Source organism: Streptococcus canis (genome assembly GCF_900636575.1).
Taxonomy (GTDB): Bacteria; Bacillota; Bacilli; order Lactobacillales; family Streptococcaceae; genus Streptococcus; species Streptococcus canis.
In genome coordinates this window covers 425,686-483,356 of the sequence record NZ_LR134293.1, presented here as the reverse complement: position 1 = coordinate 483,356, position 57,671 = coordinate 425,686, and the positions used below count along the sequence as shown (strand labels likewise).

The following is a 57,671-nucleotide window of genomic DNA, read 5'->3' as shown; positions in this document are numbered from 1 at the left end:
TAAAGGTTTTGAGTAAGTTTTTGAAGTGATTTCTATCGCTGATATTTTCTTTAGTGGTTAAGGTTAGAAATGAAGTATTGTTATCATAATTACAATCTACTAGACGGAGTAAATTCCACTTTGCTTCTAAGCGAGTTTTCTTCATACGTTCAAGACGTTGTTCTTGTTCTTCGGGTGTTAGTTCATCAAATGTTCTGCGTTGCGTTTTTTCTTTATTTTCAGTATTAGCTTCTAAAATGTTTTTTCCTTTTGAAAATATTGGCTTTTCATATTCCCAAATTTCAATATAGGAAGAAGTGCGGACTATTTTTTTATTATATGAGGTCATAAAAAATAGTTCCTTTTAGGCTGGCTTTCGCCAAAAGATTGTCTATATAATAAATAAACTAGGAGGAGCTTTGCTCCTCCTAACTTCTATCATGTGATCCTAAGCACTGCTCCGCTAAACACGCTTCCAGCTTGCCGACCTCCAGTCGGCAGTTTTGCTTAGGTACATGATTAGAAGTTATAAGTAGTGGTACTTTTTAGTAGTCGTATCGAATGCCAGAATTGGTATAGTCTTACTAAGAGACACATGACCATCAATGTAGTAGTGATTATAGTTATCAAAGTAAATTTTACCCAGTACATCACTATCTTTAGCAATTTCTTCTGAATAGATGTGTCCTGCAATAATATCTTTATAAAATTTTCCGATACTTGCAGGGAACTTCTTAGTAAATATATCAGGATTGGAAAATAGTTTCCAGTTTTGTCCTAATTCTTCATCAATTCCAGCATGAACAAATATTTGGTAGTCGGTCTCAAAAAATCGTTCTGTATTAAAAAATTTATCTTTAAGCCAATCCACAATTTCAGGATACTCAGCAATAATATAGTCTTTCATTTTCTTATCAATTTGATTTAGACATTCTTCATCAGAAAAAGATAGGTCTGATATTACTGAATTAACAATAGTTTCTCGCTTATTCTGACTAATGAAGCTGTTAATCGTAGCAGAGGAAGAATATTTTGCAGTCTCTTCCTCAAGTAGCCACTCAACAAAGTATTCTTCATGATTGCCTAATAAAGTGATAACTTGGTCAGGATAATATTTTTCAAGTTCAATTATTTTTGAAATGACTTGCAATGATTGAGAGCCGTTATCGATATAATCTCCAAGCAAAATCAATAAACTGTTCTTATCAGATAAATCTACTTTTGACAGGCTTTCAATAAATTCATCATAATGTCCATGTATATCGGACATAGAGTAATATTTAGCCATAATTTCCTCTAATTGTCTATCTTGCATTTAAGGCATAGATATAAGCCACAAAGCAAGCAAAGTCTCCAATACGTTTTCTATCATCGTTAAATTTTTCAAACCAAGAAACATCATTACCCTGTTCATTTGCCAAACCTTTTAAGAGTTTTAGTTGATAAATCACCTTATTGTGAGTAACAGTTCTTGCTTCATCATTGGCAAGTTTTTCTTCTCTTGAGAGTGTGAGCCATTTGCCACGTGCAGAGGCATATTCTACGCAGAGTAGTACAAATGTTGTCCATTCTTCTTGGAATTCTTTATCAAGCTGATTAGAGGAATTAAGAAGATTAGAATAGATTTGTTCCGCTTCAGAAAATGACATAATCTCCTTTTCATTTTTAAAATCATCGTAGCTAAAAACTTGCATTGTAAAACTCCTTTATATGTTTTTGTTATATTTTATCACAACTATTTTGTTACAGGTAAGACATCAGAGCAAGCAAACCAAAGATTGCCATTGAATTGCCCAACATTTAAATCTTTAAGTACAACAGGACAAGTCTTGTTGTTTGCCATCTCTTGAACAGTAGCAGAAGGTGTTAAAGTATTCACCTTGACTTGTATCATTTCCATAAAGAAATCAGATGTTTCATCTTGGATAGAAACATTCAACCGAAGAGCAGTTGGCTTTCCAGTCTCACGGTCTAGAACCTCACTGTATCCCTTTACAGCTACAAAACGGCTACCTAACAATTCTGCCTTAAGAAAATCATTTAATTTCATGTATACCTCTTTTCTATCATCGCAGAGCGATGAGGAACAGATATTGTTGCTGAAAATCTAGCGAATTTAAGCAACAACATCCGTTGGAATTAGTTTGTTTTTGTTAAATAAAGTTGTAATTCTTTGATAAAGTCAAATTGAGTGATATCAAGATAAGGACTTTCCCAGTATTGTGCTGTCTCCTTGCCTGAACCTTGCATATAAAGATAACCTGCACCTTTTTCTTCGATAGGTTTTAACTTATCAGGAGTAGCCGAACCAAAGACCATGCGGTAGCCCTCACTAGAATTAGCACCAAGAGCAATTCTCAACCCCAAGTTATCTCTAAGGTCGGTATTTAGGGTTTCGGCTCTCATTTGCTGAGCTGACACAAGGATAAATATGCCTGCTTGTCTTCCTAGTAGAATAATTTGTTTAATGCCATCCATAACTTCAACAATAATTTCTTTTGATTTTTTATCAGTTCCTGAAGCTTGAAAAGCTCCCATTTCATCGAAGATGATCCATACTGGTTTGAATCCGTGGTCTGCAAAGTTTGTTCCATATTGGAAGTTATCCCGCATATATTGATATCGTTCATGCATTTCTTCGACTACTAAACGGACAATACGAGCGATATTGTTCGGAGTTGTTGCTACATACTTTTCTCCGAAATAATATGATAAGCTACCTAGGTCAGAATTTTTAGGGTCTGCTATATAGACAGTTGATTGGCGTTTTAAAAATTCTAAAATTAAGAAAGATATCAATACTGATTTCCCACTTCCTGTACCACCAGCAACTAGAATATGAGGGCACTTGACAGGATTATAATTCACACCATATCCTAAATCTATATTAAGACTATCAATCTCTTGCTTCTGGTTGTGAGATTGAAGAACTAACCTATCAGGTTTCTTGTAATAGAAATGATATTCCACAAAATTAGGACGGATAATTTTTTCTTCTAGTTCCAGTTCGAGTACTCCAGCAAGAACATCATCAAGTGATTGTACTTTTTTGCTAAATTCATCACCAGTAATCAGAGCTTTGATAAGGATATGCCCTTTTTGTTTGTCTAGCTCGTATTGCAAGATTGCACTTCTAGAGATTTTTTCATATCCTGAGCTATCTTTATATGTTGTATAAAGATGGTTTGTATTTAATACATACAATAAGCTTTCTCTGATAATTAGGTAATAATCCAAATGATATCTAAAATATTTTAATTGACGATGAAATTTGTATATGACAAATCCTGCTAGAATAAATAAAGGGATTTTAATAAGGTCAGGGGCTCTAATATTTGCAATAATAGTAAGTATAATACAAGTAGAGAAGCCTAATATTGACCAATGAGCTATCTTTAATTTGCTAGTTGAAATAATATAATTTCTTTTTAAGTCAGCGACTTGCTTTGGTTTGAACATAATCAGCACCTCATGGAGAATTATAAAGAAATAGTTGCTGATAAAATCGCATGGTCTGGGTAGCCTACTTGGCTTTTATAATCAGGATTTTTTAAGAATTCCCAAGAATAATTTTCATTTACTATAGGGATATTTGCAAAAATATGGTCTAACTTACAATACTTCCAAGAGTTTAAATCTGATGGAGTATATACAGTTAAGCCTGCCTTGCTCATTATCGACTTAAGTAATGGATAAGAGTAAAACTCTCTAGCTTTTCCTTGATAGGAATGAATATCATCATTCTGTTTGAAAAAACCATTATTAAAGTCACCTAGAATGATGGTATTTTCATGACTTGCAGGCAAATTTGAAATTAGATTATCTAGTTGTATTTTGCGCTCTTTAAAATCTTCAATGATATCTTTCCCACCAGTTTTTATACGAGTACCGACAATATTTAATTCCTTACCAAATATATTTACTGTAACTCGTAAAAAGTTTGGATTACTATCATCATTATCAATGGTAGTGAATTTACTATCAGAAATTAAGGAACTTTTGATAGCTACTAAGATTTCGTTTCCGAATTCAAGAGAACGGTCATCTTCAAAAACCTCATAGCCAATATCCTGCAATCTAGCACAGAATAAATTATGGGATTCTGTCTTGACATACTCTGTCAGACATATAATATCTGCGTTCAATTCTCTTAGTTCAGTTACAACCATATCAGGAATTTGTCTGCCAAGTCCTGAACGCTGATTGATATTCCAAGTAGAAACTGTAAGTTGTGTCATAAAACTGTCCTCCAAAAAATTTAGCAAGAGGAGGAATTCCTCCTGCTAGTCGTCTACTCCGTCAAAGATTTCTCCTTGTTCGTCCTCATCATAATAACTTTCCAATTCTTCATAGAAGTAATCTAAAGCTTCTTGTTCTATTTCATACATAGAGCCACCTCTCTAATCATTTCAAAGGGTAATGTACCCTAAAATTATTTACAAGGGTAGGATATCAGAAAAAAAATACTTTGTCAATGATTTTTGTGTAAAAATATATTTTTGGGGTACAGTTAGAGAAGTAAAAAAATCCAAAGAAATGTTATTTAACACTCCTTTGGATTTCATTTTTGCTATCTGCTAAAATATCTTGAAGTTTATCGTAATTAACTGGTGCAACTATTTTTTTTAATTTTTCTTCTAAATGCTCAAAATGTTCGGAAACAGATAATATTTCAGTTTGTCTAAACTTTTCATCTCTCCTTAGTAAGATTGCTGCTTTACAAATTAGTTTAACTGTTACGCCAATTGTTACAGACCGAACTGGTAGATATTTAGGAAGTTCAATTTTTAAATTTCTAATTCCTCGGTCAGTTTTTTCGTTGATTTCAGCTTTAATCTTTACTCCATAGCCTTTTGAATATTCTATATTGTGTAAGGGGATTGTATGTGTATCCTCACTAATTTGTAACCAATTGTTTAGATTTTTTGTTTCTTCGAATGCTTTTGATAGAACTATTCCCCTAGTAACTGCTCCAGTTATCTCTTTGGAGTAAATTTCTTCTAATAGACTAATGTAATACATGCACTCACTAGATACTCTAGCTTGAAATTCCATGATTGCCCCCCCTAAATCATTTAGTACCTTAAAATCATTATATCGTAATGATACAGATTAGTAAATCAAAATCTATTTTAGGTTTTCAAAATTCAAGTGAAAAAATATAATTCCTAAAAAGTTACTAAAGATAAAAAAATCCACCGTTTTTACGATAGAGGTAATTTCATAAAATGCTGGTTTGACTGGGTTCCTATTCATATAAACCCACGTGAACCAAACTCAAAATCCAGTGCCCTCACGGGCGTGCCGGTTCGACCCCGGCCGCCGGTATAGCTTAAGTTGAAAAGACAAGGTTTTTAGCCTTGTCTTTTCTTTTGTGTTTTATACTGTTTTTTGGCTCTTTGTCAACTGTAGTGGGTAGATGAAAAGCTAACATCTTGAGAGGACCAGATTGGTCTTCTCTTTTTTCATATTTAGAGTGATTAATATTCTGGTTTTAAAGTTTTCAAAGTTCCGAAAGCCAAAAGCATTGCGCTTAATGACTTTAATGATGTTGTTGGTTGCTTCCAATTTTGCATTTGAATAGGGTTGTTCCAGTGCATTCTCGATTTTATCTCTGTCCTTGAGAAAGGTTTGGAAAACCGTACGAAAGATTGGATTGCCCCCCTTCATTTCTTAGTCAATGAGTTCAAAAAAGCATTGGCTATTCTTTTCTTGGAAATGAAAGAGTAAGAGTTGATAAAGGTCGTAGTAATAACGAAGTTCATCCGAGTAATCAAGGAGCTTCTCAACGATTTCTTGATTGGTTAAGTGCATTCGAAAAGTAGGCCGATAGAAGCGTTTATCGCTGAGTTTACGGCTATCTTGTTGGATGAGTTTCCAGTGACGCTTGATGGCACGGTACTGATGAGATTTGCGGTCCATGGTGTTCATGATGGCAATTCTAGTTCGATTCATTGCACGGTTGAGGTGCTGGATAATGTGGAAAGGGTCAAGCACAATTTGAGCATTTGGAAATAACTCTTTAGCTAAGGAATAGTAGGGCGCAAACATGTCCATGGTAATCCATTTGACCTTTTCACGGACGCTTCTTTGGTAACGTAGGAAGTGATTTCTAATGATTGCCTGTGTTCGACCGTCTAGAATAGCGATAATTTTGTTGGTTGTGTAATCTTGAGCGACAAAACTCATCTTCCCTTTTTGAAAGGCAAATTCATCCCAAGATAAGACTTCGGGCAATGACGTTAAATCAGTTTTGAATTGGAACGTTTTGAGTTGTCTAATGACTGTCGAAGTTGAGATAGTCAGTTGCTCTGCGATGTCAGTGAGGCTACGTTTTTCCATCAAGAGTTGGCTGATTTTGTGATTAATCATGTAAGGGATTTGATAGTTTTTCTTGACTAAAGATGTTTCTGCCACCAAGACTTTACGGCAATTTTGACACTGGAATCGTCTCTTTTTCAGACGAATCAATGTTTTATAACCAACTGACTCAAGATAAGGGATTTTAGATGGTTTTTGAAAGTCATATTTACTCATTTTGGCCTGATATGCTGGACAGTTTGGTGCAGGGTAATCCAGTAGGGCTAGCACCTCAGAGTGAGTCTCCAGATGAATGACTTTAGTACTTTGAACATTTGGGTCTTTTACTTTCAAGAGATTTTTGGTAAGATTAATGTGTTCCATATGAGTCCTTCTAATGTGAGTTTCGTCGCTTTTCATTATAAGTCATATGGGACTTTTTTGATACACTCAAAAAGCCCTATAACTTCTTTGGTGGTTTTACCCACTACAGAAATTATAGAGCCGTTTTTTTGAGTTACCCCAAAATTCCATTTTCTAAAAACTATCGTCCAATTTATTAGCCAGCGTCTTCTGTTTACTAAGATATAAATGTGAGTAAGTATTAAGTGTAGACGTAATTGAAGCGTGTCCTAGGTGTTGTTTACTACCAAGCCATTTTCACTTTGTTTGATGGATAAATGAAGAAGTGTGAGAGTGACGAAAATCGTGGATTCTAATTTTTTTAAGGTTAGGATCTCTTTTTAATATTGTTTTATAACACTTTTCAGTACTATTCTTAGTTATAACAATCGGTGAGTGTGGACAAGTAGCTAATCCCTTTGCTGATATAAATAGATTTTGTAATGTGAACTGTTTGAGTGGTGAAGTCTATATCATTCCATGTTAATGCTAATGCTTGGCCAAGTTGCATTCCAGTAAAGAATAGACAAGTAAATAATAAGTGATAATTGTATTTTTCTGGTTCAAATAAATTTAGAAACTTTTTAAATTCTTCGATTGACCAATAATTAAGTTGGACTTTTGCAATTGCTGGATTCAATATATTGAGGTGAAAGACCAAGTGCACTAGTTAAGCTACGACTGGTAAATTCAATACAAGCATGAATGTGAGGTTTTACTGGCTTATTACCATGCTTAATATTATTCTTTGGAAGATGCACTTTAGGGGCTCAAACTAATAACTAGGTCACTATAAAAGCATAATTTAGATAGATAGTGTGAAGTGTATAACGTTAAGGTTACTACCTCACTACTCAAGGAAATGGCATTGAGACTGAATATTGTTTCTTGTCAAAGGGACTTTTTGTTGATATAATTAACCAGTAAAATATAAACTGGTTATCAAAAGGAGTTTTTTTATAAACCATGAAAGAAATAGACATTCTTTATATTTGACAGGCATCTTGCTTACTTGTAGTCTAGCATTAACTGCCTGTCATTCAACGTCTCAGACTAATCAATCACAAGATTCTAAAAGTTACCAAAAGACTACTAAAACAAAAAAGCCAAGGCATAAAAAACTCTCTAAAAAGGGAATGCGTAAGGATATTTCTGGTATAGATAAGCCTACTGATGATGGTTTTTTGTTAACGGATGAGTCACAGATTGAGAGCAAAACAGATACAGGAATTATTGTGAAGCATGGCGATCACAAGCATTTTTTCTTTTATTCAGATTTAAAAGGAACCAAATGGGACTATTTGATTCCTAAAGATTACAAGGGTCATGTCAGTCCTAAAGCTATTAATGCTGGTCATAATAATAGCCAAGGATTTTTGGGTCAAACTGAAGATGGCTATGTTTTTAATCCTAGTGATATAGTTTCAGAAGATGCTAATGGTTATACTGTTCGTCATGGCGACCATTATCATTATATTTTGAAGTCAACTTTAGGAACATCAACTCTACGACAAATTAGTAGAAATTCTTACTCTATCCCATCAGTGCCACCAGTTATACACCAAAAAGGTGGCGGAGTATCAGGTATTGACTTTAGAACAAGTGATGGGTTCTTATTCGATGGAACCAATATTAGTGGTGTGACAAGTACCGGAATTTTAGTAAAACATGGGAATCATTTACATCCCATCAGTTTTGATGTTTTGCAACAGAGTAAGTGGTCTTATTTAGTTAATCAATACAAAAACCAGTCTAAAGACGAGCATACTCCTACCCTAACGCAGGAAGAGGCTGATTTTCAAGTAAAACGCGCTTATTTGGCTAAAGAACTTCATGTAGAAATTTCACAGATTAAGAAAGTCGTAAATGAAGGCAAAGTGGGGCTAGAGTATCCTCATGGTGATCATACTCATGTGGTTTTTTTGAGTGAACTTGATATTAATAAGCCTTTTGAAAGTCCAGAAGATCATATTATGAGACAAGAAGCAGGCGAAAGTATTGAGCAAAGAAAAGAAAGACTGATAAAAGAGTACATGGAGCGTTTCAAGGTTAAGCGTGAAGACATTACTATTGATGGCAATTATATGAGTGTTCGTCACGGAGATCATGCCCATGTTTATAAAATTGATCCTAATTTACCTGATGATCCTGAGCGTGATGTTAAGACCGAAACGACAAATCTTGATGTTGAACAGCAGCTTGTTTATGGTCCATTTTACACGGAGGGTTCAGCTGAAAGCTTAACTCGTAAAGGAGTTTATCAAAAGTATAATCCAAAAGGCCTCCAAAATATTAAAAACTTTGTTTTACTGACATTTAGTACGAATAGTGATTATGGTAATTTACTAGTAGATGGTCACAAAACCAAGAGAGTATATTATTTAGTTCGCAAAGACTTGAATTGGGAAGATTTGAATATTCAGCGACCAGATGCTGTTAAAGATGAAGGTCGTGTCTTTAAAGGTTGGACTAATGAACTCCCAACTTCTGGTAAAATGGAAAGAGAACACCGTTCTTTTTACGTTGATTTTGATAGAAATAAAAAACAGCCGACTAAAAACGTCTATGGTCCAGAAGATGATGTTTCGGAGATTGATTTAGAAGGATACGTTCCAATTAAATATACTGTGCTACAAAATGGTAGTGTTAAGCTTGGTGATGTTACTCAAGGAGGATTTAGCTACTATGTTAAGCCTGGCTTGACATGGAAAGAAGCTTGGGAAAATGGTCTTAAGGAACCGACTCCTATTCCAAATGATAATTATGAATTTATTGAGTGGCGTCATATCTCTTTTGATGGAAGAAATGCTGATGATAAAGTAAGCACTACGATTAGCATGGCTGCATTTGGAACGACTAATCTAAAAATTGGACCTTATTTTGCAAAAAATCCAGATAATCCAACGGATATTCATGATCCAAGCAGACACCCTAATTATTTTTGGCATGATCCCAAAAATTATGTTGCCATAGCTTTTAAAGCTGGAAATGGTGGAGAGCTAGTCTCACCAATCGGAAGAGGAAAGAGCTTAGTTTACTTAATTAGGAAGGGAACAAGCCTTTCGGAAGCGAAAGTGTTACCGCCATCAACTCAACCTCAAAAGGGGTATAGACAGGATTATTCTCACATCATTGTGTCAGAGGCCGACTATCATGCTCCTGTGACGGAAGATAAGGTTTATAACATTTTATTTAAGAACATTGCTGATGACAATGATACAGATGATACCAATGCTTCTGATAGCTGGCTTGATGAGTTTTTATCACCAAGTTCGACTTCTGACGAGACAGTAGCTGAGCCAGGCGAAGAAAGGGCGCCAGAAGCCTTAAATAGCAATAAAGATGAGGTAGAAAGTCCAGAGGTTGATCATTCTGTGGCAAATCCGATGCCTTACGAGGGAAACTAGCAAAAGATAAAGCAATCTAGTCAACTAAAGCAGCTCTAGTTTCGAGAACGGAAAACTGACCTAGCCTAATGATGAAAATGAAGAGAGACATCTCATCTCAGAATAAGTGAACTGGCTCATGAAGGAACTTCTGATCAGTTCTACCATAACACTTAAAAAGCCGTGATTTCTATTGAAATCATGGCTTTTTTCGCTTGGCTCTAACTTCTCCGCAGCTAAGTTTCTGACCTAATGTAAGCACAGCTACGAGGGGAAATGAGCGACTTGGTTTACCAGTTCAGAAAAGTGAAATCTGATAAAATCATGAGCTTGAAGATATATATATATATATATAATGTTACTTGATAATTTGAGGAAAAATGGAGAAATGATCAATGAGAAAAAACATGTCCCTATGTCGTCGTGTCGTTGGTACTAGCTTGCTGGCAATTACCTTGCTTGGAATGTCTAGTGTTGGGGTAAATAAGGTAGCAGCTAATACTGTAAATCAAAATAATTTGTCAACCCTTAGTACAATCATAAATGAACTTCCTAAGGTTCAAACGATACCGGGTCCAGGTCGGTTAGTTGTTGGAAATACTTATAAGACTTATGATATTTATGAATATTTAGAAAAACTTGAAAAATTTTTGAAAAAATATATGGCAGAGGAGTATGATGTTCATCAGAAAGTTGATGTAAATATTATGGGTTTACAGGAAGAGATTAAGGAGAACCAAGGAGTCCCTGGACCTCCAGGTCCTCGTGGAGAGAGAGGCGAAATGGGACCACAAGGACCACGTGGTGAAAAAGGAGAACCAGGAGAACAAGGTAATCATAACTCTCCTGATATAATCATTCCTCAGAAACCACAAATGCTCCCTTCCGACAATAGTAGCTTAAACAAGGATCTTGCTAGTGATAAAAAGGAAGTAAAAGTTCCTAGTAAATATGTGAGTGTAAATAAAGAATTGCCTATGAGTGGTGAAAAGAGTAATCCATTTTTCACGACAGCTGCACTGGCAGTATTAGCAACAGCTGCTACAACTGCAGTTAGAAAAGGTAAAGAAAACAATTAAAAATACTGTTATTTCCAAACAAGCCAACTGTGATAAGCTAGCTTTTTGAATTATGTGATTGTTAATTATCAATTCAAGTGAAGTAATGAAAAATTATTTATGTGAATTATCGTAAGTATCCCGTAACGAGGAGTATTGAAAAAGGTTCCAAAGTCAAATCAGACTCTGGAACCTTTTTCCACTTACAATTTTCCTTGTATGGTTTTAGACCAAGGTAAATAGGTCTACAAAATGTTCTTATTTGCGAGGGAGTCCTTGTTAGGAAGATGCTTTAGAAAGCTGTGTATATTTCTTAGTATTGATATTTTTGAATATAGGAGCTAAAAATTGTTAACTTTTGTCTATTAGTGAGTCTGTGTTTTGTGTTATAATTAACTTAATATTAATAGGTTGTTAGTAAGTATAAAGGAACTTTCTAATTATTTGATAAAAGATAGTAACTGTTAGATAAAGTATCGTTTTAATCAATAACATTAGACATGAGTAAATATTTTGAAGTAGGAAAGGATTAATCATATGAAAGAACATAAGTTATTGCCAACTATTAGTTTAGTGTTAAGTTTTATTTCTTTATTAGATCACTTTACGCCATTTATTGCTTATGGTTATATTTACCTTCCGATTGTAGCTGTTATTATAGCTATTTTGAGCATTTTTTATAATTTTGAAAATCGGAAAAATGTAACTTGGCTTGCACTTGTGGTTTCATTACTGGCATTGGCTGTAGCCTTTTATTTCTACTATTATCCTAGAATAATTCCCTATTAATTCTAGACATTGGAAGCCATTTATATAGTTCTAATAGTGTTGGTGATTGTTTTAGGAGAAAATAGTATGAAAAAACTACTTGTTGGAGCATTATTCTTATCATTTTTTCTTGTAGGTTGTCAGTCAGTATCTACTAAGGAAAATAATGGTTATATTAGGATGTCTAACATGACAGATAGCAGTAGTAGGCATGAAGTAGAAGTTGCTTTGAAAAAGAATTTAAAATCTGAAAATGTCGACGAGTTTCTTGAAGGAGTTACTGATTATAACGAAACAATAAAGCAAACTAGTCTGAACAAAGGTTTTACAAAAACTAAGCACCCCAAATATGATTTACCTAAGATTAGTAAGCTATGGACGGCTGAAAAAGGTGATTTTATTGGTACAAATTGTAGAATCAATACCTTTATGTTGTTAAAAGGCAATCTTAGTATTTCAAAAGGGAAAATAGATGACTCTCTATTATTTCTAGATGAGGAAGCTATTGCTAGGGGGAAGATTTTTCATGAGCAAGACACTGAAACATTTAAGCAATTATTTTCAAGAGTAAAAACAAATGGAACTAAAAACATAGCTGTGCATGCGTCAAAAATGAGAGATCATTTCTCTAAGGTAAGATTTGATGATAAAGTAAAAATGATTTCTGTAGTTCTTCATGATAATTTAGATGGTGATTATCTTTTTATTGGGCATGTGGGGGTGTTGACAAAAATTAAAGATAAGTATCTGTTTGTGGAAAAGCTATCATTTGAATCGCCATTTCAAGCGATTACATTTAATAGTAAAGAAGAATGTTATCGCTACTTATCTACAACTTATAAAGATTATCAAGACGAGACAACGGCAGTACCATTTATTATGGAGAATGATCGGTGGGTAGGTTAATCTAGATGATAATTATGCTAGTGAATAAAAGGCCTATATTATTAGTCATACCCATGTAAATTAGTTACTTAAAAATGACTAACGTTTCAAAAACATTAGATTATTCAGTTGATTTCTAGCCTTCAACTCTTATGAACTCAAGGATTTCTGACTTTTAAAAACTCTTGGTAGCACTCAAAATTCAGTGTCCTCACGGACGTGCCCGTTTGACCCAGAACGCTGGCATAGCTTAAAAGATAAGGTTTCTTGACCTTGTCTTTTTTGTTGGTTTGGCTGTAGGTATGTGGCACAGTCTTTTATCTTACTGATAAGGTCTATTTAATGCGTTAGGTTTGTGGTATGATGAACATGAATGAGTATTCAAGTGTTTATGCCTTATGGGAGGGATACCGATAAAGCTTTGAACAAGGTTTGTTACTACTAGGTGCTTTTGTAGCTAGTAGGAAGACAGTTAAGGATTGATCTATTGTAGCTAATGTTGGAGGTTAATGGTGGTCGAATTTTGGGATATTTACACTGCTGATCGGGTGGAGACGGGCCGGGTGATGGAGCGTGGTTCTTCGTTTAAGCAAGGGGATTATCATTTGGTGGTGCACATCTGTTTGTTCAATGACAAAGGTGAGATGCTGATTCAGCAACGACAAGCAGATAAAGCTGGTTGGCCAGGACTTTGGGATGTGACGGTTGGTGGAAGTGCCCTTGCTGGGGAGACAGCTCAGCAGGCTGCTATGCGTGAGCTTGAGGAAGAATTAGGTCTTTCTCTAGAGCTGACTGGGGTGAGACCTCATTTCACTATTAATTTTGGTGAAGGATTTGATGATACATTTTTAGTTCAGGCCTCTGTGGAGTTGGAGAATTTGGTTCTTCAGGAGGAAGAAGTTCAAGCAGTTCGTTGGGCTAGTTGTGATGATATTTTAGGTATGATTGATGAGGGGTCTTTTATTCCTTATTTGAAGAGTAAGATACACTTGTGTTTTGATATGGTTGGTCAGTACGGGGCGCATCAATTTCAGGAGAAATAATTTTTTGTTTTTCTAAGTTAATTTTTTATTATTTTCTTGTTATTGTGAAATAATTTAATTCAATTTGTTTGCAATTGCTTTCTTTTTCTCTATAATAGTAATGTTAGAGATTTTGTGTGATATAGGGGGCTCTCATGACAATTCCTGTTTTTTTGGAATTAGTTGAAATCAAAGCAAAAACGGCTAGTATCCTTCCTTTCCTTATTGGTCTTTGTTTTAGTTACTACTACTATGGGGCTATTCATCTTTGGTTTGTGATTTTGTTTTTTATTTCCATGTTGTTGTTCAATATGTTTGTGGATGTTTGGGATAATTACAATGATTACCTACGTGCATATGATAGCGATTATCAACAAGAAACCAATATTATTGGTAGGGAGAAGCTTTCTTTGACGGTTGTCAGGAGGCTGATGCTCGTTTTGTTTGTGGTTTCTGTTGTGATTGGTTTTGTGCTAGCTTGGTTGGTGGGATGGCCTTTGCTACTGATGGGTGGCTTTTGTTATGCTGTGGGCATTTTGTATTCTGCAGGGCCAAGACCTCTGTCTAGTTTGCCTTTAGGTGAAGTTTTTTCGGGCTTTACTATGGGTTTCATGATTACTTTAATCTGTGTTTATTTGAACACTTATCAACAGTTTAGTTGGGATTGGCAGCGCTTAGCTAGTATTTTTTTGATTTCTCTTCCTAATACCTTATGGATTGCTAACTTGATGTTGGCCAATAACCTCTGTGATAAGGAAGAGGACGAACGTAATCACCGTTTTACTCTAGTCCACTATACGGGAACTAGAGGAGGCTTATTATTATTTTCTCTGAGCAATATTTTAGCTCTTTGTGCAATTGTGTTAGCATTTCTTTTTGGACTTGCTCCAGCTACTATTTTATTGACCTTGTTATTGATTCCGTTTATCTATAAACAGACCAAGCTATTGTGGTTGAAACAAATTAAAAAAGAGACGTTTAGCTGTGCGATTCGTATTTTGGCTTTGGGTTCTACTCTACAAGCCTTGACTTACGTTATCGGTATTATTTTATAGAGGAGACATGTAACAATGCAAGAAGTCTTAGTTTTAGGCGCAGGCTATGCTGGCTTAAAAGCAGTGCGACAATTACAAAAACAAAAAGATGATTTTCACATTACCTTGATTGACCGCAATAGTTATCATTATGAGGCGACAGAACTTCATGAGGTGGCAGCAGGGTCACATTCGAGGGACAAAATTTCTTATCCGATTTTGGATGTTATTAATCCTGATAAGGTGACTTTTTTACAAGATGAAGTGGTGCAAGTTGATCGTGATGCTCAGACGGTAACCGTTAAGCAAAATGGGGCTTTGGCTTACGACTATTTGATTGTGTCATTAGGTTTTACGTCAGAAACCTTTGGTATTCCTGGGGCACAAGAAAATGCACTTCAGATGGTCAATATTGATACGGCTGAAGCTGTTCATGAGCATATTTTAAAAACGGTGGCGAGTTACCGCGAGACTAAAGATGAGACTTCTCTTCGTCTGTTGATTTGCGGGGCTGGGTTTACAGGAATTGAATTGGCAGGTGCCTTTGTGGATGAACGTCACCGCTATGCCGAACTTGCTGGTGTTGCTCCTGAGCAGATTGAGATTATTTGTGTGGAAGCAGCTAATCGTATTTTACCAATGTTTGACGATGCTCTTGCTCAGCATGGGGCTGATTTATTAAAGAAACTCGGTGTGAAGTTGATGCTTGGCTGCACGATTAAAGACATTCAATCTGGTCAGGTATGCTACGCGGCTGGCTCTGAGGATAGTAGGTTACACACCATTGCTGCTGGGACAATTATTTGGACTACGGGTGTGAGTGGTAGCCCAGTAATGGGGCAGTCTGGATTTAATCAACGTCGTGGACGTGTGATGGTAAATAGTGATTTGCGTGATCCTGATTATGACAATGTTTATGTGATTGGAGATGTGTCAGCCTTTATGGACACGTCTTGTAACCGTCCGTTCCCAACGACTGCACAAATTGCAACACGCATGGGAACACATGCGGCTAAAAATGTGCTCCATCAATTAAGAGGGGAAGCGACAGAAGACTTTAGCTATCAACCTTTGGGAACAGTGGCATCGGTAGGAAATACACGTGCCTTTGGTTTGGTTGGTAAGCTGCCAGTGAAGTCTTATCCTGCTTCTGTTATTAAAAAGAGTATCATGAACAAGTCGCTGTTGGATATTGGAGGCTTGAAGGAGTTATTGGCTAAGGGGCGTTTTGACTTGTACCATTAATAAAATAGTCTGCTCTGCGATTTCCTATACTAGGAGTGGTCGGCTGAGCAGATGATACTTGTGGTTAAGTTACGGCTAATCGGTCTGAACCGATTTGAAACGGGAGGAATTTTATGACTATTGAAGCGTTGGCGCGTTTTCAATTTGCGATGACAACTATTTTTCACTTTTTCTTTGTTCCTTTTTCGATTGGAATGTGTTTAATTGTTGCTGTTTTGGAAACCTGTTATGTGGTCACTAAAAATGAGGACTACAAAAAATTGACAAAATTCTGGGGTAATATGATGCTCTTGAGTTTTGCGGTCGGAGTTGTAACGGGGATTATTCAGGAATTTCAGTTTGGAATGAACTGGTCAGATTATTCACGTTTTGTGGGGGATATTTTTGGAGCACCTCTTGCAGTTGAGGCCTTATTGGCTTTCTTTATGGAATCAACCTTCTTAGGACTCTGGATGTTTACCTGGGACAATCAAAAAGTCAGCAAGAAAGTGCATTTGAGCTTTATTTGGTTGGTTGTCTTTGGTTCTTTGATGTCTGCGATGTGGATTTTGATTGCCAATAGCTTTATGCAGCATCCTGTTGGTTACACCATTGAAAATGGTCGTGCTCAAATGACAGACTTCTTTGCGCTGATGACGAATCCCCAATTTTTCTATGAATACAGTCATGTGATTACGGGTGCTATTACCATGGGTGGTATCTTGGTTGCAGGGATGTCAGCTTTCAAATTATTGAAAAAAGAGACTTTGAAAGACACAACAGTAGCTCTGTACAAAAAATCTGTTCGGATTGGTCTAGTCATTTCACTTTTTGGTTCTTTGGCAGTTATGGGAGCAGGGGATTTGCAAATGAAAGCTTTGCTTCATGATCAGCCTATGAAATTTGCTGCTATGGAAGGTGATTATGAAGATTCTGGCGATCCGGCTGCCTGGACAGTTGTTGCTTGGGCTAATGAGGCAGATAAAAAACAAGTGTTTGGGATTAAAGTACCTTACATGCTAAGTATTTTGTCTTATGGCAAACCCTCTGGTGCAGTTCCTGGAATGAACACTGCTAATAAAGACTTGGTTAAAAAGTACGGGGAACGCAACTATTTTCCTATGGTTAACCTCTTGTTTTACAGTTTCCGTTTGATGGCTGGTTTTGGGATGTTAATGCTTGGGGTATCCGTACTTGGTTTATTCTTGACACGAAAGAAAAAGCCAGTGCTTTATCAACACAAGTGGCTGTTACGCGTTATGGCATTGACTACCTTTGCACCATTTATTGCTAATACACTTGGTTGGATTATTACTGAGCAAGGGCGTTATCCTTGGACTGTTTATGGCTTGTTTACGATTAAAGATAGTGTGTCACCTAATGTTTCTGTGGCATCACTCTTAGTGTCAAATAGTGTTTATTTTGTCTTATTCAGTGGGCTTGGTGCGATGATGGTAAGTTTAGTGATTCGAGAATTGCATAAGGGTCCTGAACACGAAGAGGCGCACTTACCAGTAGCCAGTCAATCTTCTATTGATCCATTTGAGAAGGGGGCATATTAAATGACGGCATTACAATTCTTTTGGTTCTTTCTTATTGGTCTCTTGTTTGCAGGTTTTTTCTTCTTAGAAGGATTTGATTTTGGTGTTGGGATGGCTGTGCAGACCTTGGCTCATAATGAGCATGAAAAAGACCAGATTGTCGAAACTATCGGCCCTGTATGGGATGGTAATGAGGTTTGGTTGTTAACGGCAGGCGGTGCTATGTTTGCCTCATTCCCTTATTGGTACGCTTCTTTATTTAGTGGCTATTACTTGATTCTACTAATCATTTTGTGTGGTTTGATTATTCGTGGGGTTTCCTTTGAATTTAGACACAAGGTTCCAGCAGAGCAAAAAAACATCTGGAATTGGACCTTAACCATTGGTTCAGCCCTTGTGCCATTCTTCTTTGGGCTTATGTTTATTAGCTTGATTCAAGGTGTGCCTCTTGATGCTAAGGGGAATATGATGGCTCACTTCGGGGATTACATTAATCTCTTTTCACTTGTTGGCGGGGTGGCCGTGTTACTCTTGTCTTACTTGCATGGTTTGAACTACATCAGCTTAAAAACGACTGGTCCTGTTAGAGACCGTGCTCGTAATTATGCAGCCTTTTTATACTGGGTCTTGTACCTTGGTTTGCTTGTTTTTGCCCTCCTCTTGTTCCTTAAAACAGATTTCTTTAGTCAACATGCTTTAGGGACACTCGTTTTATTAGTAGTGATTGTGGCTTTGTCCCTTTTTGCGCATGCTAGTGTCTTTAAGCAACATGAAATGTCTGCTTTTCTAGCAAGTGGGCTTACCTTTGTTGCTTTGGTTGCGCTCTTGTTCCAAGGACTTTTCCCAAGGGTAATGATTAGCTCCATTAGTTCGAAATACGATTTGTTGATTCAACATGCGTCATCGTCACCTTATACTCTTAAAATCATGTCTATTGTGGCGATTAGTCTAGTGCCATTTGTTTTGGCCTATACTGTTTGGGCTTACTATATTTTTAGAAAACGTGTTAGCCTTCCAGTGATTGTGACAGGAGACAAATAATGCTAGATAAAGCGGTTATGCGCTTGTCAGGTATTCATAAGATTATGGGATTGCTTGTGGGGCTGGATGTTCTTCAGGCAATCTTTATTATCGGACAAGCTTATTTTTTAAGTCGTGCTATTACTGGTTTGTGGCAAGGAGAAGTTCTATCAACGCAATTACCTGCAGTATTGTTGTTTATGCTATCTTATGCGGGTAGGCATGTCTTAACTTATTTCAAAGATGAGTGTTTGGATCACTTTGCCAGACGAGAATCCAGTCAGCTAAGAAAGCAATTATTAGGAAAATTATTTGAACTTGGTCCCCACATTGTTCAAGAAGAAGGCACTGGGAATGTCATCACCATGGCACTTGATGGCATTGGGTTAGTCGAAAACTACCTCCATCTGATTTTGAGTAAAATGATTAAGATGAGTATCATTCCTTGGTTTATTCTCGCAGTTATCTTTTATTTGGATTGGGAATCTGGCTTGGTCTTATTGCTGGTCTTTCCTTTGATCATTGTGTTTATGATTGTTTTGGGATTTGCAGCGCAAGCAAAGGCTGATCGTCAGTATGCTTCTTATCAACTGTTGTCTAATCATTTTTTGGATTCGTTGCGCGGCATTGACACCTTGACATTTTTTGGTATTAGTAAGCGTTATGGCAAAAGCATTTATCGGAGTAGCGAAGCTTTTCGTAAGGCAACCATGAGTAGTTTACGGATTGGGATTTTATCCACTTTTGCCTTGGATTTCTTCTCAACCTTATCGATTGCCATTGTTGCTGTCCTTTTGGGGCTTCGTTTGATTAAAGGGGAGATTTTACTCTTTCCAGCCTTGACGGTGCTGATTTTGTCGCCAGAATATTTTTTACCAGTACGTGATTTTTCTAGCGATTATCATGCGACTTTGGATGGTAAAAATGCCTTTCAGGCTATTCAGAAGATTCTTAATCGTCCAAGTCATCGTAAGGCGCAACTAGAGCTTCCAAGATGGAGTGCAGACAGTCAGTTGGTCTTGGATAATGTTGCCATTCAGTACGGGTCTAAAAGTTTACTAGAAGGAACTCATTTTACCGTTAGTGGTTTTCAAAAGGTTGGTATTATTGGCATGAGTGGTTCAGGGAAAACGAGTTTGATTAATCTGCTGAGTGGTTTTTTAGAAACGATTGCTGGTCAGATTCGTTTGGGAGATCAAGTGCTTGATAACCTTGATCAGGAGACTTGGCGTCAGCAGTTATTGTATATTCCTCAAAACCCATATGTTTTTGAAACTAGTCTCAGAAACAACATAACCTTTTACACGCCAGATGCTGGTGAAGATGAGGTTTTAGAAGCCATTCGGGTGGTTGGTTTGGAAGAATTGGTAACAGAATTGCCAGACGGTTTGGACACACGTATCGGAAATGGAGCAAGACCCCTAAGTGGCGGTCAGGCACAACGGATTGCCCTAGCGCGTGCTTTTTTGGATAAAAGCCGTCGGGTTATGATTTTCGATGAACCGACAGCTCACCTTGATATTGAGACAGAACTGGAATTGAAAGAAAAAATGATTCCTTTAATGGAAAATCGTCTGGTCTTTTTTGCAACTCACCGGCTGCATTGGCTCAATCAGATGGATGTGATTTTGGTGCTTGAAGATGGCCGCTTGGTTGAAATGGGAGACTATGATAGTCTTATGGGACAAAAAGGCCAGTTGTATCAGTTGACAGCAGCTATGGGAGGTGATGTGTGATGAAAATTCCCTTACGTGATGCCCTGAAGCATGATGACTGGGTAAAACCTTATTTGAAACAGTACCGAGTCCCACTGATTTTAGCCTTGTTTTTAGGATTTTGTACCTTCTTTTCAGCTGCGGCTTTGATGTTTAACTCTGGCTTTTTAATTAGTAAATCGGCTTCTTTGCCGACCAATATTTTACTGGTTTACATTCCCATCGTTTTGACCCGTGCCTTTGGAATTGGTCGTCCTGTTTTTAGATACTTGGAGCGATTGACGAGTCATAATTGGGTATTGAAAATGACCTCTAAACTTCACCTAAAACTTTACAAAGCGATTGAACAGGACGCTGTTTTTATGAAACGTGATTACCGTTTGGGTGATGTCATGGGGTTACTTGCTGAAGACATTAATCATCTTCAGAACCTTTACTTGCGAACAATTTTTCCAACCATTATCGCCTGGTCACTCTATTTTGCTATTATTATCGGACTTGGCTTTTTCTCTCCTTTCTTTGCGGTTGTGATGGCACTCTATTTTTTGATTAGTTTAGTGCTCTTTCCCTTGTGGTCAGTGTTGGTTAATGGAGCCAGACAAAAGCGGGAAAAGGCTTTGAAGAATACACTCTATACAGACCTAACTGATAATGTCATGGGAATTTCTGATTGGATTTTTAGTCAACGGGGGCAGGATTACGTGCAGTTGCATGAAGCGTCACAGGCAGACTTGCAAGCTGTGCAGCAGCAAATGCGTCATTTTCATCATGTGCGAAGCCTTTTATTTGAATTGGTTTTCGGCTGTTTAGTGGTTTTGACTATTATCTGGACTTCTATGACCTTTTCTGGGGATCATGGAGGTCAAGCCAATTGGATTGCGGCCTTTGTCTTATCCGTTTTTCCTTTAGTGGACGCCTTTGCTGGTTTATCAGCGGCGAGTCAAGAAACTAATGTTTATGCTGATTCGATTAGTCGCTTGAATGGCTTGCCTCAGCCTAAAGAAAGAGAAGATCAGCCTTCCTTACCTCAGGAGCCTCTTGATTTTCATATTGAAAATCTGACATTCCGTTATGGGTCAGGGGAGAAAAAAGTCTTGGATCAGTTTAGTCTAGACATTAAGGCTGGTGAAAAATTAGCTATTCTAGGGCGCAGTGGTTCTGGGAAGAGCACCCTAGCTACCCTGTTACGTGGTGATTTACTGGCTGAAGAGGGGCAAGTCTTGTTAGGAGGTGTCCCTGTTAATCAGTTGGGAGATCAGGTTGCTGATTATATTGGTGTGATTCAACAAGCCCCTTATCTCTTTCATACTAGCTTGCTTAATAACCTGCGTTTGGGAAATGAGGAGGCCAGCTTATCTCAGGTCTGGGATGTTTTAGATCGAGTTGGCTTGCGCAAAATGGTGGAAAATCTGCCAGATGGACTGAACACTATGGTCGATGAAGCAGGTTTGCGTTTTTCGGGTGGGGAAAGACATCGTCTAGCATTGGCTCGTATCTTGCTTCAAGAAGTGCCGATTGTCTTACTAGATGAGCCAACCGTTGGGTTGGATCCGATTACGGAACAGACTTTGCTAGCAACCTTTATGGAAGCCTTGGAAGGCAAAACCTTGATTTGGATTACGCATCATTTGAAAGGTATTGAACACGCTGATCGGGTCATTTTTCTGGAAAACGGAAAACTTGAAATGGTAGGAAGTCCTACGGAGTTGTTTAACACTAGCGAGAGGTATCGTCGCCTTAAAGCCATTGATGATGGCAAATGGTAATCTAAGGAAAAAAGTCTGAGATAGCATTATGTGCTATTTCAGACTTTTTGGTTTTTTGAAGATACCTACAATAAAGGGGAATGGTTAAATATGGCGTTTGAGTAAATGGTTGGTCAGCTGGAAGAGTTGTTTTTGGGCTTTGACGCTAGGCAATTTCTCGATGTCAGTCAACCCTTTTTCGGTGAACCGTCTGGCTAATTGTCGAGCGGCTTTGATACCACCAAGGTCAATGACTTTTTGGGCGACCAGCTGTCGTTCGGTGAGGCTGATTGTGTTTTTCTTATCCAAGAAGGGCTTAAAAGTTTGAGGCTCTTTTTGTAGAGCTAACAAGAGAGGCAGGCTGTAAACACCGGTGGTTAAGTCTTCTAAGACAGGTTTGTTAAAGGTGTTCTGATTGGCTGTGTAGTCTAAAATATCGTCTAAAATCTGAAAAGCCATGCCAATATTGAAACCAATTTTGCCAGCTAATGCCACGACTTTGGTATCTGCTCCTCCAAAATAGGCCCCCTCTTTACTAGCCAGTCTAAAAAGCGCAGCTGTTTTACCGGAAATAGAATGGAGATAGCTACGGATGGATTGGTCTTGATTAAATTGCAAGTGCATCTGGTTGAGCTCTCCCATGAGGATCTTTTTCATGGTTTTAGCGTTAATGGTCATATAGGGAGTGTCTACCATGCTTTCTAAAATCAATTCAAAAAAGACAGTGAAGAGTAAGTCTCCTGTGTAAACGGCGACATCTTTTCCAAAGCGACTTTGAATGGTTTTTTGCCCTCGTCTGAGAGGCGAATCATCGATAATATCATCGTGAATCAGGGTTGCCATGTGTAAGATTTCAAGGGAAGTGGCAATTTTGAGGAGCTTGCCTTCATTTTTAGCCTCAGTCTGTCCAAATTCGGAAAAAAGGTAAAAAAAGGCAGGGCGGAGGTATTTGCCACCGGCGGTGCTCAAGTCAACAATAGCCGTTTCAATAGCAGGGTTTCTAACAGCGACCCGCTCAGCAATAAGGTCACAAATGTGGTTGATTTTAGCCTGCATACGAGGATTTTTGCTCCAAAACGAAGACATAGCCATACTCCTTGCTTACTTTATTTCTTTATTTTACCGCATTTCAGGCAGGATGACTAGGATTAGAATTGATAAGTCATAAGCTTTTAAAAAAAAGGAATACCCTCAAGGTTGCAGTCGAAAAAGACATTCTGTTAGAAACGCTTGACGAGGTTACCCCAAGGCTGAATAGGCCAATCATTTGTTAGAAAGCATACATTTATTTGAATTTTTCCTGAGGTTTGTGTATATTTGATAGTGTACTGGTATGAGAGTAAGGAGTATTATGGTAACAATCATTGAGAGAGCTCCTGCAAAAATCAATTTGGGCTTGGACATTCGGGGAAAACGACCAGATGGTTATCATGATTTGTCAATGGTTATGGTCAGTGTTGACTTGTGTGACTATGTGACAGTCGATCATTTGAACGAAGACAAGATTGTCTTTACCTCAAACTGTCCTAAAATGCCTGTTAATCAAACTAATGATGTTTATAAAGCAGCGCAGCTGATGAAAGACCGCTTTCAGATAAAAACAGGTCTTTCCATTTTCTTGGAAAAACGCATTCCTGTTTGTGCTGGTATGGGTGGAGGTTCTAGTGACGCTGCTGCCACCATCAGAGCCTTGAATCAATTGTGGCAACTTAACCTTAGCTGCGAGGACATGATTGATATTGGCATGCAGATCGGTAGTGATGTCCCTTATTGTTTAGTTGCAGGTTGTGCCCAAGTATCTGGTAAAGGGGAAGTGGTCAGTCAAATTGCTGGCCAGTTATCGTCTTGGGTGGTTTTAGTAAAACCAGAGTTTGGCATTTCAACGCGAACGGTATTTTCAGATATTAATTGCGACACCATTTCACGAGTATCCATTGATGGATTGGTTGCTGCTATTGAAGCAGATGACTATGAGGGATTACTACTGACAATGGGCAATTCTTTAGAAGATATTTCCATTGCCAAGCGTCCTTTTATCCAAAAAATAAAGGATAAAATGCTGCAAGCTGGTGCTGATGCAGCCTTGATGACAGGCAGTGGCCCAACGGTGTTTGCCCTGTGTAAAACTGAAAAACAGGCTAACCGAGTGGTCAATAGTTTAAAAGGATTTTGCAAGGAAGTTTATAAGGTGAGAACCTTGTAAAACTGTGCTAAGTTTGCTTCTTTAGAGGCTTCGTGTTATAATTAACTGGTTAACGAAAGAGGGTACTTATGGGGACTTTAGAAAAAAAACTTGATAGTTTAGTGAATGCTATTTTGATGAAAGCTGAAAATCAGCACGAGCTGTTGTTTGGTGCTTGCCAAAGTGAGGTCAAACTCACCAATACACAAGAGCACATTTTAATGCTTTTGTCACAGGACCGTCTAACCAATACCGACTTGGCTAGAAAATTAAACATTAGTCAAGCAGCAGTCACTAAAGCTATTAAAAGTTTGGTCAAACAAGACATGCTAGCAGGAACTAAAGATACTGTTGATGCTAGGGTGACTTACTTTGAATTAACCGAGTTAGCCAAACCGATTGCTAAAGAACACACCCACCATCATGATGAGACCTTAAATGTTTACAACCGTTTGCTAAAGAAATTCTCCGCAGAAGAGCAAGAGGTTGTTGACAAATTTTTAACAGTTTTTGCGGAGGAATTAGAAGGGTAGTCCATGCGATATATATCAGTGGAAAATCTCTCCTTTCAATATGAGAGTGATCCAGTTTTAGAAGGCATCACTTATCATTTAGATAGTGGAGAATTTGTCACCATGACTGGCGAAAATGGTGCTGCAAAGTCAACCTTGATTAAGGCAACTTTGGGCATTTTAAAACCAAAAGTTGGTCAGGTTACCATTGCTAAGAAAAATAAAGATGGTAAAAAATTAAGAATTGCTTATTTGCCACAGCAGGTGGCTAGTTTTAATGCTGGTTTTCCTTCCACAGTTTATGAGTTTGTGAAGTCTGGTCGTTACCCACGTAGTGGTTGGTTCAGACCTTTGAACAAACATGATGAAGAGCATGTGCAAGCCAGCTTAGAAGCTGTTGGCATGTGGGAAAACCGTCATAAGAGAATTGGTAGTTTATCAGGTGGTCAAAAACAACGTGTGGTTATTGCCCGTATGTTTGCTTCTGACCCTGATATTTTTGTGCTAGATGAGCCGACAACAGGGATGGACAGTGGAACGACGGATACTTTTTACGAATTGATGCACCACAATGCCCATCAACATGGGAAAGCGGTATTAATGATTACCCATGACCCAGAAGAAGTGAAGGCTTATGCTGATCGTAATATCCACTTAATCAGGAATCAAAACCTTCCTTGGCGGTGTTTCAACATTCATGATGTTGATGCAGATGGTGACAAAGGAGGTCATGTTCATGCTTGATATTTTGTCCTATGACTTTATGCAAAGGGCGGTAATGGCTGTTGTGGCAATCAGTATTTTTGCTCCAATTTTGGGAATTTTTCTCATTTTGCGTCGTCAGAGTTTGATGAGTGATACCCTTAGCCACGTTTCTTTGGCCGGGGTAGCATTTGGAGTAGTCCTTGGTATTTCCCCAACCATCACAACCATTATTGTTGTTGTTTTGGCCGCTATTTTGTTAGAGTACTTGCGTGTGGTTTATAAACACTACATGGAAATTTCGACGGCTATTTTGATGTCGCTTGGTTTGGCCTTATCCTTGATTATCATGAGCAAGTCAACCAGCTCCTCCAACATGAGTTTGGAACAATATCTTTTTGGATCTATTATCACCATTAGTATGGAGCAGGTTTTTGCTTTGTTCGTTATTGCAGTGATTATTTTGGTCTTAACCATTCTTTTCATCAGGCCGATGTACATTCTGACCTTTGATGAAGATACTGCTTTTGTAGATGGTCTGCCGGTGCGTCTGATGTCTGTCTTATTCAATATCGTTACTGGGGTTGCTATTGCTTTGACCATTCCAGCAGCAGGAGCACTTTTGGTTTCTACTATTATGGTTTTGCCAGCAAGCATTGCCATGAGACTGGGGAAAAACTTTAAAACAGTTATCTTACTAGGAATTGTCATCGGTTTTAGCGGTATGTTATCTGGCATTTTCTTATCTTATTTCTTTGAAACGCCAGCTAGTGCCACCATTACCATGATTTTCATTAGTATTTTCCTCATAGTTAGTCTAAGTGGAATGCTTAAAAAACGGTTAGTTTAATCAGAAAAAATCCTCACATGTTTAACATGTGAGGATTTATTTATAAATGTGTTAAAAAAGGCGTAAGATCCCAATTTTCTTGATTAATGGTGATGCCCTCCCAAAAGCTATCATTAGTTAAGCGAGGGATCAAATGAAGGTGAAAATGAGTCCCCTCATCCATCAACTCCTTGTCATTGCTGACGCTAGTGACGCCTGAAATGGGAAGGTGCTGCTCTAGCTTAGCAACTAGAGCGGTTTGTAAGTCGATGAGATCATAGCGCACTTCCTTTGGCAGTTGTGTCAAACTAGTGTAATGGTCTTTGGAAATCAGTAAAAGGTGCCCTTTTTGGATAGGATCAATATCAAAAACAACCTTGAAATAGCGACTTTGAGTCAGTAGCTGACTTGCTTTGAGCTGATGGCAAAAGTTACATTCTGTCATAGGTGAATCTCCTTATGAAAAACCGAGCCAGAGCTCGTTTAATGGGTTATCTAGTAAGTGAGAACAGCGTAACTTTACTTACTGTTGTTACAAACCCTTATAAAACAAGTGTTTGAGTGGTTTCGGTCTTCTTATTTTTATTTTTGTGGACTTACAGGTTATTTATAGCTTTCTCAAAATAGGAAACAGCTTCCTTTTCTTTTTCTTTTGAGATATGTCCGTACGTGTCTAAGGTCATTTTGATATTGGAGTGACCTAATCGGTGTTGTAGTTCTTTGTAACTGATACCGGCGTTCAGCAATAAACTAGCGTGAGTATGTCTAAAAGCGTGAAAGGTAAAGCGAGGGATACCTATTTCTTTGCAGCGGTGTGCTAATGCTTTTGATCTAACGTCACTACTCGCGTATGTTAGGGTTGGACTAGCAAAAATGACTTTAGGAGCATGCGCACCGATTTCTATAAAAATTAATCTTTGTCTATTCCTATATTGTTTTAACAGTAGGACTAGTTTGTTATCAATACTAATGATACGCTTACCGGATTTTGTCTTGGGTGTGCTGATTTGATTGATTTGTCGGTTATACGTCTTTGAGATACTAACGGTACCAGCTTCTAAATCAATATCAGACCATTCGAGAGCTACCGCTTCACCAAAACGGCAACCAGTGGCTAACAAAAAGCGATAAAGGACGTTATCATAATAATATTGATATTTGGTTGGTGCTAATGTTTCCATATAGTCGAGCAATGCTTTTAGATTTTGAGGATTAATAAATTTTACCCTATCGGCTGATTTCTTTTGCTTTTTAGGGATAATGATTTCCCTAGCTGGATTATAAGGAATAAGTTGCAATAGTACCGCATATTGGAGAATTCTGCGGTTAATAGAGCAAGCAACCTTAAAATTTACTAAGGTGTGTGCTAGTTTATTGGCAAATTGTTGAACAAAGCTAGGAGTTATCCTTTCTAACTTCATATTACCGAAAACGGGCAGAATATGATTTTTAAGCAGCAATTTAGTGCTTTCATAAGTCTGTGGCTTAACGGTGAGCTGATAACTCTTTAGCCATAGTTCTGCCAACTCTTGATAATTCCTAATCTGTGCTTCTTTATGTATTGTAGAACCATTAGACAGGAAGTCAAACTGCGTGTGTTTGGCTTTTTGCTTAACTTCTGTCTGTATCCTTCCGGTGAGACTGGTTTTTACTCTCTTACCTGTTACCTGGTCAATACCTAGATAAATACTGGCACGATAAACGATTGTACCGTTTTTTTTTTTATGTTCTGTTATCTTCATGATCATAAACCTTTCCATCAGCAGGCAAGCTATTATTAAAAGGGTTTTAGGTTTATATCATGTCAGGGCTTACGAGAAGGTCTTTATTTTCGTTTCATTTCTTCTAGTAGAGAATACATAGCATCAATGTGGTTATATTTTTGAAATTCAGGATCTTGGTTTTGTGCAATAAAGTATACGTATTGTCTACCAGATTTGAATTTATTGATAGCTTGTTTTTCCACTAATTTTTTTAAATATTTTAAAATTGTATTTTTATGGATTTTTAGTTTTTCTTCCAAAGTCTCTCTTGTTATGAAACGGTTTTCGATTATTAACTCTAATATTTTTTTCTCATATTCGTTATCAATATCTAGGTTATCTATAAGGGAAGTATCCCATAATGTAAGTTCAACTGAGTCTAATTCAGTTCGTAATTTGGGATACTTTAAATGACTCTCTTTAACTGCTTCCATTATTTTAGGGATACCAGTTCCCGCTTTTTCACATAAATTTAAAAACCTAAAAGTTTCTTGTATTAAGTAGTTTCTTGGATCAGAATGTGCCCCACTAAAAAAGTCCTTTAGGTCAATTCTAAGTGTTCCGCCATTTGTGAATATATATCTATCAGAATATCTAATTACCATTATCCCTTTTTCGCTTTTATAATCACTATGAATAAGGCTGTTAACGAATGCCTCACGAATTGCAATTCGTAACTTTGAAATCCCAATTCTATTCATAGAATTTTCTTGAATGTTAGAGTTGTCATTTAAAGTTAGATACAATTTTTCGATAACTAGGTGAAAGAAATTAAAAAGATTATCTTCTCCCCACGTACCATCATAAATTACTCGGTCTTTAAATCGATTATTTTCGGTAAATTCTTTTAAAACATATTCTACGTTATAGTGAGGAATAAACTCTTTTATGGCATTATGTGTTCCAAAAATTAATAATCCAGCCACAGTTGGTTTTATTTTATTGTCTGTACGATCTCTTCGTAGAGCGTTTATTTTTAAGAGAAATTGCTCGGTGTCTAATTTGGAAAAAGGGTGTTCAGCATTAATATTATCGAACTTTTCTCTATAACGGTTTATTGTTTCTCTATCTAAATCTAAAATAGAGAAATCCTGAACAAGTGTACTATCAAAACTTTCTTTTGCAGAATCTCTTAGCATCGCATTGATTTGTTCTTGTGAACACCTAAAATCACCAGTCCCCTGACGAAAATAGGTAGATGCTATATTGTCATTAAGATATATAGGTTTATCCTTGTAGTCAACCTTGTTAACAGAGATAATGATAATCTCTTTTCCTTTTATATTTGTGACTTCAACACTTTCTTCATTAATCACATTTCTATTAATTTTCTTAGGGTTATTAAGTAAACTATATAATTCGTCCAGTACTTTATCGGAATCATTAACGCCGGAAATATAAAAATCTTTACTCTTTGTGTTTTCTGAGACCCCTAGAATTAACAGACCATTATTTGTATTAGCGAAGGAACAAATTGTTTTCATACCGTCTTTAGGGAAAGAATTTTTAGCTTCTTTAAATTCGACACTTTGATTCTCCCCTGATAATAACAATTTTTGTATATCGTATTTTCTCATTTTTTCTCCAATCAATTCGCACACGCATTCGCACACGCATTCGCACACGCGCAGACTAATAAGTTTGTTTCCTGTTAGAAAAAGGCGTTATTAAAGGATTTGTCGATAACAATCAATTCGCACACACATTCGCACACGCGCGGGAAAGTTTAAAAATCATCTTAGTTAATTTGTTTATAACTTGTGCCAGTTATTGTTATACCATTCTCTCACGGCATCTCTTGGAAAGGCTAATCTTCTTCCATATCCTCTATCAATCTTAGGAAAATCTTTCCGATAAATAAATTCAGGTAAACGACTTGTAGAACAACCGAGCAAAGTTGCCAATTGTTTTTGGTTAAGTTCCATGGGTAATGTCTGATCAATATCAATGACTTTTATTTTTTCAATGATTACAGCCTGGACCATGTCACCGAATTTATCAGCCATTTGTTGCATTAATTCATCCATATTTTCACACTTTCTTTATTATGTATTTCTTAATAGCAAAGTATCATAGTAATTTTAGACACCTTGAAAAGATGACATTGCTGACGTCTTAAAAAGAAAATCGGCCATTTTATCCACCCTAAAAAGTGACAAGGTTTAGACAAGGCCAGCGGACTTGCTGAAGCATGAGGGAAGCACGCGCAGAAATCTCTAAAAACCTCTAATTCAGAAATAAACTGATTAGGTATTTAGGATTTTCACACCGTGGCGCGTGGGTTAGTCTACTTTATCACTCGAGTGATGGAGAGCCATATTTTTCAAAAGTCGCAAAGCAACCACAATATCTTTTTTCGTGTATTTTTTAGATAATCTTTTTTCAGCCTCTATTTTTGTTTCACCGTTTTCAAATGCTCTTATAAATTCTAATCCGATAATGCTTACTTTGCTGTAGTAATCAAGCATCTCTCCCACAGTCTTGGAAGAAGCATCGCCGTTTTCAGTAACCGAACTTTCGATGTTAGATAACTCCATTAGACCATTCAACCATGAATCAATTAATTTTATTTGTGGATTTTCCTCCCTTGGATTAAAACGTAAATCTAAATCGGATTTTTTTATATTTAAAAAATCAGCTATTTTTTGAAGATTCCCCGGTGTAGGCAAGGATTTTCCCTTTACGTACCCAGTTATCGTGCTTTTTGGGATATCTGTATTATTATGTAAATCAATTTGCCGGACTCCTTTTTCTTTCATAATTCTGTTAAGATTATCAGAAAAGTATTCCCTATTTTTTATATCCTGCGGGCTATTCTTTGCCAAGTGATTCCCCTCCATTTCACTAATTTTCTATTTTGATTATAACACAAAAAACGACATAGTACGAAAAAAATAAAACTTTTGTTCAAAAGCACTTGACCAAGTACGAAAATAATAGTACTATTGTTTTATCACTTTTGAAAGGAGTTAAAAAATGACACAATGGACACTAAAAGCGTGTCGAGTAAATGCAGGTTATACCTTGCGACAGGTAGCAAAAAAAGTAGGCAAGAATTTTCAGACCATCTCAAAGTACGAAAAAGATAGTACTCTAATTCCTTTTGAGCTGTTGAAAGACTTGTCAGAGTTGTATCATGTTAAGTTAGATGATATTTTTTTAGGTGATAGTACGAAAAAAATAGAACTAACACCAGAAGAGTTGAAAGGACAACTTATTGAGAACAGAAACATGGAACGGATATACTATCCGATTTGTAGAGCATAATGGCGAATGGTGGGCGGTGCTAGCTGATATTGCTAAAGCACTAGATCTGAAGCCAAAATTTATTAAACAACGTTTGGGAGATGAGGTTGTTTCAAACAACCACGTCGCAGACAGTTTAGGGCGTCAACAAGAAATGTTAATCGTTAATGAGTTTGGCATTTATGAAACTATCTTCTCAAGCCGTAAGAAGGAAGCCAAAACCTTTAAATTATGGGTATTTGAAACCATTAAACAGTTAAGACAAAGCACAGGCCTAGAGGGCTTCCAAGTGTTTAGAATGTTAGATAAAGAACATCAGAAGCAGGCAATGAATAGACTGGTTAATGGCTTAGAACAGGTTAAACAGACTGACCTTATCAAAGCCAACACGATTGCCAATAAAGCGGTATCTAATAAGTATGGATTACCAAAGATGATTGGCAAATCTCAAATGACTGAACAAATGTTAAAAGATAGAGAGCAGTTATTAGATGATACCGTTGAACTTATGGTAATCAAGGATAAATTTGACCTTGGTATCAGTGTTTCAAACGCTATTTACAGTAGAGCAACCCATTAAGAAAGGTAGGTAAATAAAAAATGGCTAGAACACCATTTACACAAGAATTATTACATCAGATATTTGACGATACAGGAACAATGAGCATAGAGCTGATTGCTGAACGGCTCCCCGATTGGCCTGAAAAAGACATCAAGCTTAGGCTGGCAGCTTGGCGGTATCGAAATAACATTGATTACACCATGGCAAACGGTGAAATTGATACCTTTGAAATTATCAATAACAGAAAAGCCATATCCGAAGAAGTTTCCGCAGGAAGGCAACTTAAGCTTGAAGAGTATTTCAAGCAAGTACAGGCAACGGCTGAAATTATTAATAAACCGACTGCTAGCGACACCAATCGTTTAAAGGCCATTCAATTACAACAAGTGGCTATGGATGAAATTCCTGATCAGTATTTTAAAGAACTAACGGAACTCTATGGATAAAGGAGAAAATACTATGAAAGCAACAACTTACAAAGAGTTAAAGAAATGGATTGATGAAGGTGTTGATTTTGCTGAACTAGCACAGGGTTACGCTGATAAAGTACCTAGTGTGGATCGTGAACAATTTGAAGCAGTCACACAGGAAATTTTCAACGTATTGGAAGGCGTATCGCTTATGCTTGATGACAAAGTGCTAATCTATGATCGCAAAGCAGAGCAAAAGCGTTTGAATGACATTGAACAAGGTAATTATTAATCAATAACCCAGAACAACAAAAAAGGCTTTGACAGCGACCAAACTTCCAAGCCTTTAACTAGTATAACTAAACTCAATTAATAAAGCAGGCAAGCTATTATTAAAGGGGTTTTATGTCTTAAATTATAGCATATTGAAGCTATTTTGACCATACGCAGGGCGCTACCCCTTAAAACTAGCATGAATCTAGTATAAGAAACAAGCAATCAATAAGAATACTACACAGAAAATAAAGGATACTACCATGGAAAAACTTTTTGAACGTTTTGAATTTGAATTAAAAACTATTGAAGAAAAACTTGAAATCTTGAATCAATGGCTTTTGAGTAAAGATAATATAGGCGCAAGCGATATGCTTGAAACAATACAACTTACCATTACAGAGACTTGGGTTGGGTTTGAAGATCTACGAAGAGCCTATATTGAGCAAGAACAAGGACATGAACAAATTGTAGAATCTAATATCAAGTATCTACTTGGGGCGCTGATAAAAGATAAAAAAGCCTCTGCAAATGTTTTTGAAAAAAACAAAATAGAAACGACTCTTTTTCGCTATCTTGACCGATATGTCAGACTTACTGACCCTGAATGTGCGAAGAGCGCAGAATGTAATATTCATGACTTTCTGTTACGTCTGGTGAGGGAGGACATGCAAAAGCACGGACTCTTATCAACTCCAGCCCCAATATTTTATGCTGAATTATCCAAAGGAGAACAGAATGCCTAATGAACTTAACCTCACCCCAACACAGACACTTATTTTATTCATTGTTTTAGGTCTCTTAGGGCTCCTTCTTAGCCTTTCTAAGTCATTAATAGAGATTGACTTACCAGAAGATACCCAAGTACCTAAGCCAAGTCAGAACGCAAACTATGGGGCTTATATTCAAGCACAGAACCATTATTACAATTAGGGAGGAACTGAATGACACTACCAGAAAATTATAGACGTGTCCTTAATCTGATTAAGGTGGGGGCAGACAACCCCATTACAGGGGCAGAGATTGGCTTAATACTGAAACTTGAAGAACGCTCCGTCCAAAGTATCATCAGTAGCTTAATCACGCGCTATAACGTCCCTATTATCGGCATTAGACACGGATTCAATCGTGGGTACTTTATCCCAGCTAACAAAGAAGAATTACTAGATGGTGCTAAAGCCTTTTATAATCAAGTACAAAAGGAACAAGAACGCCTAAGTGTGTTATTGAATGCCGATTTAACCAGTTACAAAGAACTACTCAAAGGAGGTTAGGTATGAACGTATTTAGTCAAGATTATGAAGCAAAACTCTTAGAACAAAACCTGACCGCTTTTAATCGCTTTTTGGAAGCCTACCAGAAACCTAAACCAAGAGTTTTAGGATTGATCACGGCTGAACAGGTCAAAGAGGAATTAAATATCAAAGGTAAAACCCTAAAACGGTGGGAAAATGCTGGGTTAAGACGATACCAACCACCACTAGAAGACACCAGGAAACATTATTACAAGGTCAGTGATATTCTTATCTTTTTGGGGGTAAATGTGTAGATGGCTATTTATGAAGCAAGAGGCTTTAGCTCTTATTTGTACCCCTACAAAGGACCTTTAGAACCATTTGACTATATTGCGCAGTTTAAACCTTTGAAACCGCCTGAGGCTATCGATATTGAAGAATACAAGCGAACACAAGCCCCCTACTGCCTAAGTGGCAAGGTCACAGCAGAGAAAAACGATAGCTATAAGCGCAATAATGCTAGTTTAGTTTATCGCGATTTGATTTTTCTTGACTATGACGAGATAGAAACAGGCGTCAACCTACCTAAAATCGTTTCTCAGACGCTTTGGGAATACAGCTATATTATTTATCCAACGATTAAACACACCGCTGAGAAGCCACGCTATCGGCTTGTCGTGAAGCCTAGTGACGTGATGACTGAAGCAACTTATAAACAAGTGGTCAAGGAGATAGCCGATAAGATTGGACTGCCGTTTGATTTAGCTAGCCTTACCTGGTCACAATTACAAGGCTTACCTGTTACAACAGGCGACCCAGAGGGCTATCAGCGCTATGTGAACCATGGTCTTGATTATCCTGTTCCTAAAAATGGTAGCACGCCAAACAGACAAGTTGTTACTACTTACACGCCACGCCCTAGAAGTCAGCGTTCTATCACCATGAGGGTCATAGATACCTTGTTTAATGGTTTTGGAGACGAAGGTGGGCGTAACGTGGCCCTAACTAAGTTTGTTGGCTTGCTATTTAATAAGTGGGTTGATTGTGATTTAGAAACAGCTTACGAATTAACAAAGATTGCTAACAGCGTGACGGCTAATCCCCTATCAGAGAGGGAGCTAGATAGGACTTTTGAAAGTATAGCAAGAGCAGAATTTAGAAAGAGAGGATAGAACCATAGAAAAGGAAGAATTGAAAAGCCTGGAAAGTGAAATCTTAGAGGCGCGTGAAAATGAGCAACCGCCCAGGACAATGAAGGAATTGGAAAGCCGTATCTTTCAAGCTGGTGAACAATGGCGGGAAGAACACACGGAAACCAAAATAAATGAAAGTACAGGGGACGTTACCGAAAAGGTGGCCATGCCCCAGGTTTTCACAGTTGCCAAAATGCTAAGCGAAATTATCACCTTTACTTTTATCAGCAAAAGCAACGTACCTGATTATAGCCTACTCTATATCTATGATTTAGATGAGGGCATATATACGGCTAGTAATGACCTATTTAACCGATTTTGTAAGACTTTTGACGTGAGGATTAAGCCTAGGGAATGGCCCCAGATTAAGCTAATGGTTAGGACATTGACAAGGATAAAGAAACCGCTGGAGAGCGCCTACCTTATCCCTGTACAGAATGGCATAATTGACTTAAGGACTAAAGAGCTACTTCCTTTCAGCCCTAAATATGTGATTACAAGCAAAATCAGCACAGCTTATCACGCGCCTAAACGGGTCCCAACCGATAGGGAGGGGAAGACATTTGACGATTGGTTAAACTCTATCGCTTGCAATGATAGTGAGCTGGTAACATTGTTTTGGCAGATTATCCTGGAGGCTATCAACCCCAACCATACACGGAATAAATTTGCTATCTTTTACGGGGACGGTAACAACGGAAAAGGGACATTTCAGCGGTTCCTTATCAATCTGATAGGAGAAAGTAACGTATCAGCATTGAAGCCCGCACAGTTTGCTGAAAAGCATAACCTGGAAACGCTAGTAGGTAAAGTTTGCAATATTGGAGACGAGACACCTAATGAATACTTAAAAAATCCGTCTGACCTAATGAGTATTACCAGTGGGGACACCGTGCTAGTCAATCCAAAGGGGCGCCCAGCTTTTGAAGCGACCTTCAAACTCTTTAATATCTTTTCAGGAAACTATATCCCCAACGGTGGAAATAAGACAAAGGGCTGGTATAGGCGTATTATGATTGTCCCCTTCAATGCTGACTTTAACGGTGAGAAAGAAAAGCCCTGGATAAAAAATGATTTTTTGGCCAATAAAGAGGTATTAGAGTACGCCCTTTATAAAGCTATCAACCAGAAACCATTTACTCATTTTATCGAACCGCAGGCAGTCAAAGGCCTGTTAGAGGAATACCAGGAAGATAATGATTACTTGTTATCTTGGGTAAAACATGAGTACATGGAAAGAGGTTGGCACGAGCTGGACGTAGTACCCGTTTTTATCGCTACAAGATCCTTGAAGCATTATGCCGAAGATATGGGAATACCTAAGCCAAATGTTTACGGTGCTGGTAAGGAGACAATCAGGCACTTACAGCAGTTAACGCCAAATAAGTACCAACTAAAAAAAGCGCGTGTTAAGGTTGAAGATTATGACAAACTGGATCCGTTGGAGTTTGAGAGGCCAAAACTGGGGAGAGTAAATCACGCTATAACAAAAAAAGAATAATGTTGACCTTCTTTTGATGGCCTAAACCCTTGCAGTTACTAGGATTTTACAAACATTGTTGCCCTTCTTGTTACCTTGTTTAGAAAGAAGGTAACGCACCTAGACCCTTGATATATATAGCTTTATAGCTGTTATGTTGACCTTGTTACCTTCTTTTTAACTCTCTATATAGGAAAAAAGCAGTATTTATATATAAGGGTAAGGAGTTAGAAAGAAGGTCAACATGGTAACAAAGCGGCCTAACCCCTTGTGGCAGTAAGGCGGAGCTATGTTACCTAGAAGGTAACAAAAACACTAAAGAAGGTAACAAATTAAAGAAAAGGAGCTAAAAAAATTGAAAATCAAACTATTTTATCAAAAACACAATGAATCACTAGACGATTTTGAATATCGGGTCAATCAATTTACCCTATCGGTATCTGTGATAGACATCAAATTTTCAGAAGCCACTTCTGGCAATTATGAAGACATGGCTACCACAACTTCTTTATTGGTCTTGTACAGGTAACTGGTATGAAACTAAAATTACACACACGAGGTGGTAACACCATCACCATTCAAGGTGACCGCACCCTTTATAATGAGTTGGTCAAATATCTTTTATCTGGCAAACAACCAAACTGGGTAGCATCTCCTTCTGCCATCATCAATTTATCAGACATTATAGCAATCACAAAGGAGAAATAATATGAGAACATTTTCAGACACACCAAAAACATTCACCTTCCACTACACGTTTAAAGACTTTGACACCGCACAAGTGGCTTGTCATGCTATTTTAGGCTATATGACTGGAACCTATGAGCAACCAGTGATTGACGCAACTTATCACAATGATGACCAAGGTGGTTATGCTAATCAGTTAGTCTTAGAATATGCCGAAGACAGAAAGTTAAGCAAGGTCTTCAAGCGTATCTGTGACAGCTTCAAGGACTATTACAACCAACCTGAGGATATGACGGATGGAGAACTTGATGACATGGCTCAAGAAAACGAATTAATCAAGGAAGTTGAAGAACTTGATGATCAGCGCGTGGTTTCTTTATCTAAAAGTACCCAAGAGAAAGTTAACGATCGAGACACATTTATGACTTTCATTTCAGACCACAACCAACTGGCTGAACACCTCTCTATGAATTATAAAGAGATGACGCCAGAAGACTTAGGGGCCATCCTTGAGTCTATCAGTCAAGCCTTTAACCAGTTGTATGATATGGTTGTTGAAGGTCAGTTACTCGTTAAATAAACAATCAGAGGGTTTTCCCTCTTTTTGTCGTTTTATCAATAGTTTTGGGTTGTGTGAGTGTTAAGGAGAAAGAATGTTAGAACTAGCTATTGAGAGTATCATTAAACCAATGAAGACACAGGAGAAGACTAGAGTTACAGGAACAATAAATGGCCAAGCTATCCGTATAGACCTAGATGGGCTAATCGTTCATTATGAGGGGCAAGAGCTCTTACTTGAAACGATACCAGGAACTTATGGTGGTAAACGTTACTTCTTCTTGTGTCCTGACTGTGAGAGACGTTGCCGGAAGTTATTTAAGGCTTCTCATGATTTTGCTTGTGGTTCTTGTCAGAAGGTTCATCAAGCCACACTCAATCGAAGCAAGACAGATTGTCAATACTATTGGCGATTAGCCTTTAAAGAGTGTTTGAAAGTAGATCCAAAAGCCAAACACAAACATGGTTATTATAGTCATGATGACTTTCCTAAGCGTCCTAAGTACATGAGAATAGCTAAATACTTGTATCACTGGAAGAGATTTCATTACTATATGGATAAGGGGGACAGGTACTGGCTATAACATTCGGAAACTACCCCCTTCATTTTTAAACGGGGCTATATTGTTCGGAAAACAAAGAACGCGCCCTTTTCCGTGAAAAAAATTCCCTTTTTGAAATTTTTGACGAAGATTAAAAAGCTTGGCGCGAAAGGATTTAACCTCTAGTTTTAGCTAGGAAGCCTACCACACAGAATAACACTCTCAGACTAAAATAAAGCATGGTTTTAACGCTTCTGTCTAAAAGGTTGATGATTTATATTATAAACTCTAAAAAGCGCTTAGAAACGATTTTAGAAGCGAAAAGCGAAGTACTACAAAAAATATCTAGTTTACAAAACGAACAAAACAAAAAGACGTCCATGCGAACGCCTCCTTGGTTATATCTGTTAACACAATTATACCACACTGGGGGCTTTAATGAACGCCAAAGAACAACTTAAAGAATTGAAACCGCTCTTTGCTTTAATGACCTTATTTGAGGAACAACGAGACAAGGACATCAAGCTAATGAATGCTTTTCGTAATCCTGAGTTACTAAATGGCATCGAAAAAGGTACAGCTAAACAACTCTTATATTTAGCTAAGGAACGTGACAAGAGACTGGCCATGATTGCCACATTGCAAGATGAGAGACAGATTGCTGTTATCAAAGCTAGATACGTGGATGGCTTATCATGGGATGAGATACCTGATAAACTAGGTTATTCAAGGAATACCGTTTTTAAATTACATAGAGAAGCTTTAGAGGTATTAGATGAACCATAAGAACGCTATTCGTAAACTAAAAGAGTTTCATAGATGGCAACGTATCGCCAATAGCCTTGATTTAAGCTATAACGAGCGTTACCAGTTTGATATAGATTGCCATTCCACACGCAGAGAACACCTTGAAATAAGCCGAGAATGTGCCTTAGAGGAACTAGATGCTATTAAACATGCCATCAATCAACTGTCTAAGATAGAATACAGACAAATACTGATTGAGTGTTATTTGATTAGTGAGAAGCTATCTAACCAGAAGATCATGACGCAACTCAAACGCTCTGAAAGTCGGTACTATGAGACCAAGAAAAGAGCCTTGCTTGAATTCGCCCAGAGTTATAGAAATGGTGTGTTAATAACAACAGCATAGGCACTCAGCTATATGCAACTATACAGGTATAGTTAAAAGTGATATAATATCATTAAGGAGGTGCTACTATGCACGTTTTAGAAAAAAATACGCAGGTCAACTTTAAGACTAACAGCGATTTACTAGAAAAAGCTAAAGCTATTATCGCGGCCCAAAACCTTGACATGACAGCTAGCTTTAATTTGTTTTTAGAAAACATTGTACAAAATAAAGCCTTACCTTTTGAGACTGACACCGATAAAGAACGGGCTGAACTACTTGCAGGTTTACGTGCTGAAATTGCTAAAAGTTTTGACGATTTAGAGCATGGGCGGGTATACAACGCTAGTGAAGTGAGGGCTAACCTTGGTATCTGATAATAAAACCCATAGCCTTATTATCCCCGAAACCGTACAGGAACAGCTACGGGCAATAAAAAGCTATATTGAAACTACTTACTTTTCGGAGCAAGCAGGAGCTAACACCGTCAACAATATTCTTTACGGGCTAGAACGTCTTGAATTTTTCCCAGAAGCAGGATTTAACGCAGATGACAGAGTAGGAGAAACTATTTACCCGCCACATAATACCCGTTGCATTGTTTTAGGGGACTATCTAGCTTTTTATCACATTTTAGAAGACGGAAAAGCCGTTTTTGTATCTGACATTATCCATAGCAAACAAGACTATATCAGACTGTTTAAGAAAAAATAAAAACGCATAATAACATGTTACAATAGATTTACAGCAAACTAAAAAGCACCTTTACCGGGTGCTAGTTTCTTGCCTGCTGAACTTATTAAAATTTGTTCACCTTTTACTACTGTTTTAGGCTATCAAACATTGAGTTGATAGCTTTTTTAGTGTCAAAATTTGTGGACTTTTTTGTGGACTTTGAAGGAATATCTAAGGATAATTAAAGTTATAGGAAATCCCTAGAAACGTTGTCATATCAGTAGTTAAGGCGATTTAAAGACGTTTAAGGTTAGTTAAATTTTAGAACAGCGTATTTTTTCTTACCGCGGCGAACCACAGTTAGTTGGTTGTCGATTTTATCGGTATCTGATAAGGTGTAATCCAACTCTTGAACACGGTCGCCATTGATGTAAATCGCACCGTTTTGCACATCTTCACGTGCTTGGCGTTTTGATGGGGAAATGCCTGCGGTCACGAGAATGTCAACAAGGTTAAGGTTGTCTTCGGCTTTTACCTGATAGTTAGGCACATTGCTTAAGCCCTGCTTTAACTCGCTGGCAGAAAGATTTTTAATAGCACCAGCAAAGAGTTGCTCAGTGATGTTAAGCGCTTGTTTGTAAGCTTCTTTGCCATGAACCAAAGTAACCACTTCGCGCGCCAAGGTTTTTTGAGCGAGGCGCTCGTGACGAGCGGCATTAAAGTGGGTTTCAATTTCTGCAATCTCATCTAAAGATAAGAATGTAAAGATTTTTAAGAATCGTACGGCGTCATCGTCCATGACGTTTAACCAGAATTGGTACATCTCGTAAGGGGAAGTTTTGTCGGCATCAAGCCAGACAGCATTGCCTTCTGATTTACCGAATTTTTTCCCGGTTGAATCGGTGATGAGTGGTACGGTCATGACGTGACCAGTCTTGTCAGCTTTTCTGCGAAGCAATTCGGTTCCTGCGGTCATATTACCCCATTGATCTGAGCCACCAATTTGTAAGGTTACGTTATGCTTGGCATTGAGTTCGTAGAAGTCGTAGCCTTGCATGATTTGGTAAGCAAACTCAGTGTAAGAAATTCCTGTTTCAATACGTTTTTTAACAGAGTCCTTGCTCATCATGTAGTTAACGGTGAAGTATTTGCCGACATCACGGAGGAAGTCAATAAAGCTGATTTGCGAGAACCAGTCGTAATTGTTGACAAGTTCTGCCTTGTTGTCTCCATTCTCAAAATCCAGAAAGCGAGACAGTTGACCTTTGATTTTGTCACTCCAGTTGAGAACGGTTTCTTTTGTTTGCAGGCTACGTTCGGCATCTTTGAAAGAAGGGTCACCAATCAGACCAGTTGCTCCACCAACTAGCGCATATGGCTTATGCCCTGCTAATTGTAAGCGACGAGATGTTAAGATAGCAACCAAGTGACCAAGATGAAGGCTGTCAGCGGTTGGATCATAACCAGTGTAATAGGATACTTGCCCTTCTGTTAATGCTTTGACTAGGGTTTCTTCATCAGTTGTCTGAAAGACCAAGCCACGTGCTTTGAGTTCTTCAAAAATATTCATAGGCTTTCTCCGTTTTCCTTTATAGTTTCGGAAATCATTATACCAAAAACTGTTGTGGCTATGCAAGCTTTATCAAAGTTTGGTATAATAGAAGGTGAGGTATTTTATGGTGAAATGGAACACGAAACACAAAAGCAAAGGTGAGCAGAAATTAGGTCTCTTAGATTTGGGACCTGTCCTTTTGCGTACCCTGAAACTCATGTCTAATTTTTTTTATATTGTCATTTTCCTTTTTGGAATGATGGGAGCCGGTATGGCTCTGGGCTATTTGGCTAGTCAGGTTGATTCTGTCAAAGTTCCCAGTAAAGCAAGTTTAGTCAAGCAGGTTGAGTCCTTAACCATGATGTCACAGATGAATTACTCTGATAATAGCTTGATTGCTACTCTTGATACTGATTTACTTAGAACTCCTGTGGCTAATGATGCCATTTCAGATAATATTAAAAGAGCCATTGTCTCTACAGAAGATGAGCATTTTCAAGAACACAAAGGTGTGGTGCCTAAGGCTGTTTTTCGAGCGACCTTAGCCTCCGTTTTGGGATTTGGCGAATCCAGTGGTGGTTCAACCTTGACACAGCAGTTAATCAAGCAACAAGTTTTGGGAGATGATCCAACTTTTAAACGAAAATCAAGAGAAATTATCTATGCTCTTGCTTTGGAACGTTACATGTCCAAAGATGACATTTTGTCTCACTACTTGAATGTTTCTCCTTTTGGTCGCAATAACAAAGGTCAAAATATCGCAGGTGTTGAAGAAGCAGCGCGTGGTATTTTTGGAGTATCTGCTAAGGATTTAACGGTTCCACAGGCAGCATTTTTGGCGGGGCTTCCGCAGAGTCCAATTGTTTACTCTCCTTATTTGTCAACGGGACAACTGAAGTCAGAAGAGGACATGGCTTATGGCATCAAGCGACAGCAAAATGTTCTCTATAACATGTACCGTACAGGTGCCCTGACAAAAAAAGAATACGAGGACTATAAGGCTTATCCGATTCAGAAGGATTTTATCCAACCGGGAAGTGCTACGGTAAAAAATCACGATTACCTTTATTACACGGTGCTAGCGGATGCTAAGAAAGCTATGTATAGCTATTTGATTAAGCGAGATAAGGTGTCTAGTCGTGACCTGAAAAACGACGAGACTAAGGCTGCCTATGAAGAGAGGGCCTTAACAGAATTGCAACAGGGTGGTTATACCATCACCACAACCATTAATAAGCCTATTTACAATGCGATGCAGACAGCGGCAGCTCAGTTTGGTGGCTTGTTAGATGATGGGACAGGTACAGTTCAAATGGGAAATGTCTTGACGGACAATGCGACGGGTGCCGTTTTAGGCTTTGTTGGGGGTAGAGACTATGCCCTTAACCAGAATAACCATGCCTTTGATACTGTGCGTTCTCCAGGTTCTAGCATTAAACCTATTATTTCTTATGGCCCTGCTATTGACCAAGGATTGATGGGAAGCGCCAGCGTCTTGTCTAATTACCCAACGACTTACTCGAGTGGTCAAAAAATCATGCACGCTGACAGCGAAGGGACAGCCATGATGTCTCTTCAAGAAGCGCTCAATACGTCGTGGAATATTCCAGCCTTTTGGACGCAGAAATTATTGCGGGAAAAAGGGGTCGATGTGAAAGATTATATGACCAAAATGGGCTATAAAATCGCAGATTATTCTATTGAGAGTCTGCCTCTCGGCGGTGGTATCGAGGTATCTGTTGCCCAACAAACCAATGCTTATCAGATGATTTCAAATAATGGCTTGTTCCAAAAACAATATATTGTTGATAAAATCACAGCTAGTGATGGCACTGTTGTTTACCAACACGAAAACAAGCCAGTCCGTATTTTCTCTGCACCAACTGCAACTATTTTACAGGATTTACTGAGAGGGCCAATCTCTTCAGGTGCAACGACCACTTTCAAGAGTCGTTTGGCAGCTATCAATCCTAGTCTAGCCAATGCAGATTGGATTGGTAAGACAGGAACAACTGAAAATTATACCGACGTTTGGTTGGTGCTTGCTACGCCAAAGGCAACTTTGGGAGGCTGGGCAGGTCATGATGACAATACCTCGCTTGCTCCGTTGACCGGTTATAACAATAATTCTAATTACCTGGCTTATTTAGCTAATGCCATTAATCAGGCGGACCCTAATGTTCTTGGTGGCGGGCAACGTTTCCACTTAGATTCAGGAGTCATTAAGGCTAATGTCTTGAAGTCAACAGGATTACAACCAGGGACAGTCAATGTCAACGGTCGAACCTTCTCTGTTGGAGGAGAGATGACGACTAGCTTGTGGGCTCAAAAAGGACCAGGAGCTATGACTTACCGATTTGCTATCGGAGGAACAGATGCTGATTATCAAAAGGCCTGGGCAAGTTTTGGAGGTAAGAGAAATTAAGTTGCATTTTGTCGACAAATAGTGTACAATTTTAGTAACTATTTGTCGTCCAATCTAGCTGAAATATTGTCCAGCTAGGAAGAACAGCAGTTAAATCACACTGATGAAGTCAGATTTAGCTGCTCTTTTTGTGCCTATTTTTAGGAAAAATAGGGTTTGTAATCCATATTTAAAGATTCTAAAAATTCACATTTAGGACAAATGATAACTTAGTTGCGATTTGCTGAAACGGCAAAGCTTAAGAAAGAAGAAGGAGCTAAAAACTTGGCAGGACATGAAGTTCGATACGGAAAACACCGTACACGTCGTAGCTTTTCAAGAATCAAAGAAGTTCTTGATTTACCAAATTTGATTGAAATTCAAACTGACTCATTCCAAGATTTCCTCGATTCAGGGTTGAAAGAAGTATTTGAAGATGTACTTCCTATTTCAAATTTTACGGATACCATGGAACTTGAATTTGTTGGTTACGAATTCAAGGAACCTAAATACACCCTTGAAGAAGCTCGTATCCACGATGCAAGTTATTCTGCACCAATCTTTGTTACCTTCCGTTTGGTCAATAAAGAAACTGGTGAGATTAAAACTCAAGAAGTCTTCTTTGGTGATTTCCCAATCATGACGGAAATGGGGACCTTTATCATCAACGGTGGTGAACGTATCATCGTTTCTCAGTTGGTGCGTTCACCAGGTGTCTACTTCAATGATAAAGTAGATAAAAACGGTAAAGTGGGGTATGGCTCAACTGTTATCCCTAATCGTGGGGCTTGGTTAGAGCTAGAAACTGACTCAAAGGACATTGCTTACACTCGTATTGACCGTACCCGTAAGATTCCATTCACAACCTTGGTTCGTGCTCTTGGTTTCTCAGGTGATGACGAAATCGTTGATATTTTTGGGGAAAGCGATCTTGTTCGTAATACTATTGAAAAAGATATTCACAAAAATCCAAGCGATTCTCGTACAGATGAGGCTCTTAAAGAAATTTACGAGCGTCTTCGTCCAGGTGAGCCAAAGACTGCTGACAGTTCACGTAGTCTCTTGATTGCGCGTTTCTTTGATGCTCGTCGATACGATTTAGCTGCAGTTGGTCGTTACAAAGTAAACAAAAAACTTAATATCAAGACTCGTCTTTTAAACCAAATCATTGCTGAAAATCTTGTAGATGCTGAAACTGGCGAAATTTTAGTAGAAGCTGGAACTGAGATGACACGCAGTGTGATTGAATCTATTGAGGAACATCTTGATGGTGATTTGAACAAGTTTGTTTACACACCAAATGATTATGCGGTAGTGACAGAGCCTGTTATTCTTCAAAAATTCAAGGTGGTATCTCCAATCGACCCTGATCGTGTCGTTACTATTGTAGGTAATGCTAATCCAGATGATAAGGTTCGTGCTCTTACCCCTGCTGATATTTTAGCAGAAATGTCTTACTTCTTGAACCTTGCTGAAGGTATTGGAAAAGTTGACGATATTGACCACTTGGGTAACCGTCGTATTCGTGCTGTTGGTGAGCTGCTTGCCAACCAATTCCGTATCGGTCTTGCTCGTATGGAGCGTAACGTGCGTGAGCGTATGTCTGTCCAAGACAACGATGTGTTAACACCACAACAAATCATCAATATCCGTCCTGTCACAGCAGCTGTCAAAGAATTCTTTGGTTCTTCTCAGTTGTCACAGTTCATGGACCAACACAACCCATTGTCAGAGTTGTCTCATAAACGTCGTTTATCTGCCTTAGGACCTGGTGGTTTGACACGTGACCGTGCTGGTTATGAGGTTCGTGACGTGCATTACACGCACTATGGTCGTATGTGTCCGATTGAAACACCTGAAGGACCAAACATTGGTTTGATTAACAACTTGTCTTCATTTGGACATCTTAATAAATATGGTTTCATTCAAACACCTTACCGTAAGGTTGACCGTGCGACTGGTAAGGTAACTAACGAGATTGTTTGGTTGACTGCCGACGAAGAAGACGAATATACAGTTGCACAGGCCAATTCTAAATTAAACGAAGATGGCACTTTTGCAGAAGAAATCGTTATGGGTCGTCACCAAGGGAATAACCAAGAATTTTCTGCAAGTATTGTGGATTTCGTTGACGTTTCACCTAAACAGGTAGTTGCTGTTGCGACGGCATGTATTCCTTTCTTGGAAAATGATGACTCCAACCGTGCCCTCATGGGTGCCAACATGCAACGTCAGGCTGTGCCATTGATTGATCCCAAAGCACCGTTTGTTGGGACTGGTATGGAATATCAAGCTGCCCATGACTCTGGTGCTGCGGTTATTGCTCAGCACAATGGTAAAGTTGTCTTTTCTGATGCTGAAAAAGTTGAAGTCCGTCGTAAAGATGGTTCACTTGATGTTTACCACATTACCAAATTCCGTCGCTCCAACTCAGGAACTGCCTATAACCAACGCACTCTTGTTAAAGTAGGAGACATTGTTGAAAAAGGTGACTTCATCGCTGATGGACCATCTATGGAAAATGGTGAAATGGCCCTTGGACAAAACCCAGTCGTTGCTTACATGACTTGGGAAGGTTATAACTTTGAGGATGCCGTTATCATGAGTGAGCGCCTTGTGAAAGAAGATGTTTATACATCTGTTCACTTGGAAGAATTTGAATCAGAAACGCGTGATACAAAGCTTGGGCCTGAAGAAATCACTCGCGAAGTACCAAACGTTGGTGAAGAAGCCCTCAAAGACCTTGACGAGATGGGCATTATTCGTATTGGTGCTGAGGTTAAAGAAGGCGACATCTTAGTAGGTAAAGTCACACCTAAAGGTGAAAAAGACCTCTCTGCTGAAGAACGTCTCTTGCATGCCATCTTTGGGGATAAATCACGTGAAGTTCGTGATACCTCACTTCGTGTGCCTCACGGTGGAGATGGTATCGTTCGTGATGTGAAGATCTTTACACGTGCTAACGGTGATGAGTTACAATCAGGCGTTAACATGCTTGTGCGTGTTTACATCGCTCAAAAACGTAAGATCAAAGTTGGAGATAAAATGGCCGGTCGTCACGGAAACAAAGGTGTCGTTTCACGTATTGTACCAGTTGAAGACATGCCGTACCTTCCAGATGGAACACCAGTTGATATCATGTTGAACCCTCTTGGGGTGCCATCACGTATGAACATCGGACAAGTTATGGAACTTCACTTGGGTATGGCTGCTCGTAACTTGGGTATCCATATTGCAACACCAGTCTTTGACGGTGCCTCATCAGAAGACCTTTGGGACACTGTTCGTGAAGCTGGTATGGATTCAGATGCCAAGACTGTTCTTTATGATGGACGTACTGGTGAACCATTTGACAACCGTGTGTCAGTTGGGGTCATGTACATGATCAAGCTCCACCACATGGTTGATGATAAACTTCATGCGCGTTCAGTCGGACCATACTCACTTGTTACCCAACAGCCACTTGGGGGTAAAGCTCAATTTGGTGGGCAACGTTTCGGTGAAATGGAGGTTTGGGCCCTTGAAGCTTATGGTGCCTCAAATGTCCTTCAAGAAATCTTGACCTACAAGTCAGATGATGTGACTGGACGTTTGAAAGCTTATGAAGCGATTACCAAAGGTAAACCGATTCCAAAACCAGGTGTGCCAGAATCCTTCCGCGTTCTTGTGAAAGAATTGCAATCTCTTGGTCTTGACATGCGTGTGCTTGACGAGGACGACAATGAAGTTGAACTTCGTGACCTTGATGAAGGCGAAGACGATGATGTGATGCACGTTGACGATCTTGAAAAAGCGCGTGAAAAACAAGCTCAAGAAACCCAAGAGGTTTTTGGAACAACTGACGACAAATAAGCAATCAATTCTTATAAACAATTATTTACGAGTTGAGGGCAGGCGAGTCTTGCCCTTAGACTGGTAAAGTCATCAAAGGCAGAAAGGTAAAACTAGTGGTTGACGTAAATCGTTTTAAAAGTATGCAAATCACATTAGCCTCACCAAGTAAGGTCCGTTCATGGTCGTATGGTGAAGTTAAAAAACCTGAAACAATCAACTACCGTACATTGAAACCAGAACGTGAAGGACTCTTTGACGAAGTCATCTTTGGTCCAACAAAAGACTGGGAATGTGCGTGTGGTAAATACAAACGTATCCGTTATAAAGGTATCGTGTGTGACCGCTGTGGGGTTGAAGTAACTCGTGCTAAAGTTCGTCGCGAACGTATGGGGCACATCGAGTTAAAGGCTCCTGTGTCACATATCTGGTATTTCAAAGGGATCCCATCACGTATGGGATTGACTCTTGATATGAGTCCTCGTGCTCTTGAGGAAGTTATCTACTTTGCGGCTTATGTGGTCATCGATCCAAAGGATACACCGCTTGAACCAAAATCATTATTAACAGAGCGTGAATACCGTGAAAAACTGCAAGAGTATGGACACGGTTCATTTGTCGCTAAAATGGGTGCGGAAGCCATTCAAGATCTCTTGAAACGTGTGGACTTGGCAGCTGAAATCGCTGAATTAAAAGAAGAGTTAAAATCTGCTTCTGGTCAAAAACGAATTAAGGCAGTTCGTCGTTTGGATGTGCTTGATGCCTTCCACAAATCTGGAAATAAACCAGAATGGATGGTACTTAACATCTTGCCAGTTATTCCACCAGATTTACGCCCAATGGTTCAATTAGATGGTGGCCGTTTCGCCGCATCTGACTTGAATGACTTGTACCGTCGTGTGATTAACCGTAACAACCGTTTGGCACGTTTGTTGGAACTTAATGCCCCAGGTATTATCGTTCAAAATGAAAAACGGATGCTTCAAGAAGCCGTTGATGCTTTGATTGATAACGGTCGTCGTGGTCGTCCAATCACTGGACCAGGTAGTCGTCCATTGAAATCTTTGAGCCACATGCTTAAAGGGAAACAAGGTCGTTTCCGTCAAAACTTGCTTGGTAAACGTGTAGACTTTTCTGGCCGTTCCGTTATCGCCGTAGGTCCAACCCTAAAAATGTACCAATGTGGTGTGCCACGTGAAATGGCTATTGAGCTCTTTAAACCATTTGTCATGCGCGAAATTGTTGCCAAAGAATATGCTGGTAACGTTAAGGCAGCTAAGCGTATGGTTGAACGTGGTGACGAACGCATCTGGGATATCTTAGAAGAGGTTATCAAAGAACACCCAGTTCTCCTTAACCGTGCACCGACCCTTCACAGACTTGGTATTCAGGCCTTTGAGCCCGTTCTGATTGATGGTAAGGCACTTCGTCTTCACCCACTTGTGTGTGAGGCCTACAATGCCGACTTCGATGGAGACCAAATGGCCATCCACGTGCCATTGTCTGAAGAAGCACAAGCTGAAGCTCGTCTCTTAATGCTTGCCGCAGAGCACATCTTGAATCCTAAAGACGGTAAACCTGTTGTTACCCCATCTCAGGATATGGTGTTGGGTAATTATTACCTTACGATGGAAGATGCTGGTCGCGAAGGTGAAGGCATGATCTTCAAGGATAAAGACGAAGCTGTGATGGCATATCGTAATGGTTATGCTCACTTGCATAGTCGTGTGGGTATCGCTGTTGACAGCATGCCCAAAAAACCTTGGAAAGATAGCCAAAGACAAAAAATCATGGTGACAACTGTTGGTAAGATTTTGTTTAACGACATCATGCCAGAAGACCTTCCTTACCTCCAAGAGCCAAACAATGCCAACTTGACAGAAGGAACACCTGATAAATACTTCCTTGAACCTGGTCAAGATATCCAAGAAGTCATCGATCGCTTGGACATCAATGTGCCATTCAAGAAGAAAAACCTTGGTAACATCATCGCAGAAACCTTCAAACGTTTCCGTACAACAGAAACATCAGCCTTCCTTGACCGCTTGAAAGACCTTGGTTACTACCATTCAACCCTTGCTGGTTTGACAGTGGGTATCGCTGACATTCCTGTTATTGATAATAAAGCTGAAATCATTGATGCTGCTCACCATCGTGTTGAAGAAATCAATAAGGCTTTCCGTCGTGGTTTGATGACAGATGATGACCGTTATGTTGCCGTTACAACAACATGGCGTGAAGCTAAAGAAGCCCTTGAAAAACGTCTGATTGAAACACAAGATCCTAAGAACCCAATCGTTATGATGATGGACTCAGGAGCTCGTGGTAACATCTCTAACTTCTCACAGCTTGCGGGTATGCGTGGTTTGATGGCTGCTCCTAACGGACGCATCATGGAACTTCCTATCTTGTCAAACTTCCGTGAAGGTTTGAGCGTTTTGGAAATGTTCTTCTCAACCCACGGTGCACGTAAAGGGATGACCGATACGGCCCTTAAAACAGCCGACTCAGGTTACCTTACTCGTCGTTTGGTTGACGTTGCCCAAGATGTTATCATTCGTGAAGACGACTGTGGTACTGACCGTGGACTTCTTATCCGTGCTATTACAGATGGTAAGGAAGTTACCGAAACCCTTGAAGAACGTCTTCAAGGTCGTTACACACGTAAATCAGTCAAACATCCTGAAACTGGTGAAGTCTTGATTGGTGCTGACCAATTAATCACTGAAGACATGGCTCGTAAGATTGTTGATGCAGGTGTTGAAGAAGTGACCATTCGTTCTGTCTTTACCTGTGCGACACGTCACGGTGTCTGCCGTCATTGTTATGGTATCAACCTTGCAACTGGCGATGCCGTTGAAGTGGGTGAAGCAGTCGGTACTATCGCTGCCCAATCTATCGGTGAGCCTGGTACTCAGCTTACCATGCGTACCTTCCACACGGGTGGTGTAGCCTCAAATACTGACATCACACAGGGTCTTCCTCGTATCCAAGAAATCTTTGAAGCACGTAACCCTAAAGGGGAAGCGGTCATTACTGAAGTGAAAGGTAATGTCGTTGAGATTGAAGAAGATGCCTCAACACGTACTAAGAAAGTTTACGTTCAAGGTCAAACTGGCATGGGCGAATACGTCGTACCATTTACAGCACGTATGAAGGTTGAAGTCGGCGACGAAGTTAATCGCGGAGCTGCTCTGACAGAAGGCTCTATTCAACCGAAACGTCTTCTTGAAGTACGTGATACCTTGTCCGTTGAAACTTATCTTCTTGCAGAAGTGCAAAAAGTTTACCGTAGCCAAGGGGTAGAAATCGGAGATAAACACGTTGAGGTAATGGTTCGCCAAATGCTTCGTAAAGTTCGTGTGATGGATCCAGGGGATACCGATCTTCTTCCAGGAACTCTACTTGACATTGCAGACTTTACCGATGCTAATAAAGAAATTGTTATTTCTGGTGGCATTCCTGCGACCTCTCGTCCAGTTCTTATGGGAATTACCAAAGCTTCACTTGAAACCAATTCCTTCTTGTCAGCTGCATCCTTCCAGGAAACAACTCGTGTCCTTACAGATGCTGCAATCCGTGGTAAAAAAGACCATCTTCTTGGTCTTAAAGAAAATGTTATCATCGGTAAAATCATTCCAGCTGGTACTGGTATGGCACGTTACCGTAACATCGAACCACAAGCTATCAATGATATTGAAGTTATTGACAATGCTGAGCTTTTAGAAGAAACAGTTGCTACAACTGAAGCAAAATAAAACACTGAAAGAGTCCTTAGGGCTCTTTTTTTGTCTGAGTTTGTTGACAGTAACAAGTCTTGACGCTCGGTCTTAGTCCCAATGAGCAGATATTTTTCAAAATGCCTCTGATTTAGCTATAATATGGATAAGAGGAAAAGGTGTTATGTATCAAGTAATAAAAATGTATGGCGATTGGGAACCATGGTGGTTCATTGAAGGATGGCAGGATGATATTGTAGCAGAAGAACGGTTTGATGATTGGCAAGAGGCCCTTGCTTACTTTGAGCAAGAATGGCAGAGCATGAGAAATCGCTTTCCAAGTTACCATAGTCAAAAAAACTTATTGGCCACCTTTTGGGAGAAAAACGATACCCGGTGGTGTGAAGACTGTGATGATGATTTGCAACAATACCATTCTCTTTTACTCTTGAAAAATAGAGATATTGTCCCTAACACGCACTACTTGTCTCATTTTGAACAACGCAATGATTCGCCCCAAACCACCTACCTTTGTAAATTGAAACTATAACCTTTTCTAAACAGAAGAATCTGAGAAAATGTCATTGAATGGGCATTTTCTTTTTTGGTTTACGAATAAATCAATGAGGGGGCATTATGGTACAAGCATTAGCAAAATCAATTTTGAAAGAAGCAGAGCAAGTTCAGGCTCAAGATATTTATATTCTGCCACGAGCAGACCAGTACGAGCTCTTTTTAAGAATAGGAGATGAAAGGAGATTAGTAGATGTTTATCGGGGCGATCGGATGGCTCATCTTATTAGTCACTTTAAATTCGTTGCAGGAATGACCGTTGGTGAAAAAAGACGTTGTCAGGTTGGTTCTTGTGATTATGACCTTGATGAAGACACGCGATTGTCCTTACGTTTATCCAGTGTTGGAGATTACCGTGGTCAAGAAAGTTTAGTCATTCGTCTGCTACATCATCAGAAAAAGGAGTTACGTTACTGGTTTGATGGATTAACTAAAGTAGCGAGTCAGATTGGAGGTCGAGGCCTCTACCTTTTTGCAGGTCCAGTCGGATCAGGGAAAACAACTTTGATGCATCAGCTTATTGCAGATCATTATCAGGAAGCACAGGTGATTAGCATTGAAGATCCAGTGGAAATTAAAAACCAGCAGGCCTTACAATTGCAAGTCAATGATGATATTGGCATGACTTACGACAATTTAATCAAACTGTCCTTGCGGCATCGACCAGATATTTTGGTCATTGGTGAAATTCGAGATAGCCAGACAGCTAGAGCAGTTATTAGAGCCAGTCTAACAGGGGCCATGGTCTTTTCAACGGTGCATGCCAAAAGTATTTCAGGAGTCTATGCTAGATTGCTAGAACTTGGGGTAACAAGGGCAGAACTGGATAATTGTTTGGCCTTAATTGCCTACCAACGTTTGCTTAATGGAGGAGCATTGATTGACGCAACTCAAAAAAACTTTGAACACTACCTACCAGACCGGTGGAATCAGCAGCTTGATCAGTTACTTGCAGCAGGACATCTCAGTCCGAAACAAGCAAGGCTTGAAAAAATTGTCCAGTAAAGAGCAATATAAGCTTATTCAGTTGTTGACTAATCTTCTATCAGCAGGATTTCAGTTGACAGATATTATTGCTTTTTTAAAGAAAAGTCAGCTTGTGAAACTCCAGTATGTTCTTAGTATGGAAGATTCCCTTTTAAAGGGACGAGGCTTAGCAGATATGTTAGCTGGTCTGGGATTTTCGGATGCCATCTTGACTCAGATTAGCCTAGCAGATGGGCACGGAGATATTAAGAAGACGCTGTTTAACATTCAGAATTACCTGAAGCAAATGACCCAGCTCAAGCGAAAGACCATTGAAGTAATAACCTATCCAATAATGCTGTTGCTTTTTCTCTTTGTCATCATGCTAGGATTGAGACACTATTTAGTGCCCCAATTAGAAGAGACAAACCAAATAACTGACTTTCTCAATCATTTTCCGACCTACTTTTTGGGTTTTGGTTTGGCTCTTGTGTTACTTTTGGGAGTGGGGTGGCTGAGATGGCGGTCTCAAAGCCGTTTAAACTGTTTAAGCCACCTAAGCACCTTTCCCTTTCTGGGAAAACTATTACAACAATACCTAACCGCCTATTATGCAAGGGAATGGGGCACTTTGATAGGGCAGGGCCTTGAGTTACCGATGATTCTAGACATTATGGCAACCGAGAAATCCTCACTGATGCAAGAGTTGGCTGAGGATATTAGGGCTAGTTTACTGGCAGGACAGGCTTTTCCTACCAAAGTAGCCACTTACCCTTTCTTTAAAAAAGAATTAAGTTTGATGATTGAATATGGAGAAATCAAATCCAAACTAGGTCAGGAGCTTGAAATCTATGCTCAAGAAAGTTGGGCTCGCTTTTTCAGCCAGCTTCATCAAGCAACGCAGTTTATTCAACCAGTTATTTTTTTAATGATTGCCTTAATAATCGTCATGATTTATGCGGCAATCTTATTACCAATTTATCAAGATATGGGAGGCCTTATTTAACTATGACAAACCAATGGAACAACTTACGACACAAGAAGCTAAAAGGATTTACTCTTCTTGAAATGTTATTGGTGATTCTTGTCATCAGTGTTTTGATGCTATTATTTGTGCCAAATTTAAGCAAGCAAAAAGACAGGGTTACCGAGACAGGTCATACCGCTGTTGTTAAATTAGTGGAGAATCAAGCGGAGCTATATGAATTATCTCAGGGTTCAAAACCAAGTTTGAGCCAACTGAAGGAAGATGGTAGCATCACTGACAAACAAGAAAAAGCTTATCGCGACTATTATGGCAAACATAAAGATGAAAAAGCCAGTCTTAATGATTAAAGCTTTTACGCTACTTGAAACTTTACTGAGTCTGTCAGTGATGAGCTTTATCGTACTGGGCTTATCTTTTCCAGTGACAAGTAGTTATCGGAGAGTTCAAGAGCATTTATTTTTCACCCGTTTTGAGCACCTTTACCGGCATCAGCAAAAGGTGGCCATTTTACAGCAAGAAAAACGGGTTCTAACGATTTCTTCTAAAGAAATTAGGACAGAAGATGAGGGCTTAAAAGTACCTGATTCGATAAGGGTTAAAAGTAGTCGCCAGCTAGTCCTTGATCACATGGGAGGCAATCATTCGTTGACCAAGTTAACTTTTGAGACAGGGGAACAACGTCTCAGCTACCAATTTTATCTGGGGAGTGGAAATTATCAAAAAACAAGTGAAAGGTTACATAGCCCTTGAAAGTGTGATGGCGACAGGGCTCTTATTTTCCATTGTTATCCTAGTTTTGACTAGTTTACAGCAAGGTCAGGTCGCCCTAACCCATTATCGCAATCAACAAGAAAAACTGAATTTGGCGCTGATGGCAGTACAGACAGGCCGTGAAGAAGTCACACTCAATGGCTGTCATATTACTGTTCGGAGAACGGAACATCAGATTAGTATTCAGGACGATAAAGGAGAAGTGATTAGGATTGAACAAAAGGACAAATAGGGTTAGAGCGTTTACTTTTTTAGAAGCTTTAATTGCTCTGCTCGTTATATCAGGATCGCTATTAGTGTATCAAGGGCTAACTAAAACTCTCCTCAAGCACAGCCACTATCTGGCGAATCATGACCAAGATCATTGGCTTTTGTTTTCCCAGCAGTTACGTGAAGAATTAGATGGAGCTAGGTTTCAAAAAGTAACAAATAACAAACTCTATATTAAAAAGGGAAAGAAAACCTTAGCTTTAGGTCAATCTAAAAGCCATGATTTTCGGAAATCAGCTAGTAATGGTCAAGGTTACCAACCCATGTTATTTGGTCTGTCTCATACTAAAATTCAGGCAGACCAGTCCTATGTTAGCATTAAGTTAAAATGGAAAAGTGGCTTAGAAAGGACTTTTTATTATGCGTTTCAAGACCAACCTTAAAGCGGGTATCCTCTTATATGCTATGTTGATGGCCAGTGTTTTTTTGTTGGTTTTACAAGTTTACCTATCCCAAATGACGCAGTTTCATAAGGAATATCAGGCACAAACAGCCTATGTGAAAGCCAGGTTAATGGCAGAAATGATTCATCAAAACCCTTCTCAACCTTCTGGTCATCTTTCTTTCAAAGAAGGAGAAGCCACTTATACTTGTCGAAAAGGACAACAACTTATTACTATCGACTTGGGTCACAAGAGGCGCTACCAGTTCCAATATCCTAAACGAACTGAGGAGGAAGCCAAAGAAAATACGAGCAGAACCAATTCTTCTCACTTAGCCCCCTCATCTCCTTTAAACTGATGGAACGGGATTTCTTTTCATTTAAGGTGGAATTTGATATGATAGGTATATGAATTTTGAAAAAATTGAAGAAGCTTATCAGTTGCTTTTAGAGAATAGCCAACTGATTGAAAATGACTTAAAAACCCATATTTATGATGCCATTGTTGAACAAAACTCCTTTTATTTAGGGGCAGAGGGAGCCAGTCCTCAGGTGGCTCAAAACATTGATAAACTGAAAGCCTTGTGCCTGACAAAAGAAGAATGGCGCAGAGCCTACCAGTTTATTTTTATTAAGGCAGCTCAGACTGAACAACTGCAAGCCAACCATCAGTTCACACCAGATACTATTGGTTTTATTCTTCTCTATCTGTTGGAACAATTGAGCGATAAAGATAGCTTAGAGGTGCTTGAAATTGGGAGTGGAACAGGGAACCTAGCTCAAACCCTTCTCAACAACACGAGCAAGTCTCTTGATTATGTAGGAATTGAACTTGATGATCTCTTGATTGATTTGTCAGCCAGCATTGCAGAGGTGATGGATTCTTCAGCTCATTTTATTCAAGAAGATGCAGTAAGACCTCAATTATTGAAAGAAAGTGATGTTGTCATCAGTGACTTGCCAGTTGGCTATTATCCTAACGATGCTATTGCCAAACGTTACAAGGTGGCTAGTTCAGATGAGCATACGTATGCTCACCATTTATTAATGGAACAGTCTCTAAAATACTTGAAAAAAGATGGCTTTGCGATTTTTCTGGCACCAGTCAATTTATTGACGAGCCCTCAGAGCCAGTTATTGAAACATTGGTTAAAAGGATATGCTCAGGTGGTGGCTCTAATTACTCTACCAGACACCATTTTTGGTCATCCATCCAATGCCAAGTCTATTATTGTCTTGCAAAAACAAACAGACCGCCCAATGGAAACCTTTGTTTATCCAATTCGGGACTTGAAACTTGCAGAGAATATTCATGCTCTTATGGATAATTTCAAAAAGTGGAAACTGGATAATGTCAATTAACTGATTTTTTGTTATAATAAAATAGCATCACAGAAAACGATTTCAAGAGAGGTTAAAAATGTCAAAGACAATTGCAATTAATGCAGGTAGTTCCAGTTTAAAATGGCAACTTTATCAGATGCCAGAAGAAGAAGTGTTAGCACAAGGGATTATTGAGCGTATCGGTCTCAAGGATTCTATTTCAACAGTTAAGTACGATGGCAAAAAAGAAGAGCAAATTCTTGATATTCACGACCATACAGAAGCTGTTAAAATCTTGTTGAATGATTTGATTCACTTTGGAATCATTGCAGCCTATGATGAAATCACAGGTGTTGGGCACCGTATCGTTGCGGGTGGCGAATACTTTAAAGAATCTGTTGTCGTGGACGACACGGTTGTTGAGCAGGTTGAAGAATTGTCAGCTTTAGCACCGCTTCACAATCCTGGAGCAGCAGCAGGTATTCGTGCTTTCCGTGATATTTTGCCAGATATTACTAGTGTTTGTGTGTTTGACACATCATTTCACACAAGCATGCAAAAACATACTTATCTTTACCCAATTCCTCAAAAATATTACACTGACTATAAGGTTCGTAAATATGGGGCACACGGAACAAGTCATAAGTATGTGGCGCAAGAAGCTGCTAAAATGCTAGGTCGTCCATTAGAAGAGTTGAAACTAATCACTGCTCATATCGGAAATGGTGTGTCAATTACAGCCAACTACCATGGACAATCCGTTGACACTTCAATGGGATTCACACCACTTGCTGGTCCTATGATGGGAACACGTTCTGGTGACATTGACCCA

General features: G+C 38.8%; 58 protein-coding genes and 4 pseudogenes (2 of these 62 only partly in view). 46 read left to right on the top strand and 16 right to left on the bottom strand.

All coding sequences use genetic code 11. The features are described 5' to 3' along the window. From EL097_RS02400 to EL097_RS10820, 9 genes and pseudogenes are all read right to left on the bottom strand, one after another. Positions 1 to 328, bottom strand: partial view of a rolling circle replication-associated protein gene (locus EL097_RS02400; RefSeq protein WP_129544926.1) — the 5' end (the start) only. 455 nt of this gene lie to the left of the window's left edge; only the first 328 of its 783 coding nucleotides appear in the window; the start codon lies at positions 326 to 328; the stop codon falls past the left edge of the window. Between the two features lie 177 nt (positions 329 to 505). After that, a complete protein-coding gene (locus EL097_RS02395; protein WP_129544925.1) occupies positions 506 to 1,267 on the bottom strand; it encodes a metallophosphoesterase in 762 nt (253 codons plus the stop codon). A 16-nt stretch (positions 1,268 to 1,283) separates the two neighbouring features. Continuing rightward, positions 1,284 to 1,673, bottom strand: a complete 390-nt coding sequence (locus tag EL097_RS02390; protein WP_129544924.1) for a hypothetical protein — start codon at positions 1,671 to 1,673, stop codon at positions 1,284 to 1,286. Positions 1,674 to 1,714: 41 nt separating this feature from the next. Continuing rightward, positions 1,715 to 2,029 carry a hypothetical protein gene (locus EL097_RS02385; protein ID WP_111690434.1) on the bottom strand — a complete coding sequence of 105 codons (315 nt, stop codon included), beginning with the start codon at positions 2,027 to 2,029 and terminating at the stop codon, positions 1,715 to 1,717. 89 nt (positions 2,030 to 2,118) lie between these two features. Next, a complete protein-coding gene (locus EL097_RS02380; protein ID WP_129544923.1) occupies positions 2,119 to 3,438 on the bottom strand; it encodes an FtsK/SpoIIIE domain-containing protein in 1,320 nt (439 codons plus the stop codon). A 20-nt stretch (positions 3,439 to 3,458) separates the two neighbouring features. Continuing rightward, positions 3,459 to 4,217, bottom strand: coding sequence for an endonuclease/exonuclease/phosphatase family protein (locus tag EL097_RS02375; protein WP_129544922.1), 759 nt, complete (start codon positions 4,215 to 4,217; stop codon positions 3,459 to 3,461). Positions 4,218 to 4,518: 301 nt separating this feature from the next. Then, a complete protein-coding gene (locus EL097_RS02370; protein ID WP_017767868.1) occupies positions 4,519 to 5,034 on the bottom strand; it encodes a hypothetical protein in 516 nt (171 codons plus the stop codon). Between the two features lie 372 nt (positions 5,035 to 5,406). Continuing rightward, a pseudogene (locus EL097_RS02365) lies at positions 5,407 to 6,663 on the bottom strand (ISL3 family transposase). Positions 6,664 to 6,816: 153 nt separating this feature from the next. Beyond that, a pseudogene (locus EL097_RS10820) lies at positions 6,817 to 7,309 on the bottom strand (site-specific integrase); the annotation flags it as partial. Positions 7,310 to 7,817: 508 nt separating this feature from the next. Between EL097_RS10820 and EL097_RS02350 the strand changes: the two are divergent. From EL097_RS02350 to cydC, 11 genes are all read left to right on the top strand, one after another. Beyond that, positions 7,818 to 10,088: a pneumococcal-type histidine triad protein gene (locus EL097_RS02350; protein WP_232013344.1), complete on the top strand. Its 2,271-nt coding sequence runs from the start codon at positions 7,818 to 7,820 to the stop codon at positions 10,086 to 10,088. Between the two features lie 374 nt (positions 10,089 to 10,462). Beyond that, positions 10,463 to 11,146, top strand: a complete 684-nt coding sequence (locus tag EL097_RS02345; RefSeq protein ID WP_003046097.1) for an LPXTG cell wall anchor domain-containing protein — start codon at positions 10,463 to 10,465, stop codon at positions 11,144 to 11,146. 516 nt (positions 11,147 to 11,662) lie between these two features. After that, on the top strand, positions 11,663 to 11,914 hold the full coding sequence (locus EL097_RS02340; protein ID WP_003046099.1) for a hypothetical protein: 252 nt from the start codon (positions 11,663 to 11,665) through the stop codon (positions 11,912 to 11,914). A 66-nt stretch (positions 11,915 to 11,980) separates the two neighbouring features. Then, the gene (locus EL097_RS02335) at positions 11,981 to 12,799 is read left to right on the top strand and encodes a DUF4300 family protein (RefSeq protein WP_003046101.1); all 819 of its coding nucleotides are present in this window, start codon (positions 11,981 to 11,983) and stop codon (positions 12,797 to 12,799) included. Between the two features lie 491 nt (positions 12,800 to 13,290). Then, positions 13,291 to 13,821 (top strand): NUDIX hydrolase, encoded by a 531-nt coding sequence (locus tag EL097_RS02330; protein ID WP_039994919.1) that lies wholly within the window; start codon positions 13,291 to 13,293, stop codon positions 13,819 to 13,821. A 134-nt stretch (positions 13,822 to 13,955) separates the two neighbouring features. Further along, positions 13,956 to 14,855, top strand: a complete 900-nt coding sequence (locus EL097_RS02325; RefSeq protein WP_003046105.1) for a prenyltransferase — start codon at positions 13,956 to 13,958, stop codon at positions 14,853 to 14,855. 15 nt (positions 14,856 to 14,870) lie between these two features. Continuing rightward, positions 14,871 to 16,079, top strand: a complete 1,209-nt coding sequence (locus EL097_RS02320; protein WP_003046107.1) for an NAD(P)/FAD-dependent oxidoreductase — start codon at positions 14,871 to 14,873, stop codon at positions 16,077 to 16,079. A 113-nt stretch (positions 16,080 to 16,192) separates the two neighbouring features. Then, a complete protein-coding gene (locus EL097_RS02315) occupies positions 16,193 to 17,620 on the top strand; it encodes a cytochrome ubiquinol oxidase subunit I (RefSeq protein ID WP_003046109.1) in 1,428 nt (475 codons plus the stop codon). After that, complete coding sequence (gene cydB / locus EL097_RS02310; protein ID WP_003046111.1) at positions 17,621 to 18,640, top strand: cytochrome d ubiquinol oxidase subunit II; 1,020 nt, start codon at positions 17,621 to 17,623, stop codon at positions 18,638 to 18,640. It abuts the gene before it with no gap. Then, positions 18,640 to 20,355 (top strand): thiol reductant ABC exporter subunit CydD, encoded by a 1,716-nt coding sequence (gene cydD, locus EL097_RS02305; RefSeq protein WP_003046113.1) that lies wholly within the window; start codon positions 18,640 to 18,642, stop codon positions 20,353 to 20,355. The genes cydB and cydD overlap by 1 nt, the downstream gene beginning before the upstream one ends. Continuing rightward, the gene (gene cydC, locus EL097_RS02300) at positions 20,352 to 22,100 is read left to right on the top strand and encodes a thiol reductant ABC exporter subunit CydC (protein WP_039994740.1); all 1,749 of its coding nucleotides are present in this window, start codon (positions 20,352 to 20,354) and stop codon (positions 22,098 to 22,100) included. Before cydD ends, cydC begins: the two co-directional genes overlap by 4 nt. A gap of 84 nt (positions 22,101 to 22,184) precedes the next feature. Here the strand turns inward: cydC and EL097_RS02295 are convergent, their stop codons facing one another. Further along, complete coding sequence (locus tag EL097_RS02295) at positions 22,185 to 23,165, bottom strand: polyprenyl synthetase family protein (protein ID WP_003046117.1); 981 nt, start codon at positions 23,163 to 23,165, stop codon at positions 22,185 to 22,187. 265 nt (positions 23,166 to 23,430) lie between these two features. On the opposite strand from EL097_RS02295, the gene ispE reads away from it, so the two are divergent. The 4 genes from ispE to EL097_RS02275 all read left to right on the top strand — a co-directional run bounded on the left by ispE (position 23,431) and on the right by EL097_RS02275 (position 26,325). After that, positions 23,431 to 24,282: a 4-(cytidine 5'-diphospho)-2-C-methyl-D-erythritol kinase gene (gene ispE / locus EL097_RS02290; RefSeq protein WP_003046119.1), complete on the top strand. Its 852-nt coding sequence runs from the start codon at positions 23,431 to 23,433 to the stop codon at positions 24,280 to 24,282. Between the two features lie 68 nt (positions 24,283 to 24,350). Beyond that, a complete protein-coding gene (locus EL097_RS02285; protein WP_003046122.1) occupies positions 24,351 to 24,794 on the top strand; it encodes a zinc-dependent MarR family transcriptional regulator in 444 nt (147 codons plus the stop codon). 3 nt (positions 24,795 to 24,797) lie between these two features. After that, positions 24,798 to 25,517, top strand: a complete 720-nt coding sequence (locus EL097_RS02280; protein ID WP_003046124.1) for a metal ABC transporter ATP-binding protein — start codon at positions 24,798 to 24,800, stop codon at positions 25,515 to 25,517. Further along, the gene (locus EL097_RS02275; RefSeq protein ID WP_003046126.1) at positions 25,510 to 26,325 is read left to right on the top strand and encodes a metal ABC transporter permease; all 816 of its coding nucleotides are present in this window, start codon (positions 25,510 to 25,512) and stop codon (positions 26,323 to 26,325) included. The genes EL097_RS02280 and EL097_RS02275 overlap by 8 nt, the downstream gene beginning before the upstream one ends. 40 nt (positions 26,326 to 26,365) lie before the next feature. Here the strand turns inward: EL097_RS02275 and EL097_RS02270 are convergent, their stop codons facing one another. From EL097_RS02270 to EL097_RS11105, 5 genes and pseudogenes are all read right to left on the bottom strand, one after another. Beyond that, positions 26,366 to 26,749: an HIT family protein gene (locus EL097_RS02270; RefSeq protein ID WP_003046128.1), complete on the bottom strand. Its 384-nt coding sequence runs from the start codon at positions 26,747 to 26,749 to the stop codon at positions 26,366 to 26,368. Between the two features lie 151 nt (positions 26,750 to 26,900). After that, on the bottom strand, positions 26,901 to 28,046 hold the full coding sequence (locus tag EL097_RS02265; RefSeq protein WP_129544920.1) for a tyrosine-type recombinase/integrase: 1,146 nt from the start codon (positions 28,044 to 28,046) through the stop codon (positions 26,901 to 26,903). An 83-nt stretch (positions 28,047 to 28,129) separates the two neighbouring features. After that, positions 28,130 to 29,644: an RNA-binding domain-containing protein gene (locus tag EL097_RS02260; protein ID WP_003046132.1), complete on the bottom strand. Its 1,515-nt coding sequence runs from the start codon at positions 29,642 to 29,644 to the stop codon at positions 28,130 to 28,132. 174 nt (positions 29,645 to 29,818) lie between these two features. Next, positions 29,819 to 30,094, bottom strand: a complete 276-nt coding sequence (locus EL097_RS02250) for a helix-turn-helix transcriptional regulator (RefSeq protein ID WP_003046134.1) — start codon at positions 30,092 to 30,094, stop codon at positions 29,819 to 29,821. 567 nt (positions 30,095 to 30,661) lie between these two features. Continuing rightward, a pseudogene (locus tag EL097_RS11105) lies at positions 30,662 to 30,892 on the bottom strand (helix-turn-helix domain-containing protein); the annotation flags it as partial. A gap of 151 nt (positions 30,893 to 31,043) precedes the next feature. On the opposite strand from EL097_RS11105, the pseudogene EL097_RS02240 reads away from it, so the two are divergent. The 18 genes and pseudogenes from EL097_RS02240 to EL097_RS02155 all read left to right on the top strand — a co-directional run. Beyond that, positions 31,044 to 31,268 (top strand): annotated as a pseudogene (locus tag EL097_RS02240) (helix-turn-helix domain-containing protein); the annotation flags it as partial. A gap of 16 nt (positions 31,269 to 31,284) precedes the next feature. Next, a complete protein-coding gene (locus EL097_RS02235) occupies positions 31,285 to 31,893 on the top strand; it encodes a BRO-N domain-containing protein (protein WP_039994743.1) in 609 nt (202 codons plus the stop codon). Positions 31,894 to 31,913: 20 nt separating this feature from the next. Further along, positions 31,914 to 32,321 carry a hypothetical protein gene (locus EL097_RS02230; protein WP_003046143.1) on the top strand — a complete coding sequence of 136 codons (408 nt, stop codon included), beginning with the start codon at positions 31,914 to 31,916 and terminating at the stop codon, positions 32,319 to 32,321. A gap of 13 nt (positions 32,322 to 32,334) precedes the next feature. Then, the gene (locus EL097_RS02225; RefSeq protein WP_003045756.1) at positions 32,335 to 32,577 is read left to right on the top strand and encodes a hypothetical protein; all 243 of its coding nucleotides are present in this window, start codon (positions 32,335 to 32,337) and stop codon (positions 32,575 to 32,577) included. A gap of 244 nt (positions 32,578 to 32,821) precedes the next feature. Then, positions 32,822 to 33,304: a hypothetical protein gene (locus EL097_RS02220; protein WP_003046145.1), complete on the top strand. Its 483-nt coding sequence runs from the start codon at positions 32,822 to 32,824 to the stop codon at positions 33,302 to 33,304. After that, positions 33,297 to 33,491, top strand: a complete 195-nt coding sequence (locus EL097_RS02215) for a hypothetical protein (protein WP_129544919.1) — start codon at positions 33,297 to 33,299, stop codon at positions 33,489 to 33,491. The genes EL097_RS02220 and EL097_RS02215 overlap by 8 nt, the downstream gene beginning before the upstream one ends. Positions 33,492 to 33,502: 11 nt before the next feature. Next, a complete protein-coding gene (locus EL097_RS02210; protein WP_003045763.1) occupies positions 33,503 to 33,832 on the top strand; it encodes a hypothetical protein in 330 nt (109 codons plus the stop codon). 2 nt (positions 33,833 to 33,834) lie between these two features. After that, on the top strand, positions 33,835 to 34,107 hold the full coding sequence (locus tag EL097_RS02205; RefSeq protein WP_001100459.1) for a hypothetical protein: 273 nt from the start codon (positions 33,835 to 33,837) through the stop codon (positions 34,105 to 34,107). Further along, a complete protein-coding gene (locus tag EL097_RS02200; protein ID WP_129544918.1) occupies positions 34,108 to 34,965 on the top strand; it encodes a primase alpha helix C-terminal domain-containing protein in 858 nt (285 codons plus the stop codon). 19 nt (positions 34,966 to 34,984) lie between these two features. Next, on the top strand, positions 34,985 to 36,487 hold the full coding sequence (locus tag EL097_RS02195) for a DNA primase family protein (RefSeq protein ID WP_003046154.1): 1,503 nt from the start codon (positions 34,985 to 34,987) through the stop codon (positions 36,485 to 36,487). 334 nt (positions 36,488 to 36,821) lie between these two features. Next, positions 36,822 to 36,995: a hypothetical protein gene (locus EL097_RS02190; RefSeq protein WP_003046156.1), complete on the top strand. Its 174-nt coding sequence runs from the start codon at positions 36,822 to 36,824 to the stop codon at positions 36,993 to 36,995. Between the two features lie 5 nt (positions 36,996 to 37,000). After that, complete coding sequence (locus tag EL097_RS10545; protein ID WP_003045775.1) at positions 37,001 to 37,174, top strand: hypothetical protein; 174 nt, start codon at positions 37,001 to 37,003, stop codon at positions 37,172 to 37,174. 1 nt (position 37,175) lies between these two features. Next, the gene (locus EL097_RS02185; RefSeq protein WP_003045777.1) at positions 37,176 to 37,733 is read left to right on the top strand and encodes a hypothetical protein; all 558 of its coding nucleotides are present in this window, start codon (positions 37,176 to 37,178) and stop codon (positions 37,731 to 37,733) included. A 73-nt stretch (positions 37,734 to 37,806) separates the two neighbouring features. Beyond that, the gene (locus EL097_RS02180; RefSeq protein WP_129544917.1) at positions 37,807 to 38,295 is read left to right on the top strand and encodes a hypothetical protein; all 489 of its coding nucleotides are present in this window, start codon (positions 37,807 to 37,809) and stop codon (positions 38,293 to 38,295) included. Between the two features lie 396 nt (positions 38,296 to 38,691). Next, entirely contained in the window at positions 38,692 to 39,039 is a 348-nt protein-coding gene (locus EL097_RS02170; protein ID WP_003046162.1) for a sigma factor-like helix-turn-helix DNA-binding protein, read from the top strand. Further along, complete coding sequence (locus tag EL097_RS02165; protein ID WP_003046164.1) at positions 39,029 to 39,406, top strand: ArpU family phage packaging/lysis transcriptional regulator; 378 nt, start codon at positions 39,029 to 39,031, stop codon at positions 39,404 to 39,406. Before EL097_RS02170 ends, EL097_RS02165 begins: the two co-directional genes overlap by 11 nt. 68 nt (positions 39,407 to 39,474) lie before the next feature. Further along, positions 39,475 to 39,762, top strand: a complete 288-nt coding sequence (locus tag EL097_RS02160; RefSeq protein ID WP_003046166.1) for a type II toxin-antitoxin system RelB/DinJ family antitoxin — start codon at positions 39,475 to 39,477, stop codon at positions 39,760 to 39,762. Then, positions 39,752 to 40,099, top strand: coding sequence for a type II toxin-antitoxin system RelE/ParE family toxin (locus tag EL097_RS02155; protein ID WP_003046168.1), 348 nt, complete (start codon positions 39,752 to 39,754; stop codon positions 40,097 to 40,099). Before EL097_RS02160 ends, EL097_RS02155 begins: the two co-directional genes overlap by 11 nt. 271 nt (positions 40,100 to 40,370) lie before the next feature. Here EL097_RS02155 and tyrS read toward each other — a convergent pair whose 3' ends face one another. Next, positions 40,371 to 41,630: a tyrosine--tRNA ligase gene (gene tyrS / locus EL097_RS02150; protein WP_003046171.1), complete on the bottom strand. Its 1,260-nt coding sequence runs from the start codon at positions 41,628 to 41,630 to the stop codon at positions 40,371 to 40,373. 106 nt (positions 41,631 to 41,736) lie between these two features. Here tyrS and pbp1b point away from each other — a divergent pair, with 106 nt between their 5' ends. The 13 genes from pbp1b to EL097_RS02085 all read left to right on the top strand — a co-directional run. Then, positions 41,737 to 44,037, top strand: coding sequence for a penicillin-binding protein PBP1B (gene pbp1b, locus EL097_RS02145; RefSeq protein ID WP_003046173.1), 2,301 nt, complete (start codon positions 41,737 to 41,739; stop codon positions 44,035 to 44,037). Positions 44,038 to 44,301: 264 nt separating this feature from the next. After that, positions 44,302 to 47,868: a DNA-directed RNA polymerase subunit beta gene (gene rpoB, locus EL097_RS02140; protein WP_003046175.1), complete on the top strand. Its 3,567-nt coding sequence runs from the start codon at positions 44,302 to 44,304 to the stop codon at positions 47,866 to 47,868. A 95-nt stretch (positions 47,869 to 47,963) separates the two neighbouring features. Beyond that, positions 47,964 to 51,605, top strand: coding sequence for a DNA-directed RNA polymerase subunit beta' (gene rpoC, locus EL097_RS02135; protein WP_003046177.1), 3,642 nt, complete (start codon positions 47,964 to 47,966; stop codon positions 51,603 to 51,605). A 145-nt stretch (positions 51,606 to 51,750) separates the two neighbouring features. Continuing rightward, complete coding sequence (locus EL097_RS02130) at positions 51,751 to 52,116, top strand: DUF1033 family protein (RefSeq protein WP_003046179.1); 366 nt, start codon at positions 51,751 to 51,753, stop codon at positions 52,114 to 52,116. 86 nt (positions 52,117 to 52,202) lie between these two features. After that, entirely contained in the window at positions 52,203 to 53,144 is a 942-nt protein-coding gene (comGA, locus tag EL097_RS02125; RefSeq protein WP_003046182.1) for a competence type IV pilus ATPase ComGA, read from the top strand. Then, complete coding sequence (comGB, locus tag EL097_RS02120; protein ID WP_223824829.1) at positions 53,077 to 54,111, top strand: competence type IV pilus assembly protein ComGB; 1,035 nt, start codon at positions 53,077 to 53,079, stop codon at positions 54,109 to 54,111. Before comGA ends, comGB begins: the two co-directional genes overlap by 68 nt. 2 nt (positions 54,112 to 54,113) lie before the next feature. Then, the gene (gene comGC, locus EL097_RS02115) at positions 54,114 to 54,440 is read left to right on the top strand and encodes a competence type IV pilus major pilin ComGC (RefSeq protein ID WP_003046186.1); all 327 of its coding nucleotides are present in this window, start codon (positions 54,114 to 54,116) and stop codon (positions 54,438 to 54,440) included. Further along, positions 54,415 to 54,843, top strand: a complete 429-nt coding sequence (comGD, locus tag EL097_RS02110) for a competence type IV pilus minor pilin ComGD (RefSeq protein WP_039994748.1) — start codon at positions 54,415 to 54,417, stop codon at positions 54,841 to 54,843. Before comGC ends, comGD begins: the two co-directional genes overlap by 26 nt. Next, positions 54,821 to 55,096 (top strand): competence type IV pilus minor pilin ComGE, encoded by a 276-nt coding sequence (comGE, locus tag EL097_RS02105; RefSeq protein WP_003046190.1) that lies wholly within the window; start codon positions 54,821 to 54,823, stop codon positions 55,094 to 55,096. Before comGD ends, comGE begins: the two co-directional genes overlap by 23 nt. Then, complete coding sequence (gene comGF, locus EL097_RS02100; RefSeq protein ID WP_003046192.1) at positions 55,077 to 55,517, top strand: competence type IV pilus minor pilin ComGF; 441 nt, start codon at positions 55,077 to 55,079, stop codon at positions 55,515 to 55,517. Before comGE ends, comGF begins: the two co-directional genes overlap by 20 nt. Continuing rightward, positions 55,495 to 55,875, top strand: a complete 381-nt coding sequence (comGG, locus tag EL097_RS02095) for a competence type IV pilus minor pilin ComGG (RefSeq protein ID WP_003046193.1) — start codon at positions 55,495 to 55,497, stop codon at positions 55,873 to 55,875. The genes comGF and comGG overlap by 23 nt, the downstream gene beginning before the upstream one ends. A gap of 49 nt (positions 55,876 to 55,924) precedes the next feature. Beyond that, the gene (locus tag EL097_RS02090; RefSeq protein WP_003046195.1) at positions 55,925 to 56,878 is read left to right on the top strand and encodes a class I SAM-dependent methyltransferase; all 954 of its coding nucleotides are present in this window, start codon (positions 55,925 to 55,927) and stop codon (positions 56,876 to 56,878) included. Between the two features lie 58 nt (positions 56,879 to 56,936). After that, positions 56,937 to 57,671, top strand: partial view of an acetate kinase gene (locus EL097_RS02085; protein ID WP_003046198.1) — the 5' portion only. The gene runs 462 nt beyond the window's last position; the window shows 735 of its 1,197 coding nt (coding positions 1–735); its start codon is at positions 56,937 to 56,939; the stop codon falls past the right edge of the window.

What these genes read in the sequence shown, in the direction of transcription:
- EL097_RS02265 (WP_129544920.1), bottom strand. Translation starts at nt 28,046, where the DNA reads ATGAAGATAACAGAACATAAAAAAAAAAACGGTACAATCGTTTATCGT.
- EL097_RS02210 (WP_003045763.1), top strand. Translation starts at nt 33,503, where the DNA reads ATGACACTACCAGAAAATTATAGACGTGTCCTTAATCTGATTAAGGTG.
- EL097_RS02180 (WP_129544917.1), top strand. Translation starts at nt 37,807, where the DNA reads ATGTTAGAACTAGCTATTGAGAGTATCATTAAACCAATGAAGACACAG.
- EL097_RS10545 (WP_003045775.1), top strand. Translation starts at nt 37,001, where the DNA reads ATGAAACTAAAATTACACACACGAGGTGGTAACACCATCACCATTCAA.
- EL097_RS02385 (WP_111690434.1), bottom strand. Translation starts at nt 2,029, where the DNA reads ATGAAATTAAATGATTTTCTTAAGGCAGAATTGTTAGGTAGCCGTTTT.
- comGC (WP_003046186.1), top strand. Translation starts at nt 54,114, where the DNA reads ATGACAAACCAATGGAACAACTTACGACACAAGAAGCTAAAAGGATTT.
- EL097_RS02390 (WP_129544924.1), bottom strand. Translation starts at nt 1,673, where the DNA reads ATGCAAGTTTTTAGCTACGATGATTTTAAAAATGAAAAGGAGATTATG.
- comGG (WP_003046193.1), top strand. Translation starts at nt 55,495, where the DNA reads ATGCGTTTCAAGACCAACCTTAAAGCGGGTATCCTCTTATATGCTATG.
- EL097_RS02275 (WP_003046126.1), top strand. Translation starts at nt 25,510, where the DNA reads ATGCTTGATATTTTGTCCTATGACTTTATGCAAAGGGCGGTAATGGCT.
- EL097_RS02340 (WP_003046099.1), top strand. Translation starts at nt 11,663, where the DNA reads ATGAAAGAACATAAGTTATTGCCAACTATTAGTTTAGTGTTAAGTTTT.
- EL097_RS02350 (WP_232013344.1), top strand. Translation starts at nt 7,818, where the DNA reads ATGCGTAAGGATATTTCTGGTATAGATAAGCCTACTGATGATGGTTTT.
- EL097_RS02295 (WP_003046117.1), bottom strand. Translation starts at nt 23,165, where the DNA reads ATGTCTTCGTTTTGGAGCAAAAATCCTCGTATGCAGGCTAAAATCAAC.
- cydD (WP_003046113.1), top strand. Translation starts at nt 18,640, where the DNA reads ATGCTAGATAAAGCGGTTATGCGCTTGTCAGGTATTCATAAGATTATG.
- tyrS (WP_003046171.1), bottom strand. Translation starts at nt 41,630, where the DNA reads ATGAATATTTTTGAAGAACTCAAAGCACGTGGCTTGGTCTTTCAGACA.
- EL097_RS02380 (WP_129544923.1), bottom strand. Translation starts at nt 3,438, where the DNA reads ATGTTCAAACCAAAGCAAGTCGCTGACTTAAAAAGAAATTATATTATT.
- EL097_RS02315 (WP_003046109.1), top strand. Translation starts at nt 16,193, where the DNA reads ATGACTATTGAAGCGTTGGCGCGTTTTCAATTTGCGATGACAACTATT.
- EL097_RS02225 (WP_003045756.1), top strand. Translation starts at nt 32,335, where the DNA reads ATGAAAGCAACAACTTACAAAGAGTTAAAGAAATGGATTGATGAAGGT.
- EL097_RS02320 (WP_003046107.1), top strand. Translation starts at nt 14,871, where the DNA reads ATGCAAGAAGTCTTAGTTTTAGGCGCAGGCTATGCTGGCTTAAAAGCA.
- EL097_RS02200 (WP_129544918.1), top strand. Translation starts at nt 34,108, where the DNA reads ATGGCTATTTATGAAGCAAGAGGCTTTAGCTCTTATTTGTACCCCTAC.
- EL097_RS02130 (WP_003046179.1), top strand. Translation starts at nt 51,751, where the DNA reads ATGTATCAAGTAATAAAAATGTATGGCGATTGGGAACCATGGTGGTTC.
- EL097_RS02230 (WP_003046143.1), top strand. Translation starts at nt 31,914, where the DNA reads ATGGCTAGAACACCATTTACACAAGAATTATTACATCAGATATTTGAC.
- ispE (WP_003046119.1), top strand. Translation starts at nt 23,431, where the DNA reads ATGGTAACAATCATTGAGAGAGCTCCTGCAAAAATCAATTTGGGCTTG.
- comGD (WP_039994748.1), top strand. Translation starts at nt 54,415, where the DNA reads ATGAAAAAGCCAGTCTTAATGATTAAAGCTTTTACGCTACTTGAAACT.
- EL097_RS02260 (WP_003046132.1), bottom strand. Translation starts at nt 29,644, where the DNA reads ATGAGAAAATACGATATACAAAAATTGTTATTATCAGGGGAGAATCAA.
- EL097_RS02335 (WP_003046101.1), top strand. Translation starts at nt 11,981, where the DNA reads ATGAAAAAACTACTTGTTGGAGCATTATTCTTATCATTTTTTCTTGTA.
- comGA (WP_003046182.1), top strand. Translation starts at nt 52,203, where the DNA reads ATGGTACAAGCATTAGCAAAATCAATTTTGAAAGAAGCAGAGCAAGTT.
- EL097_RS02220 (WP_003046145.1), top strand. Translation starts at nt 32,822, where the DNA reads ATGGAAAAACTTTTTGAACGTTTTGAATTTGAATTAAAAACTATTGAA.
- EL097_RS02165 (WP_003046164.1), top strand. Translation starts at nt 39,029, where the DNA reads ATGAACCATAAGAACGCTATTCGTAAACTAAAAGAGTTTCATAGATGG.
- EL097_RS02325 (WP_003046105.1), top strand. Translation starts at nt 13,956, where the DNA reads ATGACAATTCCTGTTTTTTTGGAATTAGTTGAAATCAAAGCAAAAACG.
- EL097_RS02160 (WP_003046166.1), top strand. Translation starts at nt 39,475, where the DNA reads ATGCACGTTTTAGAAAAAAATACGCAGGTCAACTTTAAGACTAACAGC.
- EL097_RS02395 (WP_129544925.1), bottom strand. Translation starts at nt 1,267, where the DNA reads ATGGCTAAATATTACTCTATGTCCGATATACATGGACATTATGATGAA.
- EL097_RS02280 (WP_003046124.1), top strand. Translation starts at nt 24,798, where the DNA reads ATGCGATATATATCAGTGGAAAATCTCTCCTTTCAATATGAGAGTGAT.
- EL097_RS02375 (WP_129544922.1), bottom strand. Translation starts at nt 4,217, where the DNA reads ATGACACAACTTACAGTTTCTACTTGGAATATCAATCAGCGTTCAGGA.
- EL097_RS02170 (WP_003046162.1), top strand. Translation starts at nt 38,692, where the DNA reads ATGAACGCCAAAGAACAACTTAAAGAATTGAAACCGCTCTTTGCTTTA.
- pbp1b (WP_003046173.1), top strand. Translation starts at nt 41,737, where the DNA reads ATGGTGAAATGGAACACGAAACACAAAAGCAAAGGTGAGCAGAAATTA.
- EL097_RS02370 (WP_017767868.1), bottom strand. Translation starts at nt 5,034, where the DNA reads ATGGAATTTCAAGCTAGAGTATCTAGTGAGTGCATGTATTACATTAGT.
- EL097_RS02345 (WP_003046097.1), top strand. Translation starts at nt 10,463, where the DNA reads ATGAGAAAAAACATGTCCCTATGTCGTCGTGTCGTTGGTACTAGCTTG.
- EL097_RS02270 (WP_003046128.1), bottom strand. Translation starts at nt 26,749, where the DNA reads ATGACAGAATGTAACTTTTGCCATCAGCTCAAAGCAAGTCAGCTACTG.
- cydB (WP_003046111.1), top strand. Translation starts at nt 17,621, where the DNA reads ATGACGGCATTACAATTCTTTTGGTTCTTTCTTATTGGTCTCTTGTTT.
- EL097_RS02250 (WP_003046134.1), bottom strand. Translation starts at nt 30,094, where the DNA reads ATGGATGAATTAATGCAACAAATGGCTGATAAATTCGGTGACATGGTC.
- EL097_RS02215 (WP_129544919.1), top strand. Translation starts at nt 33,297, where the DNA reads ATGCCTAATGAACTTAACCTCACCCCAACACAGACACTTATTTTATTC.
- EL097_RS02090 (WP_003046195.1), top strand. Translation starts at nt 55,925, where the DNA reads ATGAATTTTGAAAAAATTGAAGAAGCTTATCAGTTGCTTTTAGAGAAT.
- EL097_RS02205 (WP_001100459.1), top strand. Translation starts at nt 33,835, where the DNA reads ATGAACGTATTTAGTCAAGATTATGAAGCAAAACTCTTAGAACAAAAC.
- EL097_RS02285 (WP_003046122.1), top strand. Translation starts at nt 24,351, where the DNA reads ATGGGGACTTTAGAAAAAAAACTTGATAGTTTAGTGAATGCTATTTTG.
- EL097_RS02185 (WP_003045777.1), top strand. Translation starts at nt 37,176, where the DNA reads ATGAGAACATTTTCAGACACACCAAAAACATTCACCTTCCACTACACG.